The following is a 55,589-nucleotide window of genomic DNA, read 5'->3' as shown; positions in this document are numbered from 1 at the left end:
CCCCAGATTCCCAATCCACGCCACACCCGGACCGCCCCGATCGACTGAGCAAGCTGCGCTTCCACGCGCGCAGCACCGCATTCCGCAAGACGCGCCAGTTTGGCCGAATCTCGCGCACCACCATTCGCTATGGTGCGTTCATGTGCGGCGCGGGCTTCGTGGCGTTGTTCTCGATCGTCTTTGCATATATCGCCGAAGTGGCGCTGAACTGGAACGCGAAGCTGACGACGGCCACCCCATGGCTGGCGTTCGTGATCCTGCCGTTCGGGCTGGCCGCATTGCGCTGGCTGACCATTCGACTGGCGCCGCAGGCGCGCGGCAGTGGCATTCCGCAGGTGATCGCCGCCGTGACGCTGCCGCCGGCGGGCGTTGCGCAGACCGTGCTGGTCTCGTTCCGGCAATCCATGTGGAAGGTGTTGCTGACGACCGGCGCATTGCTGGCCGGTGCCTCGGTGGGCCGTGAAGGGCCATCGGTCCAGGTCGGCGCCGCAGCCATGCTGGCGTGGGGCCGCTTGTGTCATGAGAAGCTCCAGTTTCGCATCGGCTTTCATCCGAACGCGCTGATCGCTGCCGGTGCGGCCGGCGGTCTTGCCGCGGCCTTCAACACGCCGCTCGCCGGGGTGGTGTTCGCGATCGAGGAACTGGGCCGTGGCACGTCGGTGCGTTGGGACAGGCTGGTGCTATCCGGCGTGCTGACGGCAGGCTTCCTGTCACTGGCAGTGCTCGGCAACAATCCGTACTTCAGCGTCAAGGTGCCGATGCTGGTGCTGCACGACGCCTGGGGACCAGTGCTGCTCTGCGCCGTGGTCAACGGCGTGATGGGCGGGCTGTTCGCCAAGCTGCTGATCGCAGGGGTGCCGGGCCTGACACCGACATCGTGGCGCGGCTGGCTGAACGCGCATCCGGTCATGGTGGCGTTCTTCTGCGGCCTCGTCGTGGCCGCGCTCGGCTGGGCAACCGCGGGCGCGACGTTCGGCACGGGCTATGAGCAGGCATCCGGCCTGATCAACGGCACGCCGCACAGCACGATCTGGTTCGGGCTGGCGAAGTTCGTTGCCACCGTGGTGTCGTATTTCGCGGGCATCCCGGGCGGCATCTTCACCCCCTCGCTGGCCATCGGCGCGGGCATCGGCGATACCGTGTCCCATTTCCTCTCGGGCGCGACCGAGCCGCGCGTGCTGGCGCTGGTGTCGATGGCCGCATTCCTGGCCGCCGCCACGCAGGCGCCGATCACGGCCAGCGTGATCGTGATGGAGATGACCCGCACGCAGGATCTGACGATCTACCTGCTCGCGGCGTCGCTGCTGGCGTCGTTCCTGTCGCGTCAGTTCAATCCGCATCCGTTCTATCACCACATGGGCCACGCCTTCCGCCGCGAGGCAATGTCGATCGGCCGGAAGTCAGCGTCTGCGTCCACGTGAAGGCGTGACGCGTGGTTGCCGCCGCTGCCAGAGGAAAGGCGCGGTGGCGGACGCGGCCACTTTGTCTTAACATGTGCCGCGCGTGGACCGGGGGCTGCAGACCGGCGGCCACGCGTGTGTACCGGCGGCACACTGATACGTCGGCAATCGATGCAATCGGGGAGCAGGGGATGGCCACGCAACGACCGGTCGGCACGCGTTCGACCAGTAGTTCCACCAGCAAGGCTTCGACCAGTACCAGCACCAATACCAGCACGCAAGCCAGGGCGCCGGGCAGCCAGCCTCGGCGCGAAACGCCCCAGGCGGCGGACCTTGGCGCGGACACCACCATCTGGCACACGCGCGGATTGCAGACCAACTCCCGTATGCGCATGCCCGTCATGCAGCGTACCCCGTCGCGCCAGCTTCCACCGAGCCCGATACCGCGCCTGATCCTGTGGGCGGTGCTGATCGGCCTCGCGCTGGTATGCTTCAACGCCGTGAAGCACATGCTCCGCTAGCCGCCTCGGCCAATCTGTCGACCAGACGTCACTCCGGTGGACGGGTTTGAACCCTCGGCGCGGGGCCGACTCCAACGCGGAGCCGTTTTCAGGAGTGAGTTTTGAGATTGCCTCTTGCCGGACTGGCGCTCGCCAGCCTGCTGGCGACGTCCGTCGCCCATGCCGCACCCGCAACACCTGCGAAACCCGCCACGCCTGCCGTAGCTGCCGCGCCGGCCGCCACCGGGACTGACGCGCTGGCCCAGATCCTCGGCACGCTCGAGATCGGCAACCCGCTGCCCGCGCTGGCCGATTGTGCCGACCACCGCACGCCGGATGGCAAGGACGTGACAGCGCTATGCGTCGAGCTGCGCGGCGACGGCACGATGCGCCAGATTGGCGTGCCGCGCGACAAGCGTCCGGTTTTCATGGATGGCCCGCACCTGCTGGCGTTCGTCGACGGCAATGCGCTGGTGGGCGTGATGGTGCCGACGGATGGCATCAAGTCGCAGGATGCCGCCGAGCAGTCGCTCTCCGCGCGCTACGGCAAGCCGTTCCGCAAGGAAATGGTCGACATGAAGGACAAGGCCGGCAATGCGGTGAAGACCATTCACGCGGGCTGGATGCATCGCCCGCTGACGGTCGAGCTGTACGCGATTCCAGAGGACCCGTCCGAAGGCACGATCGAACTGCTGCTGCCGCAGGCGCGCGCGCTGATGGCCAATCGCGATGCCGCGGTGGCCAAGTCGCTCGCGCCGCCGGCGTCAGACGCGGCGGCGAAGTCCGGCAAGGGGACCGAGAAAGCCGAGAAGGCTGAGAAGGAGAAGGCGGAGAAGAAGGCGCCCGTCAAACCGGTGAACCCCGGCAGCTGGTAAGGCGCCCTGAGTCGTCGGGCTCGTCAGAGCCCTTCCATCACCTTGTCGAGTCCGCGGACCACGCCGCGCACGGTGTGGACCTTGCGGATCGCGAGCAGCGCGCCGGACACGTACGGCTTCGAGCCGTCGCCGGCTTCGTGCTTCAGGTGCAGGCGCTGGCCATCGGCGCCGAAGATCACCTCTACACCGAGCTGGTAGCCGGGCAGCCGCACCGCGTGCACCTGCGTGCCTGACATCGTCGCGCCGCGCGTTTCCTTCGGGCCGTTGAGCTCGTCGATCGGCACCACCTGCGCGGCGGCCTTGACCTGACCGAGCCGGAATGCGAGTTCGCGGACCGTGCCAGACGGCACGTCGACCTTGCCAGCCTTGGCGTAGTCGATGATTTCCCAGTGCTCCAGATGGCGCGCGGCCATTTCGGCAAACTTCTGCAGCAGCACCACCGTGATCGCGAAATTGCCGCAAGCCAGCACGCCACGATCAGCCTTGCGCGCGGCGGCGTCGATTTCCACGTAGTCGTCGTCCGTCAGCCCCGAGGTGCCCACCACGACGTGCGCGCCGCGCGCCAGCGCCTGCAGGATGTTGTGCTTGCCGATGACCGGCTCGGTGTATTCGACATAGACGTCGTAAGGCGTCTGGTTCAGTTCCTCGATGCTGGCCACGGCAATGCCCGGCGTGTCGGCGTGCCCCGTCAGTTTCGCCAGTGCCTGTCCCGCCGCGCCGCGCGACAGGCCTGCCACCAGTGTCATGTCGGCGGCATGTGCCACGCCGCGTGCCAGCTCGCCACCGGCCCAGCCAGTGACACCACCGACGGCAACGCGAATGTCATTGTTCATATTGGTCTCCGCTCCTGAGTACGTAGAGGATAGTGCAGCCGCGCGGTGGGCGCTTGGCAGGGCCGGTTGACCTGCTTCGCCTAGCCAGCGGCCCGTCGCCGGTCGATCTTCCGCGCCAGCACGATCGACGTCTGCGTGTGATTGACGCCATCGAGCATCCCGATTTCATCGAGCAGTTTGTCGAGTCGCGCATGCGAGTCGCAGCGGATCACCGCCATGTAGTCCACCGGGCCGCTGACCGAATTGAGTTCCTCGATTTCCGGGAAGCGTTGCAACGCGCGCACCACGGCAGGGGATGCCTTGGGCTGCACGGAGAGCCCGCAGAACGCCAGGATCGCGTTGTCTTCCATCTGGCGACCCAGCCGCACGCCGTAGCCGGCGATCACGCCGATCTTCTCCAGTCGCGCGATACGCGCTACCACGGTGGTACGGGCGATACCGAGCGCGCGCGCCAGGTTTGCAGCGCTCTCGCGTGCGTTGGCCTGCAGCAGCGCCAGCAGGTGCCGATCGGTCTGGTCGAGTTCCGCCATGGCTCGCTCTGACGATTCGTCAGTATTAAACGTCGATACGTCGGATTATGCCGGGCTTTCGTCAATCTTGTGGCTACAAAACGTGCGCGTTGCTGCCCATACTTCAGTCACAACGAATGCTTTCCATGACCTTCTGACGGAGCCCGCCATGCAACCCTCAACGCTTGGTCCCGCCGCCGTGCGCGACCTGACCCTGGCACCACGGCCGCTATCCGTGGTGGTGCTCGGCGCCGGCAAGATCGGCCGTGTGATTGCCGCGATGCTGGCCGCCTCGGGCGACTACCGTGTCTGCCTGGTCGATCACGACGCGCACCGGCTCGACGGCATGCCGCGCCAGATCGCCGTGCGCGCGGGCGATCCAACCGAACCCGGCACCTGCGCGGCGCTGCTGGCCGGCGCCGATGCGGTGCTCAATGCGTTGCCGTTCCATGCCGCCGTCAACGTGGCAAAAGTGGCGGCGCGGCTTGGCGTGCACTACTTCGACCTGACCGAGGATGTAGCCGCCACCCGGGTGATTCGCGAACTGGGGCGGAGCGCGCGTGCTGTGCTGATGCCCCAGTGTGGGCTCGCGCCGGGTTTCATCGGCGTGGTCGGCCACGACCTCGCGCAGCGCTTCCTGCGCGGCGGCGGCGAACTTCTCGATCTGCGGATGCGCGTGGGCGCGCTGCCGCGCTATCCGAGCAACGCGCTCAAGTACAACCTGACGTGGAGCACCGAGGGGCTGATCAACGAGTACTGCAACCCGTGCGAAGCCATCGTCGACGGTCGGCGCGTGGAACTGCCCGCGCTGGAAGGGCATGAGACCTTCGCACTGGACGGCGTCGAATACGAGGCCTTTAATACATCTGGAGGGCTGGGCACCTTGCCAGACACCCTGGCAGGCCATGCGCGGCAAGTCGACTACAAGTCGATCCGCTACCCCGGGCACTGCGCGCAGATGAAACTGCTGCTGAACGACCTGCGGCTGCGCGAACGGCGCGAGTGGCTGCGCGAGATCTTCGAGCACGCGATTCCGGTCACCGAGCAGGACGTGGTGATCGTCTTCGCCAGCGCCACCGGGCATCCGCCCGGCGTGAAGGGCGAGGGCAAGCGTGGACCGCTCACGCAGGCATCGTTCTCCGCGCGCATCGGCGGCATGGCGGACTTTGCCGGGATTGGCCACGTCAACGCGATCCAGCTGACCACGGCGGCGGGCATCTGCACGGCGCTCGACCTTGTGGCCACGGGCGTGCTGCCGCAGGCCGGGTTCGTGCCGCAGGAAGCCATGCCGCTTGACCGGTTCCTGGCCAACCGCTTTGGCCAGCACTACTCGCATCATCCGCTACAGGAGACGCTCGCATGAAAGCGCAAGAGATCGCAGCCTGCTGGCAGGCCATGGACCTGCCGCCACCGTGGACGCCAGCCGAAGGCGCCGCGCCAGGCGTGCTGGCCGTGCGTTCGCCGATCGACGGCGAGGTGTTCGGCCAGCTTGCGATGTGTGATGCCGCGCAGGCCAACGCGCGGATCGCGCGCGCCCATGCGGCCCAGACCACCTGGGCGCTGACACCGGCGCCAGCGCGGGGCGAGGTGGTGCGGCGCTTTGGCGAGGCGCTGCGCGCGAACAAGGATGCGCTCGGGCGACTGGTCTCGCTGGAGTCCGGCAAGATCCTGCAGGAAGGCCTTGGCGAAGTGCAGGAGATGATCGACATCTGCGACTTCGCGGTAGGGCTGTCGCGACAGTTGCACGGACTGACGATCGCCTCGGAGCGGCCCGCGCACGCGATGCGCGAAACCTGGCATCCATATGGCCTGTGCGGCGTGATTTCGGCCTTCAATTTTCCGGTGGCCGTGTGGGCGTGGAATGCCGCGCTGGCGCTGGTCTGCGGCAACGGCGTGGTGTGGAAGCCGTCGGAAAAGACACCGCTTTGCGCGCTGGCTGCGCAGGGTTTGCTCGATCGCGTATTCGAACGCCACGCGCCACAGTTCGACGGACTCAGCTGCGTGCTGACCGGCGGCCGCCAGCTTGGCGAGCACCTCGTGCAGCATCCGGCCGTGCGCTTGATGAGCGCGACCGGATCGACGCGCATGGGCCGCGAAGTCGGCCTGGCCTGTGCCGCGCATTTCAAGCGGGCGATTCTCGAGCTCGGCGGCAACAACGCGGCCATCGTCACGCCATCGGCCGATCTTGAAATGACGATTCGCGCGATGACGTTCGCGGCGGCGGGCACAGCCGGACAGCGCTGCACCACGTTGCGGCGCGCCTTCGTCCATGCCGATCTGATCGAGACCGTCGCCAATCGGCTGAAACAGGTGTTCGCCCGGCTGCCGGTTGGCGATCCGCTGGAAGACGGCACGTTGGTGGGGCCGCTGATCGATCATGCGGCGGGCGATACGATGGCCAATGCGCTGGCGAGTTGCCGTGCCCAAGGGAACGTCGTGCACGGCGGGGAGCGACTGCTTGGGGACCGCTATCCCCATGCCTGCTACGTGCGGCCCGCGCTGGTACTGACCGACGCGCAGCACGACACGATGCTGACCGAGACCTTCGCGCCGATTCTCTATCTGATGCCATACACCTCGCTGGACGAGGCCATCGCGCTCAATAATGCAGCGTCGCACGGGCTGTCGTCGTGCATCTTCACCGAGTCGCTGCGGGAAGCCGAGCGGTTTCTGTCATCGGCGGGCAGCGATTGCGGCATCGCCAACGTCAATATCGGCACCAGCGGCGCGGAAATCGGCGGCGCCTTTGGCGGCGAAAAGGCGACCGGCGGTGGTCGGGAATCAGGCTCGGATGCGTGGAAGGGCTACATGCGGCGTGCCACGAACACCATCAACTATGGCGATGCGTTGCCGCTGGCACAGGGTATCCGCTTCGACGTTTGATCGGATATATGTGCGGATGTGTGAGTAAAGCGCACGTATATACATGCGCGAATACGTTGCGAATCGTAACAAGGGTTACAGCAGCTTGACGCTGTATTACCAGACCCACCCGTATAACGTTCTTGCAGGTAGCAGCATCACTACAAGGACGCGGAAATGAAAACAATATTGATGGGTTTGGCAGTGGCTGGCGCAGCCATGCTTGGCGGTTGCGCGGTGTACCCCACGCCGTACGGACCAGCCGTGGCGCCGGCGCCGATCGCTGTGGCCCCCGCGCCGGTCTATGTGGGGCCGCCTGCCGTGGTGGTGCGGCCGTATGGCGGTTACTACGGCTACTACGGCCGTCGCTATTACCACTGGTAAGGCGAATGGTGGGCACATCCCTCGTCCACCACTGGGAGAGGGGTGTGCCTGGCTGGCGTCAGTGCTTCAATCTTCCGCGCTGCTGTTCAGCCCACCCCAACCGGGCGCGAGCTTTTCGCCGATCTTGCGCAGATCGACCAGGTCGAGTACTCGTCCGACCGTGTGGTCGACCAGCTCGTCGATTGTCTGCGGCTTCTGGTAGAACCCGGGCACCGGCGGGAACACGATTCCGCCCATTTCCGTCACCGCGGTCATATTGCGCAGATGCGCCAGATTCAGCGGTGTTTCCCGCACCATCAGCACCAGCTTGCGCCGCTCCTTGAGCGTGACGTCCGCCGCGCGCGTGATGAGGTTGTCGGAAAGGCCGTGGGCGATTGCCGCGAGGGTGCGCATCGAGCAGGGCGCCACGATCATCGCGTTGGCGCGGAAGGATCCGCTGGCGATCGTCGCGCCGATGTCGCGCACGTTGTGAACCACATCGGCCAGCGCTTCCACTTCGGCGCGGCCCATGTCGAGTTCGTGCTGCAGGTTCATCACGCCGGCGGGCGACATCAGCAGATGCGTTTCCACATCGGCCGCCCCCTGGAGCGCTTGCAGGAGCCGGACGCCGTAGATGGCGCCCGTCGCGCCCGTGATGGCGATGATCAGCCGTTGCGGCGCGCCGCCGTTGGTCACAGGCATGATGGGCTGGAGCGTGAAGGCCGTCAGGCCATCAAGCCTTCAGCAGCGATTGCAGTTCGCCGTTCTGGTACATCTCCATCATGATGTCCGAACCGCCAATGAACTCGCCGTTCACGTAGAGCTGCGGAATCGTCGGCCAGTTGGCGTATTCCTTGATGCCCTGGCGGATTCCTTCGTCTTCGAGCACGTTGACCGTGGTCGGGGCGTCTACGCCACATGCCTTCAGGATCTGGATGGCCCGGCCCGAGAAACCGCACATCGGAAATTGCGCGGTGCCCTTCATGAACAGGACCACGGGGCTGCCCTTCACGATCTGGTCGATCTTCTGCTGTACGTCACTCATGATTGATATGCGTTCTGGTTGCGCGCGGCGCCAGGCTGGCACCGCTGAAATGGGGGGAGCGGTCCGGATTTTACCGGATTCGCGCCTTGCCTTCAGGTAGGGGTATTCGGGCCGGAAATCAACCGGGCAGGCGGCCACCGCTGCAGCGCTCGAGCCCGGCCAGATCGCGCGAGGTGAAAACCTCGACAAAGCCCGCCTCGGCCAGCTGCGCGCGCATGGCGGCGCCCTGGTCGTAACCGTGTTCCATCAGCAGCCAGCCGCCCGGTAGCAGCCGCGCGGTGGCGCCCGCCACGATGGTGGCCAGGTCGCTCAGGCCGTCTTCATGATCGGTCAGGGCGTCGATCGGCTCGAACCGCAGGTCGCCTTCCACCAGATGGGGGTCACCCTCAGCGATGTACGGCGGATTGCTGACGATAAGGTTGAAGCACAATCCGACCGGCAAATCCTCATACCAGTCGGAAACCAGGAATCGGATGTTGTCGGCCTGAAGCGCGCGGGCGTTGTCTTCCGCCACCATCAGCGCGCCACGGGAGATATCGGTGGCCCAGACATCGGCGTCGGGGCGCTCGCGGGCGATCGTCACGGCCAGGATGCCCGAGCCCGTGCCCATGTCCAGCACGCGTGGCGCCTTGACGTCGGCAATGCGTGCCAGCGATGCCTCGGCGGCCACTTCGGTATCCGGACGGGGGATCAGCACATCGGGCGTGACGCGGAAGGTACGGCCGAAGAACTCACGCTCCCCAATCAGATAGGCCATGGGCTCCCCGGTGAGCCGGCGGGCCAGCAACGTGGCAAATGCGTCACGTTTGGGTGCGTCCAGGTGGTCGTTGTCACGCGTGATCAGCTGCGTGCGCGTGAATCCAGTCACATGCGAGAGCAGCATGCGGGCCTCCAGCACCGGCAGGCCGGCGATGGCTGCGAGGGTCAGGGCCTCGCGCAGCGTGGGGGCGGGCGGCAGCGCGCCCTGAGGATTCGGGGACATCGGCTTACTACTGACTTCGACCATCTGGGGAACCGGTACGCCAGTTTGCAAAAAACCCCGTCGGAACATCCCGACGGGGTTTTGCGCGGCATTTTGTGATTAGCGCCTAGTGTAAGCCGATTCCGGCCCCGCCGCGCGCTGAATCACGTAGGGGATTTACTTGTTGACGGCGTCCTTGGCCTTGTCGGCGGCGGAGTTGACGGCGTCCTTGGCTGCATCCTTGGCGGCGGACATCGCGCTGCCGGCATCGGCCTTGGCCTTGTCGGCGGCAGCCGAGACATCGGCGGCGGCATCGCTGGCGGCAGCCTTGGCGGCATCCGCGGCATCCGATGCAGCGGCGGCTGCGCTGCTGGCGGCGGCCTTGGCCGAGTCCGCTGCGTTCTGCATCGCGGCGTCGGTATTCGTTTGCGGAGCCTCTTCCTTCTTGCCGCAGGCGGTCAGGGCGGCGGTGATCATCAGCAGAGCGAGCAGTTTTTTCATGATTTCATCCTTGTATGTCTGTTGGAGGAGTGAACTTCCATCCAGACTTCGGAACCCTTGAGCCTTGAAAGTGACGCATCGGGGTGGTCTGGTCGAAATCGATTATAGACAGTGCGTCTTTCCCGGCTAGTGCTGTTTCAAGCATTTACCTCAGTTACATATTCAGGATTCCTCACCCAGGGCGGCCAACTGGTCGGCCTGGTGCTCGGCGGAGAGTGCGGAAATCAGCTCGTCGAGGTCGCCATCCATGATCATGTCGATCTTGTAGAGCGTCAGGTTGATACGGTGATCCGTCACCCGGCCCTGCGGGAAATTGTAGGTGCGGATGCGGTCGCTGCGGTCGCCAGAACCGATCAGGTTGCGGCGCGTGCTGGCCTCCTTGGCCTGCGCCGCGCGGAGCTGCATGTCCTTGATGCGCGCTGCCAGCACTTTCATCGCTTTTTCCTTGTTGCGATGCTGGCTCCGGTCGTCCTGACATTCGACCACGATGCCCGTCGGCAGGTGGGTCAGGCGCACGGCGGAGTCGGTCTTGTTCACGTGCTGGCCGCCCGCACCCGACGCGCGGAACGTGTCAACGCGCAGATCCGATGGGTTGATCTCGACTTCCCCAACCTCGTCCGCTTCCGGCATGACGGCCACGGTACAGGCCGACGTATGGATGCGACCCTGCGATTCGGTGGCCGGCACACGCTGCACGCGATGGCCGCCCGACTCGAACTTGAGCCGGGAAAACGCGGCATCGCCAGCGATCCGGACGATCACTTCCTTGTAACCGCCAAGGTCCGAGGGCGACTCGCTCATGATCTCGACCTGCCAGCGTCGACGTTCCGCATAACGCGTGTACATGCGGAGCAGGTCGGCGGCGAAAAGCGCGCTTTCCTCGCCGCCAGTGCCGGCGCGGATTTCGAGCAACAGGTTGCGGTCGTCGTTCGGATCCTTCGGCAGCAACAGGGTCTGCAGCGAGTTTTCGAGTGACTGGAGACGCTCGCGAGCCGCGTCGATTTCATCGGCCGCAAACTCCTTCATCTCTGGGTCGTCGAGCAGCGCCTGCGCCGTGGCCAGGTCGTCCTGGGCCTGGCGATACTGGCCGTACTGCTCCGCCACCGGCGACAGCTCGGCATGTTCGCGCGACAGTTTGCGGTACTGGTCCATGTTCGCCGTCGCGTCTTCGCGGGCGAGCAGGGCGTTGACTTCATCGAGTCGTTCGGCCAATTGGTCGAGCTTGGTGGAGATGCTGGCTTTCATATTGGCGGAGGAATTCGGAGTCGCAGGGGGGGCATTGGCGGGCCGCGCGGATCGACACGCGGATGCCGGACGCTGGCGCGCGCCAGCGCTGAAGCAGGGAGCGGCTAGCGCTCGGAGTGGCTGCTGTGGCGGAACAGGCCCGGTACCAGGCGCAGCAGCGCCTCGCGGTCCTCGCCCTGGGTGTGGTTCAGCGCGTGGGTCGGGCCGTGCAGGAACTTGCGGGTCAGCGCGCCGGAGAGCGCCTCGAGCACGGCCGCGGGGTCGTCACCGCGCGCCAGCATCCGGCGTGCGCGTTCGACTTCGGCCTGGCGGATCGCCTCGCCCTGCGATTGCAGTTCGCGGATGACGGGCACGACGCTGCGCGTCTCCAGCCAGTGCATGAAATTCAGCACGCGGGAATCGATGATGGCCTCGGCCTGCGCCACGGCAGCCTGACGCAGCGCGTTGCCTTCGCGCACGACGGCGCCAAGGTCGTCGACGGTGTACAGGAACACGTCGTCCAGGCGTGCGACTTCGGGCTCCACGTCACGCGGCACGGCAAGATCGACCATCATGATCGGGCGATGCTTGCGGCGCTTGACCGCGCGTTCGACCGCGCCCAGGCCGATGATCGGCAGCGAGCTCGCGGTGCAGGAGACGACGATGTCGAATTCGTGCAGACGGTCGCCAAGGTCCTGCAGGCGGATCGCCTGGGTGGTCAGCCCCTGCCCGGACAACTGTTCTGCCAGCTTCTCGCCGCGCTCGACCGTACGGTTTGCCACCACGATCTGGCGCGGCATCTGCGCGGCGAAGTGCGTGGCGCACAGTTCGATCATCTCGCCGGCGCCGATGAACAGCACGCGCTGCGTCGAGACGCTCTCGAAAATGCGCTGCGCCAGGCGAACCGCCGCGGCCGCCATCGACACCGAATGCGCGCCGATCTCGGTCTGGCCGCGGACTTCCTTGGCCACCGCGAACGTGCGCTGGAAAAGCTGGTTCAGGTACGTGCCCAGCGCGCCGGCCTCACCGGCGGTGCGCACCGCATCCTTCAACTGCCCCAGGATCTGCGTTTCGCCGAGCACCATCGAGTCCAGGCCGCTGGCCACGCGAAACGCATGGCGCACGGCTTCCGACTGGGGCAGTGCGTACAGGTGCGGTGCCAATTCCGAAGCGGGGACGTTGTGATGCTGCGCCAGCCAGCGCAGCGTGTGCTCGAAACCTTCCTCGCCCGGCTTCAGCACGTCGGTCGCGCAGTAGATCTCGGTGCGGTTGCAGGTGGAGAGAATGGCGGCTTCGGTACCGTTGCGACCCGAGAGGTGGGTGCGCAGCGCGCCAAGCGCGGGTTTGATCTGCTCAAGCGGAAACGCCACACGTTCGCGGAGCGAGACGGGTGCCGTGGTGTGATTGATACCGATCGCGAGCAGTTGCATTTGTGGGGTTTGCGTGCCATCCGGAACTTCGCCGGAAGCGATGGTCATTATACCGCTCGCCTGCGGGGTTGCAGGGAATCGAGGCGATTTGTTCCACCTGCAGTATTGTTATGCCGTGGCCGCTGGAAAGTGGCCGAAACGACACGAATGACACGGAGGAAGCGGATGCTCGGCTTGGCGGTGGTGGGCGCAGTGGTTGGACTGGCGGGGCGGCAGATGCATCCGTCCGGACGCGTCGTCAGCCTGCCAGCCGCGCTACTGCTGGGCGTGGCGGGTGCGCTGGCCGCTTTCTACACCGGACGCGCGGCGCATTTGTTCACCGATGGCCAACTGCTTGGCTGGGGTGCGGCGATCATCGGCGCGGCCGTGCTCGTGGGTGTCTGGGGTGTTGCGCGTCCGCGTCGGTAACGGGTGAATAGACGAAAAAGTCAGGAATCTCCGAGCGATTTTGTCGGGATTCAAGCCTTTGCATCAAGGAATCGACGCAGGATCGCCCCGGAGTAGTGACTGGCGACGTCACGCAAAAATGACGAAAAATCCACATGTGCGGTGTTGTCGGCCCGGTCCGAGATCGTTCGCAGCAGCGCGTAGGGCACGCCATATTCGTAGCAGATCTGCGCCAGGGCGGCGCCTTCCATTTCCACAGCCTGCAGCGCCGGCAATTGCTCGCGCAATCCGCTGACCGCCGCCGGCGAGCCGATGAACTGGTCGCCGCTGGCGATCATCCCCACGTGCAGGCGCGGATCGCGCACCCCGAAGCGAGCCAGTACGCCATCCGGGACTTCAGTGGCCAGATCTTGCCGAAGGAAGTCCTCGGCGGCCTGGCGCAAAGCACCGGTGAGGCCGGGATCGGCCGGGAATTCGGTCCGGGCGAGCAACGGCACCTCGTGGCGCGGGAACAGCGGCCGGGCGTCCAGATCGTGCTGGACGGTGCGGTCGGCCACCACGATATCGCCCACCCGAACCTCCGGGCCGACACCGCCGGCCAAGCCGGAGAAGACGATCTCATTCACACCGAACTCGCGGATCAGCGTGACCGTCGTGGCCGCCGCGGCCACCTTGCCGATCCGTGCCAACACCAGCACCACCGGCTGGCCGTGCAGCGTGCCGCTGTAGTAATCGCGCATCCCGATCGTGCGCTTCGTGGCACGCGCGTCCTCGTGGCGCATGGCGGCGATCAGCCCGTCGACTTCATCGTGGAGGGCGGCAAGAATGCCGAGGGTCATGGCAGGCAGGGCGGAAAACGCGGGAAACGGAGAGAGCGCCAGCATACCGGTGTGCCAGCGGGGGCGAAAGGCCCGCGCGCCGTGCATATCAATTGGTCATCAATTGGTGACAGCCATGCGTTGGCCGAGCGCGTTTTTGTTACATTGCGATCCATGCCGACATTCGGGAGATCGACGGTTTGGAAACCTTCTCAAATCGCCGCGCCGCACAGCAGGCGCTTGCTGACTGGTGTGCCCAGGGTCGCCTCGATGCGGCGGGCCTGAGCACGGCCTGGGCGCCGACGCTGCCCGATCGCATGGACTGGCGCCGCTGGCTCGACCGCGCGCTGCTGATACTGGGGACGGCGCTGCTATGCGCCGGCGTGATCGTCTTCTTCGCCTTCAATTGGGCGGCACTCCACAAATTCACCAAGTTCGGGCTGCTGGCGGCGTTGCTGACCCTGCTGGCCGGCTTTGCCTCGTTGCGGCCGACCGACGATATGGCGGGTCGCGCCGCGTTGGGCGGTGCGCAGATCATGTCCGGCGTGCTGATGGCCGTGATCGGTCAGACCTACCAGACTGGCGCCGATGCCTGGCAGCTCTTCGCGCTCTGGACGCTGCTGGCGCTGCCCTGGGCGCTGGCCGCACGGGCCACGCCGCATTGGTGGATCGTGCTGGTTGTCGGGAACGTGGCGCTGCTGCGATATGGCAGTGTGCGACTTGGCGTGGGCGGCATGTTCGAGTTGCTGTTCTCGGCGGACCATGCGCGCGAAACGATGCTGTTCCTGCTGGGCGCCGCGGTGGTCCAGTTAGCGCTCTGGTACGTGCTGGCCGCCCGCGCGGGTAGCTGGGGCTTCCGGGGTGTCACCGGTCCCCGGCTGATCGGCATCCTGGCTTGCGCCTATGCGGGCTGGGTTGGACTGATGAGTCTGCTGACCAGCCATGTCGAAGGCTCCGGCCTGCTGATCAGCGCGGTGGCGCTGGTCGCGCTTGGCGCGTGGTTCCGCTGGCGCGCTTTCGATATCGTCGTGCTGAGCCTGATTTGCCTGACCGGCATCGGCGTCATCATCTCGGCGGTGGGCCGCTGGCTGATCGATGCCTATGGCGATTTCGGATCGTTCCTGTTGCTCGCGCTGCTGACGGTCGGCCTGGCCGTCGTCGCTGCTACGTGGCTGCTGCGCGCATGGCGCGAAAAGAGCGGGAGGACGGCATGAGTACCGAACCATTCGAACGCCTGCTGTGGCAGCAACTTGCCGCTCGCGGTGCCGTGCAGGGCGATTTCACGCCCGCGCTTCGCATGCCGTGGCCGATTCGCTTGTTGATGGGCGCGGCGGGCTGGCTCGGCGCGCTGTTCGCTCAGTTGTTCCTGCTGGGCTCCGTGTTCGCCGTGACGCGGGGCAACGGCCCCGCCATCGCCATCACCGGGTTGCTGATGATCGGTGCGGCGATCCTGATGTATCGCACCACCAGTCAGGACGGCGCGCGCATCGCGCTGGGCCAGTTCGCGCTGGCCGCGAGTCTGGGCGGACAGGGCATGGTGATCGTTGGCGTGGGCGAGAGCCTCGGCATCGACCGGCTTTCGCAGACCGCCGTGTTCTGGCTGGGCGTGGCCGTGCTGGAAGCGGTGCTGTTCGTGATCGTGCCGAACCGGCTGCATCGGTTTGTGGCGGTGACTGGCGGCTGGTCGGCAGCAACCGTCGCGCTATATATCGCCCTGGGCGGCTCCATGGGAAATCCGTTCCTGCTGATGCCGATCACGGTGGGCGTCCTGGGCGCGCTGGCGATGGCTGCTGTGGTGGTCTTCGTGTTGATCGAGGCACGCATTGCGGCACGCGGGACACATGCGCTCTGGGAGCCCGCCGCCGACGCCACGTTGATGTTCGGCCTGTCTTCGGCGCTAATCATCACTGGGACCGCGCTGCCGTCCGAGTTCCTGTTCGATGGCATCAAGCATTTGCATGCCCCCGGCAGTTGGGTGCCTGGCGTGTTGGTCGGCGTCTGCCTGCTTGGCTACGCGCAGATCGAGGGCGCGCGCATTCGCTGTGATGCCGGTACGCGTATCGGCCTGGTGGTGCTGGCCGTGGCGTTTAGCGGCCTGATGGTGATGGCGCCGGCGGTCACGGCGGGCGTGCTTGCGCTGACCATGGCATTGCGGCGCGCGTCGTTGCCGTGGATCGGGCTGGCTATCGCGGCGATTCTGCTCGGGTTTATCTGGTACTACAGCACGCTGCAGTGGACGCTGCTCGTCAAGTCGGTAACGCTCGTCGCCGCCGGCGTGCTACTGCTGGCCGCGCGTCTCGCGCTGACCCGTATGCCACGCAAGGAGGCCATCGCATGAAACGCTGGATCATGATTGGATGGCTGCTGACCATCGGCGTGGCCGTGGCCGGCATCGTCGGCAAGGAGCGCGTGATCTCGCGTGGCGATGTGGTCTATCTGCGGCTGGCGCCGGTCGATCCACGGTCGCTGATGCAGGGTGACTACATGGCGCTGAATTTCGCCATCGGCATGGAAGTGTCGGCCGCGCATGGCCAGGATCAAACCGAGAACCGCCGTGACGAACTGGTGGTGATTCGCCGCGACGCCAGCAACGAGGGGCACTTCGTGCGCCTGCACAAGGGCGAGGCGCTGGCTGCCGGCGAGCAATTGCTGCGCGTGCAGAACGTCGCGTCGCGCTGGGGGCGGTCGAACGTGCAGGTATCGACCGATGCCTGGTTCTTCCAGGAGGGGCATGCCGAGCGCTTCTCGAAGGCGAGGTTCGGCGAGTTCCGGGTGGATGCCAGCGGGCAGGCCCTGCTGGTGGGAATGCGCGACGACAAGCTGGCGCCGATGTAGCGAGCGAGGCGCCGCAAGGGCGCCTCGCCAGCCTGCTGCGTCCGGATCCTACTTCACGTTCGGCGCGGGACTCTGCTGCTCGCTCTTCGCGGGCGCCGTCGAAGTGGTGAACGACCACGAAAAGCTCACGGGCTTGCCTGCGCGCGTGCCCGAGAACGTGGCGGTATAGGTCGTGCCATCCGCCAGCGTCGCGAGCGGCAGCAGGAACACCGCGTTGTTGCGGACATAGCTGTCGGCGCCCCCTGCGGAACCTGCGGCCTTTGCCGAAGGCGATACCAGGATGCGCGAAGCGACTTCCGCGCCCTTGGCGTCAATGATCGAGAACGTCGTGACCGAGAGCACTTCGCCGAGCGCCCCATTGGCGTAGACCATCAGCGGCCGGCCCGGCGCGGACAGGTCAGGCGCGGGGTTGGGAGCCTCGCCCGAGACGTTGAAGCCCGGTTGCACATTACTGTCGCCATTTCTGGGTACCGTCACGAACGTGCCAGCGTCGAACTGCTGGCCGCCGCCATAGGGCACGCCGTTGGCCAATGGATTCACGGGCACGGCGGTGAGCACGCCGAAGTCGAGCACGCAGACGCTCAGGCCCCAGGTCCCCTTCGGCATGTAGCCGATGCCGATGGATTCCTGATTGCCGACCATCGCCTGCAGATGATAGACGGTGTGGTACCACTGGTTGAAGCAGCCGACGCCGGTGGAGGCGTCATCGACTCCCGTGCCGCCGGCAGCAATCTCCGCCACCCATTCAGGGTCAGGCACACCGGCCTTGCGCGCGCGCAGCAGTGGCGTGGCTTCATAGAAGCCCGGATTGCCGCTGGTCTCGTCATGCTGCATCACGTGATTGGCGCTGAGGTAGGCGGCATGAGCCTGCGCCGCGGCATCGAGCCGCGCATCTTGCGCGAGCAATCCGACACCGAGTTGCTGGCGCATGGCATTGATCGACTGGAACAACGCAAGCTGGCCAGAACTGGATGCGTAGCTGGGGGCCGGCACGCTGGTCTGCGGCGGGAGCGAGGTGGTGACCCGCACCGTAGAGGGCGTGGCGGTGGCGCCGCCGTTGTCACCGCCACCTCCGCAGCCGGAAAGTGCCGCAGCGAGCACGGCAACGTATATCTGGTTCTTCTTCACGGGTCATCCATGCTGGGCATGTAAGAGGCCCTCGTCATGCGAGGGACGCCAGGCTGCTGCGCAGCGAGCCAGCATGGACTAACGGAAGCGCGTGCGGGAACTGAAGCGTTGGCGGAGGACGTTCATGTGGACGGCGGGCGCGAGATCCAGGCCTCGAACGTCACGGGAGAGGTGAGGCCAAGCCTGTTTGTTTCGCTAGCCCACGCGCGTGTGCCTTGGAAAACCGGATCGAAGAGGTGTTTGCATCGGAAGCTTCCGCATCCCGTGCGCCAGCACCATGCCTACGATTGAGGCACTCGCCATTACGCACTGGTGCGCTCGCGAAAGAAGCCAGCCACCCCAAAGACATAACCCAATTCAGGCACCGCTCGTGCCCATGCATTCGCGCTCGATACTTTCCATGCGAACTTTCGCTCTCCTGGTGTTGCCGACAGCCCTTGCAATGACCGGCTGTGCACAGACGCCGGCGTCGCAGTTGTCGCAGTCGCCGACAGTGCGGCTGTGCAATGGCAACACCTGTGCTGATCAGGATCGGCGCATTGCCACGTTCACGCCGGCGGGGGCGTCGGAATCCGATCGCCGCATCGAGGCGTTGGCGCAGAAGGCCGAAGGAAATCCGAATGCTGCCTATGACTTGAGCCTGCGTCTCCTGCGTGGCGATGGCGTGGAGCGCAACACCTACCAGGCGCTGGAATGGATGCGCAAGGCTGGCGACAACGGCCACGTGCAGGCGCAACTGGCGCTTGGCCGCCTCTATCTGATGGGCTTCGAGGAAATGGGTCCCGATCCGGCCGAAGCCGAGGCATGGCTGAGCCGTGCGGCCGCCAAGGGCAACAAGGAAGCGGCGGCGCTGATTCCGCAGGCCCAGGCCGCGAAGAAGGACGAACAGGCGGCGTACCAGGTGCGCGAAGCCTACCGAAAGTCCTGGTACGCGTGGTACAGCGGCTATCCGTATTACTGGGTATGGGGTCCCTCCGGCTGGTATCAGCGATAGGCGGCTGAGCGGCCAGGCGTCGGCTGTTCGCAGCCAGATTGCGCCTCACTGTTTTTTCCCAATTTCTCTCAACAGGAACACGATTTCATGTCCAAGAAGTTCTCCTTGCGCGCGGCCGCCTTGGTCGCGTCCCTGGTACTCGCCGGCTGCGCCAACCTCGGTGGCGGCTCCATCAGCACCGGTACGGCGGCGACTGCGGCAACCGGCGCCGCGGGCGGCGCCACCAGCGTGAACGCCAATCCGGCGCTGGAGCGTTGCGATACGCCGCTGGGTACGCTCGCCGTGGATGATGGCCGCGGCAAGGAGTGGTATGCGAGCTTTGGCGCCGCCACCAAGATCACGACCATCGAGCCGCTGATCCGCCTGGCGGTGCAGCAGTCGAACTGCTTCGTGATCACGTCCGTCGGCAACAACCGCACGGAAAGCAAGCTGTCGAACATCACCGACAAGCAGCGAAACTCGGGTGAATTCCGCGCCGGTTCGCGCCAGCAGAAAGGCCAGCGTGTGGCTGCCGACTACTACATGGAGCCGGCCATCATCATCGACAACGACTCCACGGGCCAGCTGGCGGCTGGCGTGGGCAGCCTGTTCGGCGGTGTTGGCGCACTCGTGGGCGGCGCCATGCAGAGCAAGGCTTCGGTCGTGACGCTGACCATGTTCGACATCCGTTCAGGTGTGCAACTTTCGATCTCGGAAGGCAACGCCACTGCTACGAACTTCGGCGCGGCAATGGGTGCGTTTGGCGGCGGTGCGGCGGGCGGCCTTGGCGGCTTCTCGCGCACGCCGGAAGGCAAGGCCACCGTGGCGGCCTTTATGGACGCCTACAACAACATGGTCGTCTCGCTGCGCAACTACAAGGCGCAGGAAGTGAAGGGCGGCCTGGGTCGCGGCGGCCAGCTCAAGGTCGGTTCGTAACGTCGATACCCATCGTCGGCACTGGCTGAAACAAAAAAGCCCACAACCTCCAGGGTTGTGGGCTTTTTCTATGGTCCGGGACCTCGGGAAGCGTCCCGAACGACTTAGACGTTGAACAGGAAGTTCATCACGTCGCCATCGTGCACCACGTATTCCTTGCCTTCGGCGCGCATCTTGCCGGCTTCCTTGGCACCATGCTCGCCCTTGAACGAGATGAAATCGTCGTACGCGATCGTCTGCGCGCGGATGAAGCCGCGTTCGAAGTCAGTGTGGATCACGCCCGCGGCCTTCGGGGCAGTGTCGCCCACATGGATGGTCCAGGCGCGCACTTCCTTCACGCCAGCGGTGAAGTATGTCTGCAGGCCGAGCAGCTTGAAGCCGGCGCGGATCACGCGGTCCAGGCCGGGCTCTTCCATGCCCAGGTCGGCCAGGAACTCAGCCTTGTCGGCGTCGTCCAGATCGGCGATCTCGGCCTCGATGGCGGCGCACACGGCAACCACCGGCGAACCGGTGGTCTTGGCGTACTCGCGTACGGCATCCAGGTGCGGGTTGTTCTCGAAACCGTCCTCACGCACGTTGGCCACGTACATGGTCGGCTTGGCGGTGATCAGGCAGAACGGGCGCAGGGCTTCCCATTCCTCCGGCGCCAGGTCCAGCGTGCGCACGGCCTTGGCCTGGTCCAGCACAGCCTGGGCCTTTTCGAGCACGGCCACCAGGCGCAGGGCTTCCTTGTCGCCGGCGCGGGCCGGCTTGATGTAGCGGGCCAGGGCCTTTTCCACGGTGGCCAGATCGGCCAGGGCCAGTTCGGTGTTGATGACTTCGATGTCCGACAACGGATCGACCTTGCCGGCCACGTGGATCACGTTGTCATCCTCGAAGCAGCGCACCACGTGGGTGATGGCGTCGGTTTCGCGGATGTTGGCCAGGAACTGGTTGCCCAGGCCTTCACCCTTCGACGCGCCAGCCACCAGACCGGCGATGTCGACGAACTCGACCGTCGCCGGCAGGATGCGCTCGGGCTTGACGATCTCGGCCAGCTTGGCCAGCCTCGGGTCCGGCACTTCCACGACACCCACGTTGGGTTCGATGGTGCAGAACGGATAGTTCTCGGCGGCGATGCCTGCCTTGGTCAGGGCGTTGAATAGCGTGGACTTGCCGACGTTGGGCAGGCCGACGATGCCGCATTTGAGGCTCATGGTAAACCTTTGAAGTCAATGGCTTACGACTGCCTGGCGCGCGGCTTGTCGCGCGGTTGGCGCCAGTCGATGACAGTCGGAAGTGAATTCGGGGAAGTGACGAGCAAGCACGGATCGCGGCGTTGGCTCACGGATCCTGCGCGTGCTTCATGCACGAAAGGGGCAATTGTAACCCTAGTAACCCTACTAGCCCTATCGGACGCCTTGATTAGAAAGGGGCTGGGACAGACGGCCGCAAATCGTCTTGACGGCAATGCCGGCTCCGTTCGGATGGGTGTGCCGGGCGGCAAGCGGCAAGACCGGTCCGTATGCGTGTCCGAACCGATCACGCGGATGGAGCCCCCGTCACGTCGCTATAATTCAGGGATGTCCGGACCTGCCGCATCGGTGTCACGCACCGTCACTTCTTCCATGTCCTCGAATTCCTCTTCCCGCTTCCAGGTCGCCGTGGTCGGCGGCGGCATTGTTGGCAAGGCCTGCGCGCTGCTGCTGGCGCAGCAGGGTATGCAGGTGGCGCTGGCGGCGCCCCGGCCCGTTGCCGAGGGGGCCCGCCGGGGGGACGATGACTGGGATGCCCGCATCTACGCGTTTTCCGCCAGTTCGCAGGCGCTGCTGGAGCGGCTGCGTGTCTGGGAGGCGCTGGACCCGGCCCGTGTGCAGCCCGTGCGCGATATGCGTGTGTTTGGCGATGAGAGCGCTGCTGAGACCGATCCCTCGCTCGATGGGGATCTGCATTTCTCGGCCTACGCCGCCGCCGTGCCGCAGCTCGCGTGGATCGTCGAATCTGGGCACGTCGAGCGTGTGCTCGACACGGCGCTGCGATTCCAGCACCAGGTGAAATGGTTCGACGACACGGCCACCGGGCTCGAGCGCGACGTCGACGGTGTGACGCTGACGCTGGCCAGCGGCGCGCAAGTTCGCGCCAATTTGCTGGTGGGGGCCGACGGCTCCCGGTCCTGGGTGCGCCAGCAATGTCATATCGGCACCACGCAGCGGCGGTATCGTCAGCTTGGCGTGGTGGCCAACTTCCAGTGCGAACTGCCGCACCAGGAAACTGCCTGGCAATGGTTCCTGGGCGCGCCGGAGAAGCTGATGGCCGACGAGGAGCCGGCCAACGGCGAAATCCTGGCGATGCTGCCGTTGCCGGGCAATCGGGTGTCGATGGTGTGGTCCGCCGATGAGGCACACGCCCACGACCTGCTCGCGTTGTCGCCCGAAGCGCTGGCCGCGACCGTGGCCCAGGTCGCCAGCGGCGCGGTGGGCGCCCGCTTTGGCGCGCTGCGCTGCATCACGCCGGCGCAGGGCTTCCCGCTGGTGTTGCAGCGCGCCGAGCAGTTCGTCCAGCCGCACGTGGCGCTGGTCGGCGATGCCGCGCACGTGGTCCATCCGCTCGCCGGGCAGGGCATGAACCTGGGTTTGCGCGATGTGGTGGAACTCGGGCGGGTGATGGCCGACAAAGAGTCGTTCCGTTCGGAAGGGGATTTGCGCCTGTTGCGCCGCTACGAGCGCGCGCGCGCTACCGATCTGCTGTCGCTGACCGCCGCCACGGACGGCCTGCACCGGTTGTTCTCGCTGCCCGGCTCGCCGGCGCGTGTGGTGCGCAATCTGGGGATGCGGGCGGTGGGCAGCCAGGGGCTGATCAAGCGGCTCCTGATCGGCCACGCGCTCGGGTGATGCAAGCCGGAAGCGGCGAATCCACAAACGAGCCACAAACGAGCCACAAACCAGCCCATTAACGATTTACCATTCACGAATAAGCCGACACACTGACCGGCGCATCGTTTTCCTGGAGTCACTATGTTCCAAATGTTCCGCCGCCGTTCCGCCCGCTTCGCCGCCATCGCGGCTCTGGCTAGCGGCGTGGGCGCCGCCGGCTATGCCCTGCACGCGCTGGCCGCGGACGAGCCGGGTACGGATCGCATCAAGGCGTCGATCCAGAAGATCCTGGGTAGCCGCGCCGAGGTCAAGAGCGTGACCAAGGCGCCGGTGCCAGGCCTGTACGAAGTCAACGTCAGCGGCCAGCTTGTCTACACCGACGCCACCGCTCGCTACATCATCAACGGCGAACTGATCGACACCAAGACCAACACGAACCTGACCGAGGAGCGTCTGGCCGAGTTGAACAAGATCAAGTGGTCGGATCTGCCGCTGTCGCGCGCCATCAAGTGGACCAAGGGTGACGGCAGCCGCACCGTGGCGGTGTTCTCGGACCCGAACTGCGGCTACTGCAAGAAGATCGAGCAGACCTTCCAGCAGATGGACAACATCACGGTCTACACCTTCCTCTATCCGGTGCTGTCGCCGGATTCCACGGTGAAGGCAAAGCAGGTGTGGTGCTCGGCCGATCGCACCAAGGTCTGGCGCGACTGGATGCTGAACCACGTGGCGCTCACGGGCAACGGATCCTGCAAGACGCCGGTGGATGAGAACCTCGAGCTTGGCCACAACCTGAACATCACGGGCACGCCAGCGGTGTTCTTCTCCGATGGCACGCGAATCCCTGGAGCCGCCGACGCGGCCACGCTGGAACGCAAGCTCGCCAGCCTGAAAAAATAAACCCGACGCCGGACCCCATCCGGCTGTATGAAGCGGCCGGTTGCTACCGGCCGCTTTGCATTTCCGCGCCCCGGATTGATTTCGAAAACGACGACGAAAACGGAGACACCATGACCTTCCAGGCCCTGTTGCTGACCCAGACCGATGGCACGACGCACGCGGAGATCGCGCGGGTCGATGAGAGCCAGTTGCCCGCCGACGGCAACGTGCTGGTCGAGGTCGACTACTCCACGATCAACTTCAAGGACGGACTGGCAATCACCGGCCGTTCGCCCGTGGTGCGCAAATGGCCGATGGTGGCCGGCATCGACGGCGCGGGCACCGTGCTGCAATCGGCCGACCCGCGCTGGAAGGCCGGCGACCGTGTGGTGCTGAACGGCTTTGGTGTCGGCGAGACGCATTGGGGCTGCCTGGCCCAGCGCGCGCGGCTCAAGGGCGAGTGGCTGGTCCGCCTGCCCGACGCGTTCACCACGCGCCAGGCCATGGCGATTGGCACGGCGGGTTATACGGCGATGCTGTCGGTGCTGGCGCTCGAGCGCGGTGGCGTGAATGGACCTGTGCGTCCCGGCGATGGCGATGTGCTCGTGACCGGCGCATCGGGCGGGGTGGGCTCGGTGGCGATAGCGGTGCTGTCGAAGCTCGGCTATCGCGTGACCGCATCGACGGGAAAGACGTCGGAGGCCGACTTCCTGCGCGCGCTGGGTGCGGCGGAGGTGATTGACCGCGCCGAACTCGGCACGCCGGGCAAGCCGCTGCAGAAGGAGCGCTGGGCAGCCGTGGTCGACTCCGTCGGCTCCTATACGCTCGTCAATGCCTGCGCCCAGGTGCGGTATGGCGGCGTGGTCACGGCATGTGGACTGGCGCAGGGCATGGATTTTCCGGCTTCGGTGGCGCCGTTCATCTTGCGTGGCGTGACGCTGGCCGGCATCGATAGCGTGATGGCGGCGATGCCGCTGCGCGAAACCGCGTGGAAGCGTCTGGCGCAGGATCTGGCGCCAGACCGGCTGCAGGCCATCACGCGCGAGATCCGGCTGGCGGAGGCCATCGACGCGGGACGCAAGATCGTCGAAGGCGGCATGCGCGGACGCGTGGTGGTCAACGTCAACGGCTGAAGGCGGCGGTTGCCGCGCACTGGCGTCCCGGGCCGGTCCGGGACGTGACGCTACAATCGTGACCATGACGCCGATCCGCTACGCCATCGCCCCGCTTCATCCGGAAGCCCACCTGTTCGCCGTCACCGTGACGGTGGATGTTCCCGATCCCGCTGGCCAGGTCTTCACGCTCCCTGCGTGGATTCCGGGCAGCTACATGATTCGCGACTTCGCCCGCAATATCGTCCGCATACGGGCCGATGCGGGCGACGTGGCGGTGCCGCTGACCAAGCTCGACAAGCAGAGCTGGCAGGCCGCGCCGCTGGCGGCGGATGCCGGGCCGCTCGTGGTCAGCTACGAGGTGTACGCGTGGGATTTGTCGGTGCGTGCCGCGCATCTCGATACCACGCATGGCTTCTTCAATGGCAGTTCGGTGTTCCTGCGTGTGGTCGGGCAGGACGATGGTCCGTGCCTGGTCGATATCCACGCGCCCGCGGGCGAAGCCTATGCCGACTGGCGCGTTGCTACGGCATTGCCCGAGGCGCGCGGCCCCGGTGGCGCGCGGCGCTACGGCTTCGGACGCTACCAGGCTGCCGACTACGATGAACTGATCGACCATCCGGTGGAGATGGGCACGTTCGCGCTGGCCAGCTTCCGCGCCTGCGGCGTGCAGCATGACGTGGTCTTTACGGGCAAGGTGCCGCAGCTTGACCTGCAGCGTGTCTGCCGCGACCTGAAGAAGATCTGCGAGGCGCAGATCAAGCTGTTCGAACCGCGCTCGGCCCGCGCGCCGATGCTCGACAGCAACCGCCGCTACGTGTTTATGACGATGGTCACGACCGACGGCTATGGCGGCCTGGAGCATCGCGCCAGCACGGCGCTGATGTGCGCGCGCAACGATCTGCCCGCGCGCGGCGACAGCGAGGCCAGCGAGGGGTATCGCACCTTCCTGGGCCTGTGCAGCCACGAGTATTTCCACACCTGGAACGTCAAGCGGATCAAGCCGGCGGCATTCGTGCCCTATCAGCTCGAGAGCGAGACCTACACGCCGCTGCTCTGGCTGTTCGAAGGCTTCACGAGCTACTACGACGATCTGGTTCTGGTTCGCACCGGGCTGGTGACCGACCAGCAGTACGTCGAGATGCTGGGCAAGACCTGGAACGGCGTGCTGCGCGGCAGCGGCCGCACCAAGCAGAGCGTGGCGGACAGCTCGTTCGATGCCTGGACCAAGTACTACCGCCAGGACGAGAACGCGCCGAACGCCATCGTCAGCTACTACACCAAGGGTTCGCTGGTGGCGCTGGCGCTGGACCTGACGATCCGCGAGAAGACGCGCGGCCGCAAGTCGCTCGACGACATCATGCGCGCGCTATGGCAGCGCTACGGGCGCGACTTCTACGCGCCGGGCGCCGCGCAGCGCGGCGTGACCGAGGCGGAGGTCTACGCGTTGTTCGATGACGTCACCGGTCTGAAGCTCGGCGCCCTGCTGCGCGCGCTGACCGAAGGCACGGGCGAGATCGGACTGGTGCCGCTGTTCCGCGCGTTCGGAGTCAAGGCGGAAGTCCAGAAACCGGACGGCACGGCCGCGCTCGGTATCAAGACCGCCAAGCAGGACGGCTGGGTGCGCGTGAGCCAGGTGCTCGACGGTGGGGCGGGGCAGAAGGCCGGGCTGTCGGCGGGCGACCTGCTGGCCGCCGTCGATGGGCTGCGCGTGGCGCCGGGTCAGCTTGAAAAGCTGCTCGGGCGCTACCGGGCAGGTGATCGCGTGGAGCTTCACGTGTTCCGGCGCGATGAACTGCAGGTGTTGCCGGTGACGCTGGCGCGCGAGCCGGCGGTGCAGTACAAGGTGTCGGTGGAAACGGGCAAGCATGTCGGGAGAGCGCGCTGGCTCGGCCAGTAACCTGCATGTCACCCTGCTGTCGTCGCCCTGGCGACGGCAGGGCTCCCCTTTGACCCGGCCGACCCGGCATTTGTAATCGCCCCCCCATGGAATACGCGCACGATCCCCGCACGTTCCTCTACTCGCACTACATCTACCGTGGCCTGCGCTCGGCCACGGGGGTCATCGGCATGACGCTGCTGGCCATGCAGTTCATGGACCTGCCCAGCGCGATGGTCGTCTCGATGGGCGCGCTGTGCACCAGCCTGATGGACCTGCCGAGCCCGCTGAACCACAAGTTCAACGAGATGCTGGCTAGCGTGCTGCTCTGCACGGCGGTGACCGTGGTGGTGGCGCTGGCCACGCCGTTTCCGCGCGTGATGCCGTTCGTGCTGGTGCTGGTCACGTTCCTGGCCGGCATGATGACGGTCTACGGCAACAAGACCATGCCGTTGCAGTTCTCGATGCTGTTCGTCATGACGCTGACGATCAACGAGGAATTCGTCGTGCGCACGGCCTTGTCCCACGCGGGACTGTTCGGCGTGGGCGCGCTGGGCTACTTGCTCTACGCGATCAGCGTGGCCTGGTTTATGGAGCGCCGCACGCGGCAGCAGATCCTGGCGGAGTCGCTCTACGAGATGGCGGCCTACCTCGACATCAAGGCGGGGTTCTACGACGCCGGCACCGACTACGACGAGCTGTTCAACCGGCTGGTGCGCCAGCAGATCGTGGTGGCCGAGCGCCAGCAGGCCGCGCGCGACATGGTGCTGCGCGGCAACAAGACACCGTTCGATGGGCTGCTGGTGCGGGTGCACCTGCGCATGCTGGAGCTCTACGAGTATCTGCTGTCGACCAATACCGACTATCCGCTGCTGCGGCAGACGTTCGGCGGCACGCCGGTGCTCGACGCGTTGCGCCGGCTTGTGCTCGGGCTCTGCAAGGACCTCGAGGAAATCGCCTACGACATCACGCGCGGGCGGCCGTCGTACAGCGCGTACGACTACGCGGCGGACCTGCGCGCGGTGGAAAACGAGATCGCCCAGCTGCGCCACCTCAATGTGTCGGCCTCGGCGATGACGGCACTGGTCGATACCTTCGACATGATTCGGGGCGCGGTCACGCTGATGGGGCAATTGCACGAGGCTTCGCGCACGCCGGTGGAGCCGGCGCAAGTGCTGCCTGGTTCTGACATGACACCGTTCCTGACGCGCCAGAAGTACGAACTGGGCGTGGTGCTCGACAGCCTGAATTGGCGCTCGCCGGCGTTCCGGTTCGCGGTGCGCATCACGCTGGCGGTGGGAACCGGGCTATTCCTGGGCGAGCATTTGCCGTACGCGTCGCACAGCTACTGGATCCTGCTGACCATCGTGGTGATCCTGAAGCCGAACTTCAGCATGACCAAGCAGCGCTACAACGATCGTCTGATCGGCACGCTGATCGGTTGCATCATCAGCGTCGGCATCCTGCACTGGATTCATGCGCCGCTAGTGCTGCTGGGTGTGCTCTATCTGGCGCTCGTGGCCAGCGCGGCGTTCTCCACGATCAAGTACCGCTACACCGCGATTGCCGCCTGTGTGCAGGTGCTGATCCAGATAAACCTGCTGATTCCGGGCAGCCAGACGGTGGTGGGCGAGCGGTTGGTCGATACCGTGATTGGCGGGATCATCGCGTCCGTGTTCAGCTTCGTGCTGCCGAGCTGGGAGTACCGCGCCATTCCGAAGCTGGTGGAAAACGTGCTTCAGGCCAACCGTCGCTATATTGCGGCTACGCGGGATCTGCTGCTGCGCAAGGCGCAGGACGACTTCGCATACCGCGTGCAGCGCAAGCAGTTCATGGATGCGCTGTCGGCGCTGATCTCGTCGTTCCAGCGCATGCTCGACGAGCCGCGCAGCCGGCAGCGCGCGGTGGATAACCTGAGCCGCTTTATCGTGCAGAACTACCTGGTGGCCGCGCATGTGGCCGCTGCCCGGATCCAGGTGCGGCAGCACTACGGCGAACTGGATGTGCCCGCAGCCGAGGCCTCGATCGAGCAGGCCACCGAGGCAGCCGTGCGGTCGTTGACGCTGGCCAGCGAGCGGCTGGCGGGCCAGGAACGGCATGGGGCGCGTGGCGCGGGATTCATCCGCACACCGACGGAGGCGGCGGTGGCCGGCGTGGGCATGGTCCATCAGAGCGCGCCGTCGTCGGCCACGGATACCACGGAGGACGATGCGAGCGAGCGCCGCGCGCGTATCGCGGACTCGGCGGACCGGCGCAAGGCCGAGGTGCTGGCGCAGGCCGCGGCGGCCGGCGAGATCGGTGCGGCCGAGCCGATTCAGCGATCGCAGGACCAGCGTGCCGAGTCCACCGCGAGTGCTTCCGGGCGTGCGGCCAATGCGGTGCTGGAGCGCCGCCTGCGTGCGCTGCGCGAGGACGCAGCGAAGATCGCGCTGCGTACCGGCGCGATCGGCCGGGCAATCCGGACGCCGTGGAAGGGGTGATCGAACGGAATCGCGACGGGTTCTCTCTCCTCTCCCATGTGGCGGGCGAGGAGAGACAGCCCGCGGCATTGACGCTGACCTAGACCTTCCCAGTCGCCCCGGCTTCCTCCACGTCGGGCAGCTTGAACACGCCACTGTTGAACGAGTAGCCGTAAACCTCGCCGTACCGGCCCCAGTCGATCGCGATCGTCAGCACGCGCTGGGCCTCATCCGGCTTCAGGAATGCCTGCATCTCGCGCAGGACGGTTTCCTCGCCAACCTCGCCGTCCTCGCTCTCTTCCAGCTCGCGCCGGATGTGAGCGGCCAGCGCAACGTGGCTCAGCAACTGCTTGCCGAACACGACCTTGCGTTCGGAGGGCTCGGTCTCGTAGTAGCTACGGCCGAGCGCCGTCGATGTGATGTCGCCGCGCTCGATGGTCGCCAGCCCCAGCAACTGCATGGCCTCGCAGGCCGGCAGCAGTTCGTCGTCGGTCAGCCCGGCTTCGTCGGCCAGGTGCGGCAGGTCGGCGCGGCCGAAGAACGGCGATTCGTGCAGCAGGTCGAGAATGGCCTCCATCTGGCTGATATCGGCTTCTGGCAGGCGGTAGCCGATCTGCTGCGCGGCAGCCATCGCAGGCACGCGCGGCCCCAGCGCGGCCGGCGAGGTCATCAGCGTGTAGACCTCGTCGATCAGCGCGCGCACCTGGGCGCTGTCGCGATTGCGTGGGCGCGCAAAGGGCACCCGCACCTCGGCGCGCACGCGCCCCGGGTCGCTCGACAGGATCACGATCCGGTCGGCCATCATCACCGCTTCCTCAATGTTGTGCGAGACGATCAGGATGCTCTTGATGTTGGCGCGGCCCGATTCCCACAGGTCGAGCATTTCATCGCGCAGCGTTTCGCCGGTCAGCACGTCGAGCGCCGAGAACGCCTCATCCATCAGCAGCAGGTCCGGCTGCGTCACCAGCGCCCGGGCTATGCCCACACGCTGCCGCATGCCGCCGGACAGTTCACGCGGCAACGCGCTGTTGAAGCCTGAGAGGCCGATCATGTCGATGGCCGCTTCGGCGCGCCGCACGCGTTCCGCCTTCGGCACGCCCTGTGCTTCCAGCCCAAGTTCCACGTTCTGCTGCACCGTCAGCCACGGGAATAGCGCGAACGACTGGAACACCATGGCGATGCCTTCGGCCGTGCCGACCAGCTTCTGGCCACGGAACCGCACCTCGCCACGGTCCGCGCCGACCAGGCCGGCCATGATCCGCAGCAGCGTCGATTTGCCGGAGCCGGACTTGCCCAGCATGGCGACGATCTCGCCTTCACGCAGCGTGAGGTTGACGCCTTCGAGCACGGCGCGATCGGTATGGTCGGCGGTGCGGAATACCTTGCCCACGCCATGCAGTTCGATGACGGATGGGGCCAGTCTGGATGGGTTGTCGTGCAGTGCCATCGTGCGAATGTCAGAGTCGGGTGCGCAACTGCGCGAGATCGTAGAGGCGGTTCCAGAGCAGCCGGTTGAAGCCGACCACGAACAGCGCCATCACGCCGATGCCGAGTGCGATGCGCGGGAAGTCGCCCCGCGCGGTCATTTCGGCGATGTAGCTGCCCAGGCCGGTGGCCACGAGCGTGCGATCGCCCCAGGTCACGTATTCCGAGACGATACTCGCATTCCAGGACCCGCCTGCGGCCGTGACCAGTCCGGTCAGCAGGCTCGGGAACACGGCGGGAATCAGGAAGCGGCGCCACATCAGCCAGCCCTTGAGCCCAAAGTTGCGCGCGGCCAGCCGCAGTTCGGTGGGAATGCCGGAAGCCCCGGCCACCACGTTGAACAGGATGTACCACTGGGTGCCGAAGATCATCAGCGGGCTGAGCCAGATCTCGGGATTGAGCCCGAACCTGACGATTGCCATCACGGCCAGCGGGAACATCAGGTTGGCCGGAAAGGCGGCCATGAACTGGGCGATCGGCTGGGCGATGCGCGCCACGGACGGGTTCAGGCCGATGCGGATGCCGATCGGCACCCAGATCAGCGCCGCCAGCGCGATCAGCACGATCACGCGCGTCATCGTCAGCACGCCAAGCCACAGCACGTGCGCGGCCTCGCCCCAGCCCACCTCGCTGTGCACGAAGTGCACTACGCGATAGAGCGCCGCCAGCGCGATGACGATGATCACCGTATCGCGCAGGCGCTCGAGCCAGGGGCTCCAGCGGGCTGGCGCGGCGGGCAGTACCACCATGTTGCGGTGGCGGGCGCTCCACGCCAGCGTGCGTCCGCCGAGGCTGGCGGTCCACTTGAGCAGTGCATGGACCCATGCGGAACGGCGCAGCAGGTCAAGCAGCCAGGACTGGGGCATGGTGTCCTGCGCCAGCGTTTCGAAGCGGAAGCGGTCGGCCCAGGCCACCAGCGGGCGGAACAGGAACTGGTCGTAGATCAGGATGCCGACCAGCATCGCCACGATGGCCCAGCCGATTGCCGGCAGGTTCTGCTGCTGGATCGCCAGCGCGATGTACGAGCCGATGCCGGGCAGGCGGATGTCGTGGCCGGATACCGAAATGGCTTCGGAAGCAACAACGAAAAACCAGCCGCCGGACATCGACATCATCATGTTCCACAGCAGGCCGGGCATGGCGTACGGCACTTCGAGCCGCCAGAAACGCTGCCAGGGCGAAAGCCGGAACATTGCCGCGGCTTCGATCAGATCGCCGGGGATGGTGCGGAACGACTGATACAGGCTGAAGGCCATGTTCCAGGCTTGCGACGTGAAGATCGCGAAGATCGCCGCGCATTCCACGCCGACCAGGCTGCCGGGGAACAGGGCGATGAAGCCGGTGACCGTGATCGACAGGAAACCGAGTACCGGGATCGACTGCAGGATGTCCAGCGCCGGCACCATCACTTTTTCGGCGGTGCGATTGCGCGACGCGATGGCCGCGAAGGCGAATGAGAACAGCAGCGACGCCGCCAGCGCCGCCAGCATCCGGATGCTGGTGCGCATCAGATAGTAGGGCAGGCTGGCGACGTCCAGCTGCACGGATAGCGCGTCGCCAGGCTGGTACGGCACGACCATCTGCTTGGCCGCAAAGGCCACGATGACGATGACCGCGAGGATGATCGGCAGCAGTGCGAAGTCGAACCGGTTTGGGGGCGCAGTCAGCAGAGGGCCGACGTAGCCGGGTGCGGGTTGGTTATCTTGCGTTGGTGGCATGGGCACGGCCCTTCGTTTCGGAACCGCCGTAGCCTCTCCATCGATCCCTCGCCCGCAAGCGGGGAGGGCGGCCAACACCGCGCAATTCCAACGCTGTCGGTTCGCGCCCCTTTCTCGCGGGCGGGAGAGGGGCTGGGGGAGAGGGCAAAGGCATCGTATGCTGATGACCTAACGCCCAAGCGGGCCAGGTAGTGTACCTAGAGACGCTATCAAAATGATTCTGGCGTTGTTGCGTGGCCTTGCCGTACTACTTGCACTGTCTGCGGCCACGCGTTTGGCCAGAGCTGTTTCGCTTCATTTTGATGGCGCCCCTCAGTATGGAAGCAAATCATGACAACCACGACGGAAACCTGGCAATTGTTCGCCCACGGCCGTGTGCAGGGTGTGGGCTATCGTGCCGCATGTGCGGACCGGGCGACATCGCTCGGTCTGGGTGGGTGGGTGCGCAACCGTGTCGACGGCAGGGTGGAGGTGCTGGCCAGCGGCCCGCGCGAGCGCCTGGAGGCGCTACGCGTGTGGATGGAGGCGGGGCCGCCCGCCGCGCAGGTGTCGAAGGTGGAAGTGGCTCAGGCGGCGCCGCAGCTGTTCGATCAATTCGACTGGCTGCCCACGGCCTGAGTGATCGCTTGAGCGGCGGCCTCCTGCTTGTCGGCCCGGTCGGCCCGGTCGGTCAGGTCGGTCAGGTCGGTCAGGTCGGTCAGGTCGCCTGCCAGTCGATACCGCCACGGCCGTGGCGTTCGAGCCAGTCGTTGGCCTGACGGAAATGGCCGCAGCCCAGGAAACCCCGGTGCGCTGACAGCGGTGACGGATGCGGCGCTTCCAGCACGCAATGCGTCTGGTCTTCGAGCAAGGCGCGCTTGGCCTGCGCGTGGCTGCCCCAGAGCAGGAACACCAGGTTCGGCCGCGATGCCGCCAGTGCGTGGATCACGCAGTCGGTCACAGCTTCCCAGCCGCGCTTCGCATGACTGGCGGCCTGTCCCTGCTCGACTGTCAGTACCGTATTCAGCAGCAGCACGCCCTGACGTGCCCAGCCTTCCAGATTGCCCGACGCACGCGTCGGCGCCACGCCGTATTCCGCGCCGATTTCCTTGAAAATGTTGCGCAGGCTCGGTGGCACCTTGACGCCCTCGGGCACGGAGAAGGCCAGCCCGTGTGCCTGCGGGATCTCCAGCCCATCCACGACGCCAGTGCCGTGGTACGGGTCCTGGCCAAGGATCACGACCTTGACCGCGTCCGGCGGCGTCAGGTGCAGGGCATGGAATACCGCGTGTGGAAACACCGGCTTGCCCGCCGCGCGTTCTTCGTCGACGAACGCGCACAGCGACGACCATTCGGCCTTGCCCACGCATGGCGCGAGCAAGGTTCGCCAGGCGGCGGGCAGGGCATCGGCCTGCTCCTGCAGGCTGACGGTCTGGGGTGTGGCGCTGGAAGTTTCCGGCGTGTCGGGCGCAAACAGGTCGGCTTGCATCAGGATGGGGTGGTGAGACGGTAGCCGCGCGCGGCCTTGCTGAGGTCCGAAGGGGTCAACGGGGCGATGTGGGCGAGGCGCAGGGCGAATGCGCGCAATGCGGCTTCGACATGGCGTTCGTCAGCCCCATCGCGCGGCAGCCATTCCAGTTCGAGTTCCTGGATGCGCTCGGTCCGCGACGTGCCGGGGGCGCTGATCGCACCGGTGTCGAGCGCGGCCTCGATGCGCTCGCCATCCTGTTCGACAATCCAGGTGCGGCGGGCGAAGTCGGTCCGGAATACCGGAGCGAGCCGGTCTGCCAGCGGCGTCAGCACGGCGCGGGCATCGTCGGGGAAGCACGACAAGTCGATGGCCTCGCCCGCGACTGGCGTTTCCCATTCGTGGCGGGCAGCCAGGCCGGCGGCGCTGTGGCCGGCGGTCTTCAGCGTTTGCAGCCACTGCTCGCCCTTCCTGCGCAGGCGCAGCGCCGCGCGGGCTTGCGCCAGATCCCGGGTGGGGGTGTCGAGGTAGACGTTCAGCAACGTCAACTCGCCACGTGGCTGCCCGTTGGCGTCGAGCCAGGCCGCCACCGCGGCAAGCGCGGCGTCGGGCACGGCCAGTTTCAGTTCGATCTCGATGCCCATGTGGGAATCACGAGAACAGGCGGGCCAGTTCCACGCCCGGCTCCGGCGCGCGCATGAACGCTTCGCCGACCAGGAAGGCATGGACGTCGGCGTCGCGCATCCGCTTGACGTCGTCGGGCCCGAGGATGCCCGATTCGGTTACCACGAGCCGGTCAGCCGGCATGCGCGGCAGCAGGTCCAGCGTGTTGTCCAGCGAGACCTCGAAGGTGCGCAGGTTGCGGTTGTTCACGCCCAGCAGCGGCGTCTTCAGTCGCAGCGCGCTATCGAGTTCCTCGCCGCCGTGGACTTCCACGAGCACATCCATGCCGAGTTCGTGCGCGCACGCTTCCAGCTCGGCCATCAGGCCGTGGTCGAGCGCGGAGACGATCAGCAGGATGCAGTCGGCGCCCCAGGTGCGGGCTTCGTAGACCTGGTACATATCGACCATGAAGTCCTTGCGCAGCGCCGGCAGCGGGCAGGCGCCACGCGCGCGCTTCAGGTACTCGGCATGACCCTGGAAGAAATTCACGTCGGTCAGCACGGACAGGCAGGCCGCGCCATGGGCGGCGTAGCTTTCGGCGATGGCCTCCGGCACGAAGTTTTCGCGCAGCACGCCCTTCGACGGCGAGGCCTTCTTGACCTCGGCGATCACGCCGGCGTTGCCGGCCGCGATCTTGTCGCGCAGTGCGCGCTCGAAGCCGCGCGGGGCCATGCCGGTTTCGTGGCGCAGGCTCTCGGCCTCGGCGCGCAGGCTCGGCAGGTCGCGCTTCTTGCGCGCGGCTGCCACCTCATCGGCCTTCACGGCCAGGATCTTTTCCAGGATGTCGGACTTGGCTGACATGGGGGCTCACTTGAATTGCTGGGTGGCGCGCACGAACTGGTCGAGCTTCTCGCGAGCGGCGCCACTGGCGATGGCTTCGCGCGCGCGGCGGATACCATCCTCGATCGAACTGGCCACATTGGCCGCGTAGAGCGCGGTGCCGGCGTTCAGCGACACGATTTCGCGCGGGGTGCCGGGCACATCGCCCAGCGCTTCCAGCAGCATTTCCTTCGACTCGACGGCGTCTGCCACCTTCAGCCCGCGGTTCGAGATCATCGACAGGCCGAAGTCTTCAGGATGGATCTCGTACTCGCGCACTTCGCCGTCCTTGAGTTCGCCCACCAGCGTTGCCGCGCCGAGCGATACCTCGTCCATGCCGTCCTTGCCATAGACCACGATCGCATGTTGCGCGCCCAGGCGCTGCATCACGCGCACCTGGATGCCGACCAGGTCCGGATGGAACACGCCCATCAGGATGTTCGGCGCATCGGCGGGATTGGTCAGGGGGCCGAGAATGTTGAAGATGGTGCGCACGCCCATTTCCTTGCGGATCGGCGCCACGTTCTTCATGGCCGGATGATGGGTCGGGGCGAACATGAAGCCGATGCCGGTCTGCTCGATGCACTGGCCTACCTGCTCCGGCGTCAGCATGATGTTCACGCCCAGCGCCTCGAGCACGTCGGCGCTGCCGGACTTCGACGACACGCCACGGTTGCCATGCTTGGCGATCTTCGCGCCAGCGGCAGCGGCGACGAACATCGACGCGGTGGAAATGTTGAACGTGTGCGAACCGTCGCCGCCGGTGCCGACGATATCCACGAAGTTCTCGCGGTCCTTGACGATCACGTGATTGGCGAACTCGCGCATCACCTGTGCCGCTGCGGAGATCTCGCCGATCGTCTCCTTCTTGACGCGCAGGCCGGTCAGGATGGCGGCGGCCATCACGGGGGACATCTGCCCCTGCATGATCTGCCGCATCAGGTGCAGCATTTCGTCGTGAAAGATCTCGCGGTGCTCGATGCAGCGCGTCAGTGCTTCCTGCGGCGTGATGGACATGGCGGATTCTTGGGCAGAGTGTGCGGCGAAAGCGGAAAAATCGGTGCGCCTCATCGTGGCGCCTTGATGAAGTTGGCCAGCAGCGCATGGCCGTGTTCGGACAGGATCGATTCCGGATGGAACTGCACACCCTCGACGGCCAGCGTCTTGTGGCGCACACCCATGATCTCGCCGTCCGGCGTCCAGGCGGTGACAGCCAGGCAATCGGGCAGCGTTTCGCGCTCGATGGCCAGCGAATGATAGCGCGTCACGTCGAAGTGTTTGGGCAGCCCGGCGAAGACGCCTTCCTGCGTGGTCTCGATCGTGCTGACCTTGCCGTGCATCACCTGCTTGGCGCGGATCACCTTGCCGCCGAACGCCTCGCCGATGGCCTGGTGGCCCAGGCACACGCCCAGCAGCGGAATCTTGCCCGCGAAGTGTTGCAGCACGGGCACCGAGATGCCGGCCTCGTGCGGGCTGCACGGCCCCGGCGACACGCAGATGTGGTCGGGCTTGAGCGCTTCGATTTCCTCGATCGTGATCTCGTCGTTGCGGAAGGTCCGCACGTCGGCGCCTAGTTCGCCGAAATACTGCACCAGGTTGTAGGTGAACGAGTCGTAGTTGTCGATCATCAGCAGCATGTTCGTTTCTCCTGTTCCTGGGCTCAGAGGTCGGCGTCCAGACCGTCCTGGACCTGTTCGGCGGCGCGGATCACGGCGCGTGCCTTCGCTTCGGTTTCCCTCCATTCGGCTTCGGGGTCCGAATCCGCCACGATGCCGGCCGCGGCCTGCACATAGAGATTGCCGTCCTTGATCACGCCGGTGCGGATGGCAATGGCCAGATCCATCTCGCCACCGAACGACAGGTAGCCCACGGCGCCGCCGTAGATGCCGCGCTTGCGCGGTTCCAGTTCATCGATGATTTCCATCGCGCGGACCTTCGGCGCGCCGGACAGTGTGCCGGCCGGGAACGTGGCGCGCAGCACGTCGAGGTTGCTGATGCCGTCGCGCAGCGTGCCTTCCACGGAACTGACAATGTGCTGCACGTGCGAGTACTTCTCGATCACCATCTTGTCGGTGACCTTGACCGAACCCGTTTCCGCGATGCGGCCGATGTCGTTACGGGCCAGGTCGATCAGCATCACGTGCTCGGCGATCTCCTTCGGATCGTTGAGCAGTTCCGTGGCCAGTTGGGCATCGCGCTCGGGGGTGCTGCCGCGTGGGCGGGTGCCGGCCAGCGGGCGGATCGTGACGATGCGGGCATTCTGCGTGTCGCCGTTGGCCTGGGTGCCGCCGACCTTGCGGGTCTCCTGACGCACCAGGATTTCAGGCGAGGCGCCCACCACCTGGAAATCGCCGAAGTTGTAGAAGTACATGTACGGCGACGGATTCAGCGAGCGCAGCGCGCGGTAGAGCGACAGCGGCGAGTCCCGATACGGCTTCATCAGGCGCTGGCCCACCTGCACCTGCATCATGTCGCCGGCCATGATGTATTCCTTGGCCTTGTGCACGGCGGCCAGGTAGTCGGGCTTGGCGAATTCGCGATAGACCTCGGTCAGCACGGAGGGGCTCGTCACCGGCACATCCACGGGCTGGCGCAGCTTCATGCGCAGTTCGCGCAGGCGCTGGCGGGCGCGGGAATAGGCTTCCGGCGTGGTCGGGTCGGCGTAGACGATCAGGTAGAGCTTGCCGGACAGGTTGTCGATGACCGCCAGTTCCTCGCACAGCAGCAACTGGATATCGGGCAGGCCGAGGTCGTCCGGCATCTGGGTGTCGGCCAGCTTCTTTTCGATATAGCGGACCGCGTCGTAGCCGAAGTAGCCGGCCAGACCGCCGCAGAAGCGCGGCAATCCGGGGCGCAGCGCCACCTTGAAGCGGCTTTCGAACTCGGCGATGAAATCGAGCGGGTTGCCTTCGTGTGTCTCCACGACCTTGCCGTCGGTGACCACTTCGGCACGGTGCCCGTAGGCGCGCAGCAGTGTGCGGGCATGCAGGCCGATGAACGAGTAGCGGCCGAAACGCTCGCCCCCGACCACCGATTCCAGCAGGAATGTGTTCACGCCACGCGTTTGCGACTGGGCCAGCTTCAGGTACAGCGACAGCGGGGTTTCCAGGTCGGCCAGCGCCTCGGCGATGATGGGAATGCGGTTGTATCCCTGGTCGGCCAGCGATTTGAATTCCAGTTCGGTCATGTCGATCCTCTTCTTGCGGCGCCCGCCACGATGGTCGGGTTCAGGCGGCGCCGCGTGTGTCGTCGGCAGGGGGAGGGCTGGAGAAGTTGCGGCAACCCGCCCCGGGAGCGGACCGTGTAGCACACGCGTTTGACGCACGCGCGCACACGGCCGAAGGCGTGGCGTGCGGCGCGTTCATGAGCTAACCGTAGCACACAGGCATCTGGGCTACGGCGCTGGCGGAAGGATCTGCCGGAGATGTCGGTCGACAGTGGATCTGGACCGGGCCGGCGGAGCTTGGGGGGGTGACTGCGGCGGACTTAAGAAGTCCCGGTGTATCCCCGCAAGCCCGTCAGGAAACTCGCGAACGCACTTTACGCCTGTTCAAAGGCGCGCCAGCGACGCCAGGGCCAAGCCTGCCGATCACTGCCAAGAAAGTTGCGTTTGCGGTTGAGGAACATTGAATGGTGTTCAGCCGGGTTTAGCGGTGTGTTGCCCGATGTGCGGCAAGAAGCGCAGCCACGCGGGCAATGTCGGGGACTATACCATCGGCGTCGACGTCTTGTACAGGATTGCCATGGTTGTAGCCATATGGCATCAAGAGCACTCCCATGCCCGCCGCACGAGCCGCCCGCGCATCATTTTCGGAGTCGCCGATGGCCAGCACGGCCTCCGGATCGACCCGGAATGCCTCGGCCACCTTGAGCAGTGGATACGGATCGGGTTTGCGCAGGGCGAACGCGTCGCCGCCGTAGACCAGATCGAAATACTGGGCCAGGCCGGTACGGGCCAGCAGCGGCTCGGTGAAGTTCCACGGCTTGTTGGTCACGCAGGCCATGCGCAGGCCCATCGCCTTGAGCGCCGTCAGGCCCTCGCGGACATTCGGGTAGACGTTCGAAAACTGGCCGTTGATCCGCACGTACTCGCGGTCGTACAGCGCGTAGGCATCAGCGAACAGCCCGTTCGCGTGCAGCGGCGAGAAACGCGCGTCCAGCACGCGGCGGATCAGGTTCTCCGACCCCTTGCCGACGAAGCTGACAATGTCCTCCTGGGACATCGGCTCGACCGGGCCCAGGTTGGGATGCTTGTGCGCCAGGGCCAGCAGCATCGCGTTGACGGCGGCGTGAAAATCGCCAGCGGTGTCGACCATGGTGCCATCGAGGTCGACGATCACCGCCCGGATGGCGTGCCAGTCCGTGCGGCGCAGTATTTCGAGACTCATGCGCGTGACTTCCCTGCCTGATTACTTGCCAACCGTGGCCAATTCGGCCCGCAGCGCGCCGATGACGCCCTTGTAGCCGCCGTCGGCGTCCGGCTTGCCGAATACGGCGGAGCCCGCCACGAACGTATCCGCGCCAGCCGCGGCGATCTCGGCGATGTTGTCCACCTTCACGCCACCGTCCACCTCCAGCAGGATCTGGCGGCCCGTGCGCGCGGTGTACGCGTCGATGCGCTGGCGCACGGCGCGCAGCTTGTTCAGCGTCTCGGGAATGAAAGACTGGCCGCCGAAGCCCGGGTTCACGGACATCAGCAGGATCACGTCCAGGCGGTCCATCACGTGGTCCAGGTAGTGCAGCGACGTGGCCGGGTTGAACACCAGGCCGGCCTGGCAGCCGTTGTCGCGGATCAGCGCGAGCGAGCGGTCGATATGGTCGCTGGCCTCGGGGTGGAATGTGATGATGTTGGCGCCGGCGCGGGCAAAGTCCGGGATGATGCGATCCACCGGACGTACCATCAGGTGCACGTCGATCGGGGCGGTGACGTGCGGGCGGATCGCCTCGCAGACCAGCGGCCCCACGGTCAGGTTGGGCACGTAGTGGTTGTCCATCACATCGAAATGGATCCAGTCCGCGCCGGCTTCGGTGACGCGGCGCACTTCCTCGCCCAGGCGGGCAAAGTCGGCGGACAGGATGGACGGGGCAATGCGGAAGGTGGGGCTGCTCATGATATTCGGGCGGGCTGAAGGCGGAATGGGCGGTATTTTACGCCGGTCGGGCCCCCGGAGTCGGGACGGACGCCTGGCCGGGCCGCTTGCCCCTGCCATGGCCTTGCCGCACAATGCGCAACACCCGGCCGCCGCGCGGCCTGCCGACCCTTCTTACCACGTCGATACATGAGCGAGTACGCATTTTCCGTGGCCGTGCGCACGCAGTACATGCCGGACCAATCGGACCCAGACCGTGGACGCTACGCGTTCGCCTACACCATCACGATCCACAACACCGGCGAAGTCGCCGCGCAGCTGATCTCGCGCCACTGGATCATCACTGACAGCGACAACTCGACGCAGGAAGTCTCTGGCCTGGGCGTGGTCGGCCATCAGCCACTGCTCAAGCCGGGCGAGCACTTCGAGTATTCGAGCTGGGCGACGATCTCCACCCCGGTGGGATCGATGAAGGGCGATTATTTCTGCGTGGCCGAGGACGGCCACCGTTTCGAGGTGCCGATTCCCGAATTCGCGCTGGTGCTGCCTCGAATGCTGCACTGAACCGCCGCGCGGCGGGAACTAGGCCTCGGGCGGCGTGTCTGCATCCGTCGAGGTCTGCTTGGCGCGGGACGGATGGTCCTCCGGCGCGCGCGTGGGGCGCGGATTCTTCTTGGCGGTGCTCATCGTCCAGACCACGATGAAGATCAGCAACAGCAGCGCCACGCCGGCTTCGGCGGCAAGTAGCAGGGTAGGGTGGTTTTCGAAGAACTGGCTCATCGCGAAGGGGTCAGTCGACGGATCGGGTTGAGATTGTAGGACATGCGCGGGGTTGTGGACTGTCTGACCGCCGGCCGTGTCCGCGAAGAATGGACAAGATGGCAAATCAGTATTCCCTGCGCGCGCCCCGCGCGTCGTCGAGCAACACTTCCTGGCGCGGCTGGCTTGCCCTGACGGGCGCTGCCGCGCTACTGGCCGGCTGCATGAGCGGTCCGCCCCCGCGTATCGAAGGTCCGGGCGGCGTCCCGGGCGGGAAGGCACCTGCGACCTCCTCCGCGGCAGGCCGGTTGCAACCGGCAAGCTGGACGGAAATCGGTGGCTGGAGTCAGGACGACGTGCGTGCCGCCTGGCCCGCGCTGCTGGCGAGCTGCCAGGCGCTGAAAAAGCGCGCCGACTGGAACCGCGTCTGCGCCGTTGGCCTGATGGTGGATGCCGGCGATCTCGTGGCGATGCGCACGTACTTCGAAACCAACTTCCTGCCATACCGCGTGGTCAACGTCGATGGGACGGACAACGGGTTGATTACCGGGTACTACGAGCCGATCCTGCACGGCTCCCGCACGCGTCAGGGTGCGTATCAGATCCCGCTTTATCGCCGGCCGCCGCAACTCGGCAAGGGCATGTTGCCGCCGCGCGCCGAGCTGTTGCAGAACCCCGCGATGCGTGGCAGCGAACTGGCCTGGGTGGATGATCCGGTCGAAGCCGCGTTCCTGCAGATCCAGGGCTCCGGCCGCATCCGCATGGCCGATGGCACGATGATGCGTGTCGGCTACGGCGGTACCAATGACCAGCCGTTCCGTTCATTCGGCAAATGGCTGCTCGACCGTGGCGAGATCACGCCGGCGCAGGCCACGATGCAGGGCATCAAGGCATGGGCGCGCGCCAACCCGGGACGCGTGGACGAAATGCTCAACGTCAATCCGCGCTTTGTGTTCTTCCGCGAATTGCCGCCGACCAACGAAGGACCGGTGGGCGCGCTGGGCGTGCCGCTTACGGCGGAACGCTCGATAGCAGTTGATCCCGCAACCATCCCGCTTGGCGTGCCGGTTTTCCTGTCGACCACACGGCCACTTTCCTCCGAGCCGATTCAACGTCTGATGTTCGCGCAGGACACGGGCTCCGCCATCAAGGGTGGCGTGCGCGCGGACTTCTTCTGGGGCGCAGGCGACGCCGCCGGCGAGACCGCCGGCCGCATGAAGCAGGGCGGCAGGATGTGGGTCCTGATGCCGCGCAGCTGACGTCATGTTACCGGCGGGCTACATACAGCAATGCCCGCCGTCCGAGTTAGTTCCCTGACACGGAGCAGGGTTATTCTCCTGCCCCGTTCCCCGCGTTGACTCGTGTCAATCGCGATACAGTTCTTCTTCCCCATGATTGGAACATCTGTCGCGCGCCGCGCTCCATGCACGGTGCCGCAGCACAGCATTCCCCACTCGCTAATGAAAAATCATGAAAGCGAAATCATGGATGTTCCCTGCACTGGCGGCCATGCCGCTTTTCTTCTGGAGTGCACACGGTAGTGCCCAGACGGCGCCGACTCAGAATCCCGAGCCGAAGCTGACTGCGGAAGAATTCAACCACGCCCGGCAGATCTATTTCGAACGGTGCGCAGGCTGCCATGGCGTGCTGCGCAAGGGCGCCACGGGCAAACCGCTGACACCCGACATCACGCGTGCCCGCGGCACCGAATACCTGAAGACGTTCATCAAGTACGGCAGCCCGGCTGGTATGCCCAACTGGGGCACCTCGGGCGATCTCACCGATCCCGAGGTCGATCTGATGGCGCGCTACATCCAGCTCGATCCTCCGACACCCCCGGAATTCTCGCTGGCCGACATCGAAAAATCGCGCAAGGACATCGTGCCCGTGGCCAAGCGGCCAACGCGCAAGATGAACAACTACAACCTGCAGAACCTGTTCTCGGTCACGCTGCGCGATTCCGGTGAGGTCGCGCTGATCGACGGCGACAGCAAGCAGATCATCAATATCGTCAAGACCGGCTACGCGGTGCACATCTCGCGCATGTCGGCGTCCGGGCGCTACCTGTACGTGATCGGCCGCGATGCGCGTCTGAACCTGATCGACCTGTGGCTGCCCAAGCCCGACAACGTCGCGGAAGTAAAGATCGGCCTCGAAGCGCGTTCGGTGGAAACCTCGAAGTACAAAGGCTACGAAGACAAGTACGCCGTGGCCGGCTCGTACTGGCCGCCGCAGTACGTGATCATGGAAGGTGACACGCTCAAGCCGCTGAAGGTAGTGTCCACACGCGGCATGACCGTCGACAACGAGTACCACCCCGAGCCGCGTGTCGCATCGATCGTTGCCAGCCATTTCCGTCCCGAGTTCGTCATCAACGCGAAGGAAACCGGCAAGATCCTGATGGTGGATTATTCGGATCTGAAGAACCTGAAGACCACCACGATCGATTCTGCCAAGTTCCTTCACGACGGTGGTTTCGACTCCACGGGTCGCTACTTCCTGGTGGCCGCGAACGCATCGAACAAGATCGCTGTCGTGGATACCAAGGAAGACAAGCTGGCCGCGCTGGTCGATGTCGGCAAGACCCCGCACCCGGGACGTGGCGCCAACTTCGAGCATCCGAAGTTCGGTCCGGTCTGGGCCACGAGCCATCTCGGCGACGAAACCATCAGCCTGATCGGCACCGACCCCATCAACCATAAGGCGCAGGCCTGGAAGGTGGTGGAAACGCTCAAGGGTCAGGGCGGTGGCTCGCTGTTCATCAAGACCAATCCGAAGTCGCACAACCTGTGGGTGGATACGCCGCTCAATCCCGACGCGAAGCTGAACCAGAGCGTGGCGGTGTTCGATACGCAGAAGCTGGAAGACGGCTACAAGGTGCTGCCGATCGCCGAATGGGCGAACCTGAAGGGCGAAGGCGCGAAGCGTGTGGTGCAGGCCGAGTACAACCAGGCCGGTGATGAAGTCTGGTTCTCGGTCTGGGGTACCAAGGATGGCGAGTCCGCGCTGGTGGTGGTCGATGACAAGACCCGCAAGCTCAAGGCCGTGATCAAGGACCCGCGTCTGATTACCCCGACGGGCAAGTTCAACGCGCACAACACACAACACGACGTCTATTGATCAGCGGAAGGAGAATTCGCATGCATCCGTCTACAGTTATCGCCGCCGTGGCACTTGCTGCCGCGCTGCCGGTTACCGCGCTTGCCAGCCAGGAACTTGCCACAAGCAAGAACTGCATGGCTTGCCACAGCGTCGACAAGAAGCTGGTCGGCCCCGCCTACAAGGACATCGCCGCGAAGTACAAGGGTGACAAGGCGGCTGCTGCGCAGCTTTCTCAAAGCATCCTGAAGGGAAGTAGCGGAAAGTGGGGCCCGATCCCGATGCCGCCCAATCAGGTCAGCGAGGCGGAAGCCAACACGTTGGCCAAGTGGGTGCTAAGCCTCTGATCCATGTTCCGACTCTCCCGCTTCATGGAGGCGCTGCGCGACGGGGGGTCGGTCCCCCCGCCGCGCCGTGCCAGTGGTCCCGTGGTGATCTGGAATCTGGTGCGGCGCTGCAATCTCAATTGCAAGCACTGTTATTCCACATCTGCCGATACGGATTTCAAGGGCGAGCTGTCGACCGGCGAAGTCATGGCCGTGCTCGACCAGCTCAAGGCAGCGCGCGTGCCCGCGCTGATCCTGTCCGGTGGCGAACCGCTGTTGCGGCCGGACCTGTACGAGATCGCCGCGCGTGCGCGCGAACTTGGATTTCATCTCTCCCTGTCGTCGAATGGTACGTTGCTCGACGCGGCACACGCTGCGCGGCTCGCTGCGGCAGGGTTCGACTATGTCGGCGTGAGCCTGGATGGCATCGAAGCCACACACGATCGCTTCCGCCGCATGAATGGCGCCTTTACCCAGGCGATAGCCGGGCTGCGCATCGCGCGCGACGCCGGCCTGCGCGTGGGTGTGCGCATGACGCTGACCGAGGCCAACGCGGCCGAGCTGCCTTCCGTGGTGGCCCTGGCCGAAGCCGAAGGCATCGACAAGTTCTATCTGTCCCACTTCAACTACGCCGGGCGAGGCCGCAGCCATCGCGACGACGACGCGCGCCACGCGGGTACACGCGCGGCGGTCGAGTGGTTGTTCGAGCATGTCTGGGCACGCGCGCAGCAGGGTAGCGCCGGGGACTTCGTCACGGGCAACAACGATGCCGATGGCGTGTTCCTGTTGTACTGGATTGCGCGCCAATGGCCCGAGCGCGTTGCAGACATGCGCGAGCGACTGGTCAACTGGGGCGGCAATGCCACGGGTGTCGGCGTGGCCAATATCGACAACCTCGGCAATGTCCACCCGGACACGATGTGGTGGCAACTCTCCCTTGGCAACGTGCGCGAGCGCCCGTTCGGCGAGATCTGGGCCGACCGCAGCCATCCGCTGATGCGTGGCCTGGCCGCCAGGCCGAGACCGTTGCAGGGCCGATGCGCGACCTGCCTGCATCGTGACATCTGCAACGGCAACACGCGCGCACGGGCCTACGCGGTCAGCGGCAATCCGTGGGCGCAGGACCCAGGCTGCTATCTCTCAGACGCGGAGATCAGTGCGCAGCCCAATCTGGAGACAATGACATGAAGCACGCGATTCTCTGGACGTGCATGTTTGCTTCATTCGCCGCCAGCGCGGAGACGACTATCGATCCCGCCAGCATCTACAGCAGTCACTGTGCGGCGTGCCATGGCGCCGATCGTCTGGGCGGCATGGGCCCGGCGCTGTTGCCGGAAAGCCTGGAGCGGCTGCGGCCCGACGACTTGCTCGACGTGCTGCGCAACGGTCGTCCGGCCACGCAGATGCAAGGCTTCTCCAAAGAACTCGGAGATGCCACGATCAAGCAGATGGCAACCTGGCTGCGCTCCGCACCCGCGGCCACGCCGCGCTGGGAGCAGGCGGACATCGAGGCATCGCGCATCGTCTATCACGCACCCGGCACGCTGCCGGACCGGCCCGTTTTCAGCGCAGATCCTTCCAACCTGTTTCTGGTCGTCGAGGCCGGGACGCATCACGTCAGCGTGCTCGACGGCGACAAACTCGAACCGATTCACCGATTCACCACCCGGTTCGCGCTGCACGGCGGGCCGAAGTTCAGCAGCGACGGACGCTATGTGTACATGGCGAGCCGCGATGGCTGGGTCAGCAAGTACGACCTCTGGAACCTGAAGCTCGTGGCCGAGATCCGCGCCGGCATGAATACGCGCAATCTAGCGGTCAGTGAAGATGGCGAGTGGGTGATGGTCGGCAATACGTTGCCCCAGACGCTGGTGCTGCTGCGCGCGTCGGACCTGTCGCTGCAGCGCATCTATCCGGTTACGGGCGCGGGTGGCAAGTCCTCGCGCGTTTCAGCCGTTTACGACGCCGCGCCGCGAGGGTCGTTCATCGTCGCGCTGCGCGATATTCCCGAGGTCTGGGAGATCCCATACACCGGCAAGAAGACGTTCGAGCCACGCGTGATCGAACTCACGGACGTGCTCGACGACTTCTTCTTCGATCAGCCGTATCGCCACATTCTTGGCGCCTCGCGCACGGCCACGGGTCAGGTGATCGATCTCGACGCGGGCCGGAAGGTGGCAGACCTCGCGCTGACCGGCATGCCACATCTTGGTAGCGGTATTACGTGGAAGCGCAACGGCCGCGAAGTCATGGCATCCCCGAACCTGAAGCAGGGCGCGATCAGCGTGATCGACATGCAGTCCTGGAAGACCGTGGCGACGATCCCGACCAATGGGCCGGGCTTCTTCCTGCGTAGCCACGAAGCCACGCCATACGCATGGGCCGACGCGATGATGAGTCCGAAGCGCGACACATTGCAGGTGATCGACAAGCAGACACTCGCCATCGTTGGCAGTGTCACGCCGTCTCCGGGACGCACCGCGGCGCACGTGGAGTTCACCCGTGATGGTCGATATGCGCTGGTCAGCCTGATGGAAGCCGATGGGGCGATCGTCGTCTACGACGCCAGGACGCTGAAGGAAGTCAAGCGACTGCCGATGGACAAGCCGATCGGCAAGTACAACGTATTCAACAAGACTACGCGCTCGTCTGGCACGAGCCATTGAGGAGTACCAACATGCAAACGACCGGAAAGGTCTGGCTGGTTGGGGTGGGCCCGGGCGATCCGGAACTCGCCACCATGAAGGCAGTCAGGGCGCTGCGTGAAGCAGATGTCTGGCTAGTGGACGATCTCGTGCCAGAGGCCATGCTGTGCTATGCGAACCCTGGGACGCAAATTATCTCCGTCGGCAAGCGTGGCGGCCGCTGTTCGGTGAGTCAGTCCAGCATTCACGAGCAGGCGCTCGAGCACGCGCTGGCCGGCCGGTGTGTGGCGCGTGTCAAGGGCGGCGACCCATTGTTGTTCGGTCGCGGCGGCGAGGAAGCCGAGTTCCTGCGTGGGCACGGCATCGAAGTGGAAATCGTCAACGGCATCAGCAGCGGCATGGCGGCTGCGCAGGCGCTTGGCATTGCGCTGACCCATCGTCAGCATTGCCACGGTGTGACCTTCGTTACCGCGCATACGCGTGACGATGGCGATCCCGACTGGGCCGCATTGGTCGGCAGCCGGACGACGCTCGTCATCTACATGGGGATGAGCCGTCTTGCCGCCATTCGCGACGCCTTGCTGCAAGCGGGTATGCGGTCGGAAATGCCGGTTGCGGTGGTGATGCATGCTAGCCGTGGGGATGAGAAGCGTTGGGTTGGCAGCCTGGCCACACTGACCGAGGCTGCGGATGCCGGGCTTGCCAGCCCGGCGGTCATTCTGGTTGGGGAAGTCGTCGACATCCCCAACCCTGGTTCATTGACGGACCAGCACGCCTTCGGCGACCTTGCCGCTGGGCTGTCGACCGAACAGCCCGAGCACGACCTGCAGCGAGAACGACAGCGCGCCCACCAGGAAGACCACGTCACCGAAGGTACGCACCCAGCGTAGCGTTTGCAGGAGTGGCTGCTGCATGAAGGCCTCGCTCCGTGCATACCACAGGCCTTCACTTGCACTGGCGATGAACTGGATGATACCCACCGGCAACAGGCTGGTGGCGATCATCAGAACCAGACCACCATTCATTCCCCAGAACGCAATCGACATCAGGCGCGGGTTCAGCGTGTAGTTGGGCCTGACATAGCGCAGTACCAGCAGCGTGAAGCCAAGCGCCAGGAAGCCGTAGACCCCGAACAGTGCAGCGTGTGCGTGCACGGCGGTGGTATTGAGACCTTGCACGAAGTACAGCGTGATCGGCGGGTTGATCATGAAGCCGAACACACCGGCGCCCAGCATGTTCCAGAACGCCACAGCGGTGAAGAACATCAGCGGCCAGCGCAGATTGGCCATCCAGGGCGCGCGTTCCTTCAGGCGCCAGTTTTCCCATGCCTCATGACCGAGCACGATCAGCGGCACGACTTCCAGCGCGCTGAAGCTCGCGCCGACGGCCATCACAGGCGTCGTGGTGCCAGCGAAGTAGAGATGGTGGAACGTACCAGGGATACCGCCGAGCATGAACAACGAGGCCGACGCGAGGCTGGCCGTCGTGGCCATCGGACGCGATACCAGGCCCAGCGTGGAGAAGATGAATGCCAGTGCGGTGGTGGCGAACACTTCGAAGAAGCCTTCCACCCACAGATGGACGACCCACCAGCGCCAGTATTCCATCACCGACAGGCTGGTGCGCTCGCCGTAGAACAGGCCGGCGCCGTAGAACAGGCCGATGGCCACCACCGACGACGTCAGCAGCGCCAGCAGGTTCTTGTCACCGCCGCGCGCGCGCAGGGCGGGGGCAATGCCTCGCATCATCAGCACGAGCCAGATCACGATGCCAGCGAACTTGCCGATCTGCCAGAGTCGACCCAGATCCACATACTCATAGCCTTGATGGCCGAGCCAGAAGTTCAGGTTGGGCGGCATTTTCTGCGCGATCGCCAGGTAGTTGCCGGCAAAGGAGCCGACCACCACGACCACGAGCGCCCAGAACAGGATGTCGACACCGAGCTTCTGATACTTCGGGTCCTTCCCGCCGTTGATCAGCGGAGCCAGGAACAGGCCGGCAGCCAGGAATCCGGTGGCGATCCAGAACAGCGCGCTCTGGATGTGCCAGGTGCGCGTCAGCGTGTACGGGAACCACTGCGAAACATCGATGCCGTAGAACTTCTGCCCTTCCACCGTGTAGTGCGCGGTGAAGCCGCCGATCAGCACCTGGAAGGCGAACAGCGCCACCACCAGGAACAGGTACTTGCCGAGCGCGCGTTGCGAAGGCGTCAGGGCGAAGGTGGTCAGCGGGTCGCGTGCCGGTGCGGCAGGCAGGGGTTCTTCCTTGCCACGCAGGAAGGCCCAGGCCCATACCAGCAGACCCACGCCGGCCAGCAGGATCACCACGCTCGCGATCGACCAGACGATGTTCTCCGCAGTGGGATGGTTGTCGATCAGCGGCTCGTGCGGCCAGTTGTTGGTGTAGGTGGCGGTGTGCCCTGGACGATCGGTGGAGGCTGCCCAGGCCGTCCAGAAGAAGAAGTTGGTCAGGCGAGCGCGTCGCTCCGCCGAAGGCAGCGGGTTTTCCTTCATCGCGAAGCTCTCCCGGCTCTTGTGCAGCTCGGGCGCATCGGAGAACAGGCGGCTGTAGTAATCGGCCGTCTTGGCAATCGCCTTCGCGCGGCGGTCGGACACGGTCAGCGCCTGGCTGGCAGGGTCGAACTGATTGCTGCGGTACTCGGACTTGAGCTGCGCGCGCAAGGCGGCCTGCGCGGGCGCGTCCAGCGCGGCGTAATCCTTGCCGTACTGGTCACGCGCGGCCAGGTCGAGCCATGCGGTCAGTTCGCGGTGCAGCCAGTCGGCCGTCCAGTCCGGCGCCTGGTAGGCGCCGTGGCCCCAGATGGAGCCAAGCTGCATACCACCGACGGACTGCCATGCGGTTTGACCGTCAAGGATCTCGTCACCGGTGAAAAGCGTGGCGCCGTCCGAGGTGATGACCTTGGCCGGAATGGGCGGCGCCTGCCGATAGACCTCGGCACCGTAGTAGCCGAGTAAGGAAAAGGTGACCGCCAGCACGGCGATCAACAAGAACCATAGTTTCTTGTAGGGGCCCACGATGAATTGCTCCTTCTTGATGTCGCAATGAATACCGCTTCATCTATGCGATTCGCGTGCCTGATAAGAGTCCTAAAAGATTCAACGGGTTGGCGTTGGGCGCGGTAATATTCACCGTGGCCGTTTAGGGTGTTTTTGACTATCTAGGGTTGTTTTGACCATGATCAGCGATGTGCTTCTTGCGGACCTTTGCGCCGACTTTCCCCAGGCCGTGCGTCTGCAGCGCCTGGTAGGGTGCTTGCGTTCGCATTTCCACTGCGGAGCGGTGGCGATCCTGCGCCTGGAAGAGGACCACCTGCGTCCGATCGCGGTGGATGGGCTGGTGCGCGATGCACTTGGACGGCGGTTCTCCGTGGGCCTTCATCCCCGGCTTGCGGCGATCCTGGCGCGGCGTGGCGTCACATGCTTCCACCATGACAGTGCGTTGCCCGATCCATACGACGGGTTGATCGACGAGCACGTGGGCGAGCCGCTGCCCGTCCACGACTGCATGGGCATCAGCCTCCAGAGCGAAGGCAAGCCGTGGGGCGTGGTGACGCTGGATGCCCTGGAAGTCGGGACGTTTACCGCGTCGGCCCAGGCGGAACTGGGCCAGCTGACGGCGCTGATCGAGGCATCGATCCGCACCTCGAGGCTGGAGGGCGAGATCCGCGCGCTACGCATGGGCCGCGCGGTGGGCGCCGCCGGGGAGACGGTGCGCGACGACGGCGAGGTCATCGGCGAAATCATCGGAGAGAGCGAGGCAATCGCGCAGCTCATGCACGAGATCGGCGTGGTGGCGGATTCTGAACTGCCGGTGCTGCTGCTCGGCGAGACCGGCGTTGGCAAGGAGTTGTTCGCGCACCGGCTGCACCGGCTGTCACGCCGCCGGGACCGCCCGCTGATTCACGTGAACTGCGCCGCACTGCCTGAATCCCTGGCCGAAAGCGAACTGTTCGGCCATGTGCGCGGCGCCTTCACGGGTGCGACGGGCGAGCGCCCTGGGCGCTTCGAGGCCGCCGACGGTGGCACGCTGTTCCTTGACGAGGTGGGGGAGCTGCCGCTGGCCATCCAGGCCAAGCTGCTCCGCACGCTGCAGAACGGCGAGATCCAGCGCCTGGGATCCGATCGGCCGCGCCGCGTAGACGTGCGCGTGATCGCGGCGACCAACCGCAACCTGCGCGAGCATGTGCGCGACGGCTCGTTCCGCGCCGACCTGTATCACCGGCTCTCGGTCTATCCCATTCCGATTCCGCCGCTGCGCGAACGCGGCAATGACGTGCTGCTGCTGGCGGGACGATTCCTGGAACTCAACCGGGCGCGGCTGGGCCTGCGCAGCCTGCGCCTGTCCGTCGCGGCGCAGGATGCGCTACGCCGATACACGTGGCCGGGCAACGTGCGCGAGCTGGAGCATGTGATCAGCCGGGCCGCGCTGAAGCTGCTCAGCCGGGGCGCCAGCCGCAAGGACATCATTACGCTCGACACCGATTTGCTGGATCTGGATGGGGTTGTCGCGCCAGCCGATGCCGCCGCCGATGCGGCGCCGTTTATGTCGGCGCCGGCCACCAGCTTGCGCGAGGCGGTGGAGGCCTGCCAGAGCCGGTGCATCGAGCAGGCCCTGGAGGCCCAGTGCGGGAATTGGGCCCAGGCCGCGCGGCAGCTTGGCATGGATGCCAGCAATCTGCACAAGCTGGCCCGCCGGCTCGGCGTCAAGCGCGACGAGCCGGGCGGCAGCAAGAGTGCGGCAAGAACGCGCTAGGACGCTCAGGCGCGGCAGTACCTTAGCGCGGACGAAGGTCGACGATGCGCCGGGCCTTGCCGACGGAGCGCTCGACACCGCCTTCGGCAAGGATCTCGATGCCCGCCGTCACGCCGATATAGGACTTGATGTCGTGCGCGAGCTGCGATTCGGCCTGCCGCGCGGTGGCCGGGTCTGCCCCATGCGCACACTCCACGCGCACGATCAGCGTATCGAGCGGGCCATCCTTGTTCAGCACGCATTGGTAGTGAGGCGCGAGTTCCGCATGTTTGAGGATCAATTCCTCGATCTGCGACGGGAATACGTTCACGCCACGCACGATCATCATGTCGTCGGTGCGGCCGGTGATCTTCTCCATCCGGCGGAATGCGGCACGCGCGCTGCCCGGCATCAGGCGCGTAAGGTCGCGGGTGCGATAGCGGATGACCGGCATCGCTTCCTTCGTCAGCGAGGTGAAGACTAGTTCGCCGAACTCGCCGTCCGGCAGGACTTCGCCCGTATCGGGGTCGATGATCTCGGGGTAGAAGTGATCTTCCCAGATCGTCGGGCCGTCCTTGGTCTCGGCACATTCATTGGCGACGCCCGGGCCCATCACTTCGGACAAGCCATAGATATCGACCGCCGAGATGCCCATCCGCTTCTCGATCGCCAGACGCATTTCGGGCGTCCACGGCTCCGCGCCAAATATGCCGATCTTCAACGATGTGGAGGCCGGGTCGACACCTTGGCGCTCAAGCTCGTCGGCGATCGCCAGCATGTAGCTCGGCGTCACCATGATGACCTCGGGCTTGAAGTCCTGGATCAGTTGCACCTGCCGCTCGGTTTGGCCACCGCCAAAGGGAATGGCAGTGAGGCCTGCCTTCTCCACGCCGTAATGCGCGCCGAGTCCACCGGTGAACAGGCCATAGCCGTAGCTGATGTGCACCTTGTCGCCGCGCCGGGCGCCTGAGGCGCGGATCGAACGTGCCATGACCGTGGCCCAGGTGTCGATGTCGCCAAGGGTGTAGCCCACCACCGTGGGTTTGCCGGTGGTGCCCGACGAGGCATGGATGCGCGCGATCTTGTCCTGCGGCACCGCGAACATGCCGAACGGGTAGTTGTCGCGCAGGTCCTTCTTGGTCGTGAACGGAAAGCGGGCCAGATCGGCCAGCGATCGCACTTGGTCGGGATGCACGCCAGCCTCGTCGAACTTGCGCCGGTACACCGGCGAATGATCATAGGCGTGGCGGAGGGACCATCTCAGACGATCGAGCTGCAGGGCCTGGAGCTCCTGTCGGCTGGCGGTCTCGATCGGCTCCAGGGGCAGATCGGTCAGGCGCGTAATCATGAATGTCTCCGTTTTCGGATCGGTGGCGCTACGTTGGCGCTGGCTTCTGCTTGTTTCCTGCGGTCTTGCTGCGTGGCTGTCTTTCCGCGCGTGTCAGGACTCCGCGGGTGGCACCACATGCCCCTTGATCTGGGCCGACTTGCCACGGAACATCGCCACGGGTTCGCCGGCGCGGTTGGTCACGCGGATGTCGTAGATGCCATGGCGGCCGGACAGGACCTGCTCGACTGCTTCGGCTGTCAGTACATCGCCGCCATGCACTGGGCGCAGGAATTCGATCGAGCAGCCCGACGCCACCGTATTGATGTTGTGGCTGTTGCAGGCGAATGCGAACGTCGAATCGGCCAGAGTGAACATCAGTCCACCATGGCAGATGCCATGGCCGTTCAGGAACTCGGGGCGGATCGGCATCGATATGCGGGCATAGCCGGGGCGGACCGCTTCCAGGACCATGCCGAGCCAGCGGCTGCAGGCATCGGACTCGTACATGGCGTGGGCGGCCGCTTCGGCAAGCGCTTGAGGATCTTGCGTCAAGCGGGTCTCCTTTGGCGTTGGCGGGAATGCTGTCAGGCGCCGGTGAATCGGGGCGCGCGTTTTTCGAGGAAGGCGTTCACGCCCTCGTTGTAGTCGTGCGATTGGCCAAGCTCGCGCTGCAGGTCGCGCTCCAGATCGAGTTGGGCGTCGTAGGTGTTGGTCGCGCTGGCGTGTATGGCTTGCTTGATCGCCGCCAGGGCGCGCGTGGGCTGCGCGGACAGATGCGTGGCCAGCGCCATGGCCTGCTCGGCCAGCAGTGGGTCGTCCATCACTTCCCAGACCAGACCCCATTTCTCGGCCTCTTCGGCGCTGAGCTTGTCGCCCGTCATGGCCAGGCCAAGCGCGCGGGCCATGCCTACCCGCTTGGGCAGCAGCCACGTGCCGCCCGAGTCGGGCAACAGTCCGATCTTCACGAAGGCTTGGATGAAGCTGGCCGACCGGGCCGCGAGCACGATGTCGCAGGCGAAGGCCAGGTTCGCCCCCGCGCCCGCTGCCGTGCCGTTTACGGCGGCGATGACCGGCAGGGGCAGTGCTTGCAGGCGTCGCACGAGCGGGTTGAACCACGCATTGATGAGTTCGCCAAGGTCGGTGGCATGGCCGGGGGTGAAATCGAGGTCGGCCAGATCCTGCCCGGCGCAGAAGCCACGCCCCGAACCGGTCAGCAATAGCGCGCGGGCACCGCCTGTCTCGACATGGTCGAGCGCGGTGACCAGTGCCCGATGCATGTCGCGTGTGAAGCTGTTGAGCTTGTCGGGGCGGTTGAGCGTGACGACGGCCACATCACCCTGCCAGTGCAGCAGGATCGGGCCGGAATCGAGGCTTGCGCGCGCAGTTGCCTGCGCTTGGGATGGGGGCATGGTTGTCTCCTGCGCCATATTGTTCTCCTGGTTGGTAGTGGATCTGATGCCACGATGCGATGCACGGCCATTGTAGTGAGGACGCGATCGCTTTAAATTAACCGACCAGTCGGTCGGCAAATAGTAGACGGGATGGTGGCAGGGCGCAAGAGGCTGGTGTGCTTGACCAGCTGGGCGCAAGCACGCCAGTATCGTCCCCGCTGACACTCGACAAATAGAACCCAACCGCATTGCAAGGAGCAGACATGTCGTACGAGAACATCCTGGTGGAGACGCGAGGCCGCGTTGGTCTGGTGACGCTGAACCGGCCCAAAGCGCTCAACGCGCTCAATGACGCGCTGATGGACGAACTGGGTGCGGCGCTGACGGCATTCGACCAGGACGAGGCAATCGGCTGCATCGTCATCACGGGGAGCGAGCGCGCCTTCGCCGCAGGGGCGGATATCAGCATGATGGCGAAGTACTCCTATATGGATGTCTACAAGGGCGACTACATCACCCGTAACTGGGAGACGATCCGGCGCATCCGCAAACCGGTGATCGCCGCCGTGGCCGGCTATGCGCTGGGCGGTGGTTGCGAGCTGGCGATGATGTGCGACATTGTGATTGCCGCCGACAGCGCGAAGTTCGGCCAGCCGGAGGTGAAGCTCGGCACGATGCCCGGCGCCGGCGGCACGCAACGACTGCCGCGTGCCGTCTCCAAGGCCAAGGCGATGGACATGTGCCTGACCGCGCGCATGATGGATGTAACCGAGGCCGAGCGCGCCGGGCTGGTTTCCCGGATCGTCCCGGCGGACAAGCTGGTGGACGAAGCCGTGGCCGCGGCCGAGACCATCGCCGGTTACTCGCTGCCGGTTGTCATGATGATCAAGGAGTCGGTGAACGCTGCCTATGAGACGACTCTGAATGAAGGGGTTCACTTTGAGCGCCGACTGTTCCACTCGACCTTCGCCACCGAGGACCAGAAGGAGGGCATGGCAGCGTTTGTGGAGAAACGGGCACCCAATTTCCAGAATCGGTGACCGTGGACTAGGGAATACCCGAGGATAATCAAGGGTTATTAAATGGGCCGGAAAGTTATTTCCGGCCCATTTTTTCTTTACGATCAATGACTTGCCGAGTGCAGGCCGAATTCTTGATCACGGTAACGTGACATTGGTGTTGCAAAGCCCGGTGAACCGGCCTAATATTCGCCCCCTCGCAACACGAAACGCACTGCAAACGCAGCAGCGACAAGGGTTGTGGGGCGGCAGTGGGTTGGAGTTGCGAAGGGATGCAGCGCTGAC

52 protein-coding genes and 1 pseudogene (1 of these 53 running past the window's edge) are annotated in these 55,589 nt (G+C 65.4%); 27 read left to right on the top strand and 26 right to left on the bottom strand.

The window, feature by feature from the left end; all coding sequences use genetic code 11:
- From B2246_RS17110 to B2246_RS17100, 3 genes are all read left to right on the top strand, one after another.
- Positions 1–1,421, top strand: the 3' portion of a protein-coding gene (locus B2246_RS17110; protein ID WP_035881116.1) for a chloride channel protein. Its footprint begins 148 nt before the window's first position; the window shows 1,421 of its 1,569 coding nt (coding positions 149–1,569); the start codon falls outside the window, past its left edge; its stop codon occupies positions 1,419–1,421.
- A 170-nt stretch (positions 1,422–1,591) separates the two neighbouring features.
- A complete protein-coding gene (locus B2246_RS17105; RefSeq protein WP_008643121.1) occupies positions 1,592–1,921 on the top strand; it encodes a hypothetical protein in 330 nt (109 codons plus the stop codon).
- A 101-nt stretch (positions 1,922–2,022) separates the two neighbouring features.
- Positions 2,023–2,775 carry a hypothetical protein gene (locus B2246_RS17100; protein WP_035881117.1) on the top strand — a complete coding sequence of 251 codons (753 nt, stop codon included), beginning with the start codon at positions 2,023–2,025 and terminating at the stop codon, positions 2,773–2,775.
- 23 nt (positions 2,776–2,798) lie between these two features.
- Here B2246_RS17100 and dapB read toward each other — a convergent pair whose 3' ends face one another.
- Together dapB and B2246_RS17090 are read right to left on the bottom strand one after the other, a co-directional pair.
- On the bottom strand, positions 2,799–3,608 hold the full coding sequence (gene dapB, locus B2246_RS17095) for a 4-hydroxy-tetrahydrodipicolinate reductase (protein WP_008643126.1): 810 nt from the start codon (positions 3,606–3,608) through the stop codon (positions 2,799–2,801).
- Positions 3,609–3,688: 80 nt separating this feature from the next.
- Positions 3,689–4,138 (bottom strand): Lrp/AsnC family transcriptional regulator, encoded by a 450-nt coding sequence (locus tag B2246_RS17090; RefSeq protein WP_008643127.1) that lies wholly within the window; start codon positions 4,136–4,138, stop codon positions 3,689–3,691.
- Between the two features lie 148 nt (positions 4,139–4,286).
- Between B2246_RS17090 and B2246_RS17085 the strand changes: the two genes are divergently transcribed.
- The 3 genes from B2246_RS17085 to B2246_RS17075 all read left to right on the top strand — a co-directional run bounded on the left by B2246_RS17085 (position 4,287) and on the right by B2246_RS17075 (position 7,363).
- A complete protein-coding gene (locus tag B2246_RS17085; RefSeq protein ID WP_035881118.1) occupies positions 4,287–5,480 on the top strand; it encodes a saccharopine dehydrogenase C-terminal domain-containing protein in 1,194 nt (397 codons plus the stop codon).
- The gene (locus B2246_RS17080) at positions 5,477–7,000 is read left to right on the top strand and encodes an aldehyde dehydrogenase family protein (protein ID WP_035881119.1); all 1,524 of its coding nucleotides are present in this window, start codon (positions 5,477–5,479) and stop codon (positions 6,998–7,000) included. Before B2246_RS17085 ends, B2246_RS17080 begins: the two co-directional genes overlap by 4 nt.
- 156 nt (positions 7,001–7,156) lie before the next feature.
- Positions 7,157–7,363, top strand: a complete 207-nt coding sequence (locus B2246_RS17075) for a hypothetical protein (protein ID WP_024570337.1) — start codon at positions 7,157–7,159, stop codon at positions 7,361–7,363.
- Positions 7,364–7,429: 66 nt separating this feature from the next.
- Here the strand turns inward: B2246_RS17075 and B2246_RS17070 are convergent, their stop codons facing one another.
- The 6 genes from B2246_RS17070 to hemA all read right to left on the bottom strand — a co-directional run bounded on the left by B2246_RS17070 (position 7,430) and on the right by hemA (position 12,503).
- Positions 7,430–8,044 (bottom strand): UbiX family flavin prenyltransferase, encoded by a 615-nt coding sequence (locus B2246_RS17070; RefSeq protein WP_035881120.1) that lies wholly within the window; start codon positions 8,042–8,044, stop codon positions 7,430–7,432.
- Between the two features lie 31 nt (positions 8,045–8,075).
- Positions 8,076–8,387, bottom strand: a complete 312-nt coding sequence (gene grxD / locus B2246_RS17065; RefSeq protein WP_008650878.1) for a Grx4 family monothiol glutaredoxin — start codon at positions 8,385–8,387, stop codon at positions 8,076–8,078.
- A 118-nt stretch (positions 8,388–8,505) separates the two neighbouring features.
- The gene (gene prmC / locus B2246_RS17060; protein WP_008650875.1) at positions 8,506–9,369 is read right to left on the bottom strand and encodes a peptide chain release factor N(5)-glutamine methyltransferase; all 864 of its coding nucleotides are present in this window, start codon (positions 9,367–9,369) and stop codon (positions 8,506–8,508) included.
- Positions 9,370–9,525: 156 nt separating this feature from the next.
- On the bottom strand, positions 9,526–9,849 hold the full coding sequence (locus tag B2246_RS17055; RefSeq protein WP_008650873.1) for a hypothetical protein: 324 nt from the start codon (positions 9,847–9,849) through the stop codon (positions 9,526–9,528).
- A gap of 162 nt (positions 9,850–10,011) precedes the next feature.
- On the bottom strand, positions 10,012–11,094 hold the full coding sequence (prfA, locus tag B2246_RS17050) for a peptide chain release factor 1 (protein WP_008650872.1): 1,083 nt from the start codon (positions 11,092–11,094) through the stop codon (positions 10,012–10,014).
- Positions 11,095–11,198: 104 nt separating this feature from the next.
- Positions 11,199–12,503, bottom strand: coding sequence for a glutamyl-tRNA reductase (hemA, locus tag B2246_RS17045; RefSeq protein WP_008650871.1), 1,305 nt, complete (start codon positions 12,501–12,503; stop codon positions 11,199–11,201).
- A gap of 147 nt (positions 12,504–12,650) precedes the next feature.
- Between hemA and B2246_RS17040 the strand changes: the two genes are divergently transcribed.
- A complete protein-coding gene (locus B2246_RS17040) occupies positions 12,651–12,911 on the top strand; it encodes a GlsB/YeaQ/YmgE family stress response membrane protein (protein ID WP_411431782.1) in 261 nt (86 codons plus the stop codon).
- Between the two features lie 50 nt (positions 12,912–12,961).
- Here B2246_RS17040 and B2246_RS17035 read toward each other — a convergent pair whose 3' ends face one another.
- The gene (locus B2246_RS17035) at positions 12,962–13,729 is read right to left on the bottom strand and encodes a 5'-methylthioadenosine/adenosylhomocysteine nucleosidase (protein ID WP_035881143.1); all 768 of its coding nucleotides are present in this window, start codon (positions 13,727–13,729) and stop codon (positions 12,962–12,964) included.
- A 179-nt stretch (positions 13,730–13,908) separates the two neighbouring features.
- On the opposite strand from B2246_RS17035, the gene B2246_RS17030 reads away from it, so the two are divergent.
- From B2246_RS17030 to B2246_RS17020, 3 genes are read left to right on the top strand one after another with little or no spacing between them, the layout of a single operon-like run.
- Positions 13,909–14,922: a DUF2157 domain-containing protein gene (locus B2246_RS17030; RefSeq protein ID WP_035881122.1), complete on the top strand. Its 1,014-nt coding sequence runs from the start codon at positions 13,909–13,911 to the stop codon at positions 14,920–14,922.
- Entirely contained in the window at positions 14,919–16,046 is a 1,128-nt protein-coding gene (locus tag B2246_RS17025) for a DUF4401 domain-containing protein (protein WP_035881123.1), read from the top strand. The genes B2246_RS17030 and B2246_RS17025 overlap by 4 nt, the downstream gene beginning before the upstream one ends.
- Positions 16,043–16,543: a GDYXXLXY domain-containing protein gene (locus B2246_RS17020; protein WP_035881124.1), complete on the top strand. Its 501-nt coding sequence runs from the start codon at positions 16,043–16,045 to the stop codon at positions 16,541–16,543. The genes B2246_RS17025 and B2246_RS17020 overlap by 4 nt, the downstream gene beginning before the upstream one ends.
- Positions 16,544–16,591: 48 nt before the next feature.
- Here the strand turns inward: B2246_RS17020 and B2246_RS17015 are convergent, their stop codons facing one another.
- Positions 16,592–17,671 carry a CAP domain-containing protein gene (locus B2246_RS17015; RefSeq protein WP_035881125.1) on the bottom strand — a complete coding sequence of 360 codons (1,080 nt, stop codon included), beginning with the start codon at positions 17,669–17,671 and terminating at the stop codon, positions 16,592–16,594.
- Between the two features lie 442 nt (positions 17,672–18,113).
- On the opposite strand from B2246_RS17015, the gene B2246_RS17010 reads away from it, so the two are divergent.
- Together B2246_RS17010 and B2246_RS17005 are read left to right on the top strand one after the other, a co-directional pair.
- Positions 18,114–18,665 (top strand): tetratricopeptide repeat protein, encoded by a 552-nt coding sequence (locus B2246_RS17010; protein ID WP_152564838.1) that lies wholly within the window; start codon positions 18,114–18,116, stop codon positions 18,663–18,665.
- An 87-nt stretch (positions 18,666–18,752) separates the two neighbouring features.
- On the top strand, positions 18,753–19,580 hold the full coding sequence (locus B2246_RS17005; RefSeq protein WP_035881128.1) for a hypothetical protein: 828 nt from the start codon (positions 18,753–18,755) through the stop codon (positions 19,578–19,580).
- A 104-nt stretch (positions 19,581–19,684) separates the two neighbouring features.
- Here B2246_RS17005 and ychF read toward each other — a convergent pair whose 3' ends face one another.
- Entirely contained in the window at positions 19,685–20,776 is a 1,092-nt protein-coding gene (gene ychF, locus B2246_RS17000) for a redox-regulated ATPase YchF (protein ID WP_035881129.1), read from the bottom strand.
- Positions 20,777–21,046: 270 nt separating this feature from the next.
- Between ychF and B2246_RS16995 the strand changes: the two genes are divergently transcribed.
- From B2246_RS16995 to B2246_RS16975, 5 genes are all read left to right on the top strand, one after another.
- Positions 21,047–22,450: a UbiH/UbiF family hydroxylase gene (locus tag B2246_RS16995; RefSeq protein WP_080709628.1), complete on the top strand. Its 1,404-nt coding sequence runs from the start codon at positions 21,047–21,049 to the stop codon at positions 22,448–22,450.
- Between the two features lie 123 nt (positions 22,451–22,573).
- Positions 22,574–23,332 carry a DsbC family protein gene (locus B2246_RS16990; RefSeq protein ID WP_008648688.1) on the top strand — a complete coding sequence of 253 codons (759 nt, stop codon included), beginning with the start codon at positions 22,574–22,576 and terminating at the stop codon, positions 23,330–23,332.
- Between the two features lie 110 nt (positions 23,333–23,442).
- Complete coding sequence (locus B2246_RS16985) at positions 23,443–24,444, top strand: MDR family oxidoreductase (protein WP_008648694.1); 1,002 nt, start codon at positions 23,443–23,445, stop codon at positions 24,442–24,444.
- 64 nt (positions 24,445–24,508) lie between these two features.
- The gene (locus tag B2246_RS16980) at positions 24,509–26,323 is read left to right on the top strand and encodes a M61 family metallopeptidase (protein WP_008648697.1); all 1,815 of its coding nucleotides are present in this window, start codon (positions 24,509–24,511) and stop codon (positions 26,321–26,323) included.
- Between the two features lie 86 nt (positions 26,324–26,409).
- A complete protein-coding gene (locus B2246_RS16975) occupies positions 26,410–28,782 on the top strand; it encodes an FUSC family protein (RefSeq protein ID WP_035881130.1) in 2,373 nt (790 codons plus the stop codon).
- Between the two features lie 79 nt (positions 28,783–28,861).
- On the opposite strand, the gene B2246_RS16970 is transcribed toward B2246_RS16975, so the two are convergent.
- Together B2246_RS16970 and B2246_RS16965 are read right to left on the bottom strand one after the other, a co-directional pair.
- Positions 28,862–30,208 carry a nitrate/sulfonate/bicarbonate ABC transporter ATP-binding protein gene (locus B2246_RS16970; protein WP_035881131.1) on the bottom strand — a complete coding sequence of 449 codons (1,347 nt, stop codon included), beginning with the start codon at positions 30,206–30,208 and terminating at the stop codon, positions 28,862–28,864.
- Between the two features lie 10 nt (positions 30,209–30,218).
- A complete protein-coding gene (locus B2246_RS16965; RefSeq protein ID WP_008647147.1) occupies positions 30,219–31,964 on the bottom strand; it encodes an ABC transporter permease in 1,746 nt (581 codons plus the stop codon).
- 330 nt (positions 31,965–32,294) lie between these two features.
- Here B2246_RS16965 and B2246_RS16960 point away from each other — a divergent pair, with 330 nt between their 5' ends.
- Positions 32,295–32,582, top strand: coding sequence for an acylphosphatase (locus tag B2246_RS16960; RefSeq protein WP_008647148.1), 288 nt, complete (start codon positions 32,295–32,297; stop codon positions 32,580–32,582).
- Between the two features lie 79 nt (positions 32,583–32,661).
- Here B2246_RS16960 and B2246_RS16955 read toward each other — a convergent pair whose 3' ends face one another.
- The 8 genes from B2246_RS16955 to rpe all read right to left on the bottom strand — a co-directional run bounded on the left by B2246_RS16955 (position 32,662) and on the right by rpe (position 40,004).
- Positions 32,662–33,432: a uracil-DNA glycosylase gene (locus tag B2246_RS16955; RefSeq protein WP_035881132.1), complete on the bottom strand. Its 771-nt coding sequence runs from the start codon at positions 33,430–33,432 to the stop codon at positions 32,662–32,664.
- Positions 33,432–34,055 (bottom strand): CYTH domain-containing protein, encoded by a 624-nt coding sequence (locus tag B2246_RS16950; RefSeq protein ID WP_011517663.1) that lies wholly within the window; start codon positions 34,053–34,055, stop codon positions 33,432–33,434. The genes B2246_RS16955 and B2246_RS16950 overlap by 1 nt, the downstream gene beginning before the upstream one ends.
- A gap of 7 nt (positions 34,056–34,062) precedes the next feature.
- Positions 34,063–34,875, bottom strand: a complete 813-nt coding sequence (gene trpC, locus B2246_RS16945) for an indole-3-glycerol phosphate synthase TrpC (RefSeq protein ID WP_011517662.1) — start codon at positions 34,873–34,875, stop codon at positions 34,063–34,065.
- A 6-nt stretch (positions 34,876–34,881) separates the two neighbouring features.
- The gene (trpD, locus tag B2246_RS16940; protein WP_008647589.1) at positions 34,882–35,910 is read right to left on the bottom strand and encodes an anthranilate phosphoribosyltransferase; all 1,029 of its coding nucleotides are present in this window, start codon (positions 35,908–35,910) and stop codon (positions 34,882–34,884) included.
- Between the two features lie 50 nt (positions 35,911–35,960).
- Entirely contained in the window at positions 35,961–36,530 is a 570-nt protein-coding gene (locus B2246_RS16935) for an aminodeoxychorismate/anthranilate synthase component II (RefSeq protein WP_008647587.1), read from the bottom strand.
- Between the two features lie 23 nt (positions 36,531–36,553).
- Positions 36,554–38,080: an anthranilate synthase component I gene (trpE, locus tag B2246_RS16930; RefSeq protein WP_035881133.1), complete on the bottom strand. Its 1,527-nt coding sequence runs from the start codon at positions 38,078–38,080 to the stop codon at positions 36,554–36,556.
- A 460-nt stretch (positions 38,081–38,540) separates the two neighbouring features.
- Complete coding sequence (gene gph, locus B2246_RS16925; protein WP_008647585.1) at positions 38,541–39,281, bottom strand: phosphoglycolate phosphatase; 741 nt, start codon at positions 39,279–39,281, stop codon at positions 38,541–38,543.
- A 21-nt stretch (positions 39,282–39,302) separates the two neighbouring features.
- Positions 39,303–40,004 carry a ribulose-phosphate 3-epimerase gene (gene rpe / locus B2246_RS16920; RefSeq protein WP_008647584.1) on the bottom strand — a complete coding sequence of 234 codons (702 nt, stop codon included), beginning with the start codon at positions 40,002–40,004 and terminating at the stop codon, positions 39,303–39,305.
- Between the two features lie 168 nt (positions 40,005–40,172).
- On the opposite strand from rpe, the gene apaG reads away from it, so the two are divergent.
- Positions 40,173–40,547: a Co2+/Mg2+ efflux protein ApaG gene (gene apaG / locus B2246_RS16915; RefSeq protein WP_008647582.1), complete on the top strand. Its 375-nt coding sequence runs from the start codon at positions 40,173–40,175 to the stop codon at positions 40,545–40,547.
- 18 nt (positions 40,548–40,565) lie between these two features.
- Here the strand turns inward: apaG and B2246_RS16910 are convergent, their stop codons facing one another.
- Positions 40,566–40,763, bottom strand: coding sequence for a hypothetical protein (locus tag B2246_RS16910; RefSeq protein ID WP_008647581.1), 198 nt, complete (start codon positions 40,761–40,763; stop codon positions 40,566–40,568).
- 98 nt (positions 40,764–40,861) lie between these two features.
- Between B2246_RS16910 and B2246_RS16905 the strand changes: the two genes are divergently transcribed.
- The 6 genes and pseudogenes from B2246_RS16905 to cobA all read left to right on the top strand — a co-directional run.
- A complete protein-coding gene (locus tag B2246_RS16905; RefSeq protein WP_200876266.1) occupies positions 40,862–42,001 on the top strand; it encodes a murein transglycosylase A in 1,140 nt (379 codons plus the stop codon).
- A 211-nt stretch (positions 42,002–42,212) separates the two neighbouring features.
- The gene (locus tag B2246_RS16900; protein ID WP_035881135.1) at positions 42,213–43,862 is read left to right on the top strand and encodes a nitrite reductase; all 1,650 of its coding nucleotides are present in this window, start codon (positions 42,213–42,215) and stop codon (positions 43,860–43,862) included.
- Positions 43,863–43,882: 20 nt separating this feature from the next.
- On the top strand, positions 43,883–44,188 hold the full coding sequence (locus tag B2246_RS16895) for a c-type cytochrome (RefSeq protein ID WP_035881136.1): 306 nt from the start codon (positions 43,883–43,885) through the stop codon (positions 44,186–44,188).
- Positions 44,189–44,191: 3 nt separating this feature from the next.
- Complete coding sequence (gene nirJ / locus B2246_RS16890) at positions 44,192–45,355, top strand: heme d1 biosynthesis radical SAM protein NirJ (RefSeq protein ID WP_035881137.1); 1,164 nt, start codon at positions 44,192–44,194, stop codon at positions 45,353–45,355.
- Positions 45,352–46,833, top strand: coding sequence for a nitrite reductase (locus B2246_RS16885; protein ID WP_008647574.1), 1,482 nt, complete (start codon positions 45,352–45,354; stop codon positions 46,831–46,833). The genes nirJ and B2246_RS16885 overlap by 4 nt, the downstream gene beginning before the upstream one ends.
- 11 nt (positions 46,834–46,844) lie before the next feature.
- Positions 46,845–47,549, top strand: a pseudogene (cobA, locus tag B2246_RS16880) (uroporphyrinogen-III C-methyltransferase); the annotation flags it as partial.
- Positions 47,550–47,567: 18 nt separating this feature from the next.
- Here cobA and B2246_RS16875 read toward each other — a convergent pair.
- Complete coding sequence (locus B2246_RS16875) at positions 47,568–49,847, bottom strand: nitric-oxide reductase large subunit (RefSeq protein WP_035881138.1); 2,280 nt, start codon at positions 49,845–49,847, stop codon at positions 47,568–47,570.
- A 160-nt stretch (positions 49,848–50,007) separates the two neighbouring features.
- Between B2246_RS16875 and norR the strand changes: the two genes are divergently transcribed.
- Positions 50,008–51,585 carry a nitric oxide reductase transcriptional regulator NorR gene (gene norR, locus B2246_RS16870; protein ID WP_008647564.1) on the top strand — a complete coding sequence of 526 codons (1,578 nt, stop codon included), beginning with the start codon at positions 50,008–50,010 and terminating at the stop codon, positions 51,583–51,585.
- Between the two features lie 22 nt (positions 51,586–51,607).
- On the opposite strand, the gene paaK is transcribed toward norR, so the two are convergent.
- The 3 genes from paaK to paaG form a co-directional block, all read right to left on the bottom strand.
- Positions 51,608–52,912, bottom strand: a complete 1,305-nt coding sequence (paaK, locus tag B2246_RS16865; RefSeq protein ID WP_008647562.1) for a phenylacetate--CoA ligase PaaK — start codon at positions 52,910–52,912, stop codon at positions 51,608–51,610.
- Positions 52,913–53,005: 93 nt separating this feature from the next.
- Entirely contained in the window at positions 53,006–53,446 is a 441-nt protein-coding gene (gene paaI / locus B2246_RS16860; protein WP_008647561.1) for a hydroxyphenylacetyl-CoA thioesterase PaaI, read from the bottom strand.
- Between the two features lie 32 nt (positions 53,447–53,478).
- Entirely contained in the window at positions 53,479–54,321 is an 843-nt protein-coding gene (gene paaG / locus B2246_RS16855; RefSeq protein ID WP_008647559.1) for a 2-(1,2-epoxy-1,2-dihydrophenyl)acetyl-CoA isomerase PaaG, read from the bottom strand.
- A gap of 227 nt (positions 54,322–54,548) precedes the next feature.
- Here paaG and B2246_RS16850 point away from each other — a divergent pair, with 227 nt between their 5' ends.
- Positions 54,549–55,325 (top strand): enoyl-CoA hydratase, encoded by a 777-nt coding sequence (locus B2246_RS16850; protein ID WP_017515060.1) that lies wholly within the window; start codon positions 54,549–54,551, stop codon positions 55,323–55,325.
- Positions 55,326–55,589: the final 264 nt, after the last annotated feature.

This window comes from Cupriavidus sp. UBA2010 (assembly GCF_002335265.1).
Taxonomy (GTDB): Bacteria; Pseudomonadota; Gammaproteobacteria; order Burkholderiales; family Burkholderiaceae; genus Cupriavidus; species Cupriavidus metallidurans.
This window is presented reverse-complemented; position numbering and strand designations above follow the sequence as displayed.

What these genes read in the sequence shown, in the direction of transcription:
- B2246_RS16960 (WP_008647148.1), top strand. Translation starts at nt 32,295, where the DNA reads ATGACAACCACGACGGAAACCTGGCAATTGTTCGCCCACGGCCGTGTG.
- B2246_RS17040 (WP_411431782.1), top strand. Translation starts at nt 12,651, where the DNA reads ATGACACGGAGGAAGCGGATGCTCGGCTTGGCGGTGGTGGGCGCAGTG.
- B2246_RS17080 (WP_035881119.1), top strand. Translation starts at nt 5,477, where the DNA reads ATGAAAGCGCAAGAGATCGCAGCCTGCTGGCAGGCCATGGACCTGCCG.
- trpC (WP_011517662.1), bottom strand. Translation starts at nt 34,875, where the DNA reads ATGTCAGCCAAGTCCGACATCCTGGAAAAGATCCTGGCCGTGAAGGCC.
- B2246_RS17070 (WP_035881120.1), bottom strand. Translation starts at nt 8,044, where the DNA reads ATGCCTGTGACCAACGGCGGCGCGCCGCAACGGCTGATCATCGCCATC.
- dapB (WP_008643126.1), bottom strand. Translation starts at nt 3,608, where the DNA reads ATGAACAATGACATTCGCGTTGCCGTCGGTGGTGTCACTGGCTGGGCC.
- B2246_RS16980 (WP_008648697.1), top strand. Translation starts at nt 24,509, where the DNA reads ATGACGCCGATCCGCTACGCCATCGCCCCGCTTCATCCGGAAGCCCAC.
- B2246_RS16995 (WP_080709628.1), top strand. Translation starts at nt 21,047, where the DNA reads ATGGGTGTGCCGGGCGGCAAGCGGCAAGACCGGTCCGTATGCGTGTCC.
- B2246_RS16935 (WP_008647587.1), bottom strand. Translation starts at nt 36,530, where the DNA reads ATGCTGCTGATGATCGACAACTACGACTCGTTCACCTACAACCTGGTG.
- B2246_RS16950 (WP_011517663.1), bottom strand. Translation starts at nt 34,055, where the DNA reads ATGGGCATCGAGATCGAACTGAAACTGGCCGTGCCCGACGCCGCGCTT.
- B2246_RS16850 (WP_017515060.1), top strand. Translation starts at nt 54,549, where the DNA reads ATGTCGTACGAGAACATCCTGGTGGAGACGCGAGGCCGCGTTGGTCTG.
- B2246_RS17055 (WP_008650873.1), bottom strand. Translation starts at nt 9,849, where the DNA reads ATGAAAAAACTGCTCGCTCTGCTGATGATCACCGCCGCCCTGACCGCC.
- trpD (WP_008647589.1), bottom strand. Translation starts at nt 35,910, where the DNA reads ATGTCCATCACGCCGCAGGAAGCACTGACGCGCTGCATCGAGCACCGC.
- B2246_RS16970 (WP_035881131.1), bottom strand. Translation starts at nt 30,208, where the DNA reads ATGGCACTGCACGACAACCCATCCAGACTGGCCCCATCCGTCATCGAA.
- ychF (WP_035881129.1), bottom strand. Translation starts at nt 20,776, where the DNA reads ATGAGCCTCAAATGCGGCATCGTCGGCCTGCCCAACGTCGGCAAGTCC.
- B2246_RS17010 (WP_152564838.1), top strand. Translation starts at nt 18,114, where the DNA reads ATGACCGGCTGTGCACAGACGCCGGCGTCGCAGTTGTCGCAGTCGCCG.
- B2246_RS17035 (WP_035881143.1), bottom strand. Translation starts at nt 13,729, where the DNA reads ATGACCCTCGGCATTCTTGCCGCCCTCCACGATGAAGTCGACGGGCTG.
- B2246_RS17075 (WP_024570337.1), top strand. Translation starts at nt 7,157, where the DNA reads ATGAAAACAATATTGATGGGTTTGGCAGTGGCTGGCGCAGCCATGCTT.
- gph (WP_008647585.1), bottom strand. Translation starts at nt 39,281, where the DNA reads ATGAGTCTCGAAATACTGCGCCGCACGGACTGGCACGCCATCCGGGCG.
- B2246_RS17105 (WP_008643121.1), top strand. Translation starts at nt 1,592, where the DNA reads ATGGCCACGCAACGACCGGTCGGCACGCGTTCGACCAGTAGTTCCACC.
- B2246_RS16955 (WP_035881132.1), bottom strand. Translation starts at nt 33,432, where the DNA reads ATGCAAGCCGACCTGTTTGCGCCCGACACGCCGGAAACTTCCAGCGCC.
- B2246_RS16965 (WP_008647147.1), bottom strand. Translation starts at nt 31,964, where the DNA reads ATGCCACCAACGCAAGATAACCAACCCGCACCCGGCTACGTCGGCCCT.
- paaG (WP_008647559.1), bottom strand. Translation starts at nt 54,321, where the DNA reads ATGGCGCAGGAGACAACCATGCCCCCATCCCAAGCGCAGGCAACTGCG.
- B2246_RS17005 (WP_035881128.1), top strand. Translation starts at nt 18,753, where the DNA reads ATGTCCAAGAAGTTCTCCTTGCGCGCGGCCGCCTTGGTCGCGTCCCTG.
- rpe (WP_008647584.1), bottom strand. Translation starts at nt 40,004, where the DNA reads ATGAGCAGCCCCACCTTCCGCATTGCCCCGTCCATCCTGTCCGCCGAC.
- norR (WP_008647564.1), top strand. Translation starts at nt 50,008, where the DNA reads ATGATCAGCGATGTGCTTCTTGCGGACCTTTGCGCCGACTTTCCCCAG.
- B2246_RS16885 (WP_008647574.1), top strand. Translation starts at nt 45,352, where the DNA reads ATGAAGCACGCGATTCTCTGGACGTGCATGTTTGCTTCATTCGCCGCC.
- paaK (WP_008647562.1), bottom strand. Translation starts at nt 52,912, where the DNA reads ATGATTACGCGCCTGACCGATCTGCCCCTGGAGCCGATCGAGACCGCC.
- B2246_RS17025 (WP_035881123.1), top strand. Translation starts at nt 14,919, where the DNA reads ATGAGTACCGAACCATTCGAACGCCTGCTGTGGCAGCAACTTGCCGCT.
- apaG (WP_008647582.1), top strand. Translation starts at nt 40,173, where the DNA reads ATGAGCGAGTACGCATTTTCCGTGGCCGTGCGCACGCAGTACATGCCG.
- B2246_RS17090 (WP_008643127.1), bottom strand. Translation starts at nt 4,138, where the DNA reads ATGGCGGAACTCGACCAGACCGATCGGCACCTGCTGGCGCTGCTGCAG.
- B2246_RS16910 (WP_008647581.1), bottom strand. Translation starts at nt 40,763, where the DNA reads ATGAGCCAGTTCTTCGAAAACCACCCTACCCTGCTACTTGCCGCCGAA.
- hemA (WP_008650871.1), bottom strand. Translation starts at nt 12,503, where the DNA reads ATGCAACTGCTCGCGATCGGTATCAATCACACCACGGCACCCGTCTCG.
- prmC (WP_008650875.1), bottom strand. Translation starts at nt 9,369, where the DNA reads ATGTCCCCGAATCCTCAGGGCGCGCTGCCGCCCGCCCCCACGCTGCGC.
- B2246_RS16905 (WP_200876266.1), top strand. Translation starts at nt 40,862, where the DNA reads ATGGCAAATCAGTATTCCCTGCGCGCGCCCCGCGCGTCGTCGAGCAAC.
- grxD (WP_008650878.1), bottom strand. Translation starts at nt 8,387, where the DNA reads ATGAGTGACGTACAGCAGAAGATCGACCAGATCGTGAAGGGCAGCCCC.
- B2246_RS17085 (WP_035881118.1), top strand. Translation starts at nt 4,287, where the DNA reads ATGCAACCCTCAACGCTTGGTCCCGCCGCCGTGCGCGACCTGACCCTG.
- B2246_RS16990 (WP_008648688.1), top strand. Translation starts at nt 22,574, where the DNA reads ATGTTCCAAATGTTCCGCCGCCGTTCCGCCCGCTTCGCCGCCATCGCG.
- trpE (WP_035881133.1), bottom strand. Translation starts at nt 38,080, where the DNA reads ATGACCGAACTGGAATTCAAATCGCTGGCCGACCAGGGATACAACCGC.
- nirJ (WP_035881137.1), top strand. Translation starts at nt 44,192, where the DNA reads ATGTTCCGACTCTCCCGCTTCATGGAGGCGCTGCGCGACGGGGGGTCG.
- B2246_RS16895 (WP_035881136.1), top strand. Translation starts at nt 43,883, where the DNA reads ATGCATCCGTCTACAGTTATCGCCGCCGTGGCACTTGCTGCCGCGCTG.
- B2246_RS16985 (WP_008648694.1), top strand. Translation starts at nt 23,443, where the DNA reads ATGACCTTCCAGGCCCTGTTGCTGACCCAGACCGATGGCACGACGCAC.
- B2246_RS16900 (WP_035881135.1), top strand. Translation starts at nt 42,213, where the DNA reads ATGAAAGCGAAATCATGGATGTTCCCTGCACTGGCGGCCATGCCGCTT.
- prfA (WP_008650872.1), bottom strand. Translation starts at nt 11,094, where the DNA reads ATGAAAGCCAGCATCTCCACCAAGCTCGACCAATTGGCCGAACGACTC.
- B2246_RS16975 (WP_035881130.1), top strand. Translation starts at nt 26,410, where the DNA reads ATGGAATACGCGCACGATCCCCGCACGTTCCTCTACTCGCACTACATC.
- B2246_RS17020 (WP_035881124.1), top strand. Translation starts at nt 16,043, where the DNA reads ATGAAACGCTGGATCATGATTGGATGGCTGCTGACCATCGGCGTGGCC.